43 protein-coding genes (1 of these 43 running past the window's edge) are annotated in these 44,480 nt (G+C 37.6%); 11 read left to right on the top strand and 32 right to left on the bottom strand.

The window, feature by feature from the left end; translation table 11 throughout:
* Positions 1-524: 524 nt before the first annotated feature.
* The 7 genes from JML65_RS09620 to JML65_RS09590 form a co-directional block, all read right to left on the bottom strand.
* The gene (locus JML65_RS09620) at positions 525-1,082 is read right to left on the bottom strand and encodes a DUF4256 domain-containing protein (protein WP_202270669.1); all 558 of its coding nucleotides are present in this window, start codon (positions 1,080-1,082) and stop codon (positions 525-527) included.
* A gap of 786 nt (positions 1,083-1,868) precedes the next feature.
* The gene (locus tag JML65_RS09615) at positions 1,869-2,270 is read right to left on the bottom strand and encodes a DoxX family protein (RefSeq protein WP_047493795.1); all 402 of its coding nucleotides are present in this window, start codon (positions 2,268-2,270) and stop codon (positions 1,869-1,871) included.
* Between the two features lie 18 nt (positions 2,271-2,288).
* Complete coding sequence (locus JML65_RS09610) at positions 2,289-2,867, bottom strand: YdeI/OmpD-associated family protein (protein ID WP_202270668.1); 579 nt, start codon at positions 2,865-2,867, stop codon at positions 2,289-2,291.
* A 230-nt stretch (positions 2,868-3,097) separates the two neighbouring features.
* Complete coding sequence (locus JML65_RS09605) at positions 3,098-3,568, bottom strand: SRPBCC domain-containing protein (protein ID WP_047493791.1); 471 nt, start codon at positions 3,566-3,568, stop codon at positions 3,098-3,100.
* Between the two features lie 129 nt (positions 3,569-3,697).
* On the bottom strand, positions 3,698-4,027 hold the full coding sequence (locus JML65_RS09600) for an ArsR/SmtB family transcription factor (RefSeq protein ID WP_202270667.1): 330 nt from the start codon (positions 4,025-4,027) through the stop codon (positions 3,698-3,700).
* 99 nt (positions 4,028-4,126) lie between these two features.
* Positions 4,127-5,290 carry a helix-turn-helix domain-containing protein gene (locus JML65_RS09595; protein WP_202270666.1) on the bottom strand — a complete coding sequence of 388 codons (1,164 nt, stop codon included), beginning with the start codon at positions 5,288-5,290 and terminating at the stop codon, positions 4,127-4,129.
* 12 nt (positions 5,291-5,302) lie between these two features.
* Complete coding sequence (locus tag JML65_RS09590; protein ID WP_202270665.1) at positions 5,303-5,722, bottom strand: helix-turn-helix transcriptional regulator; 420 nt, start codon at positions 5,720-5,722, stop codon at positions 5,303-5,305.
* Positions 5,723-5,871: 149 nt separating this feature from the next.
* Here JML65_RS09590 and JML65_RS09585 point away from each other — a divergent pair, with 149 nt between their 5' ends.
* Positions 5,872-6,102, top strand: a complete 231-nt coding sequence (locus JML65_RS09585; protein WP_157969920.1) for a SymE family type I addiction module toxin — start codon at positions 5,872-5,874, stop codon at positions 6,100-6,102.
* 1,258 nt (positions 6,103-7,360) lie between these two features.
* Positions 7,361-8,143, top strand: a complete 783-nt coding sequence (locus tag JML65_RS09580; RefSeq protein ID WP_202270664.1) for a YdcF family protein — start codon at positions 7,361-7,363, stop codon at positions 8,141-8,143.
* A gap of 379 nt (positions 8,144-8,522) precedes the next feature.
* On the opposite strand, the gene JML65_RS09575 is transcribed toward JML65_RS09580, so the two are convergent.
* Positions 8,523-8,918, bottom strand: coding sequence for a VOC family protein (locus JML65_RS09575; RefSeq protein ID WP_202270663.1), 396 nt, complete (start codon positions 8,916-8,918; stop codon positions 8,523-8,525).
* A gap of 153 nt (positions 8,919-9,071) precedes the next feature.
* Here JML65_RS09575 and JML65_RS09570 point away from each other — a divergent pair, with 153 nt between their 5' ends.
* Positions 9,072-9,950 (top strand): hypothetical protein, encoded by an 879-nt coding sequence (locus JML65_RS09570; protein ID WP_202270662.1) that lies wholly within the window; start codon positions 9,072-9,074, stop codon positions 9,948-9,950.
* A gap of 146 nt (positions 9,951-10,096) precedes the next feature.
* The gene (locus JML65_RS09565) at positions 10,097-10,690 is read left to right on the top strand and encodes a hypothetical protein (RefSeq protein ID WP_202270661.1); all 594 of its coding nucleotides are present in this window, start codon (positions 10,097-10,099) and stop codon (positions 10,688-10,690) included.
* Between the two features lie 197 nt (positions 10,691-10,887).
* Here the strand turns inward: JML65_RS09565 and JML65_RS09560 are convergent, their stop codons facing one another.
* The 5 genes from JML65_RS09560 to dinB all read right to left on the bottom strand — a co-directional run bounded on the left by JML65_RS09560 (position 10,888) and on the right by dinB (position 17,649).
* Positions 10,888-11,823 carry a phosphotransferase gene (locus JML65_RS09560; protein WP_202270660.1) on the bottom strand — a complete coding sequence of 312 codons (936 nt, stop codon included), beginning with the start codon at positions 11,821-11,823 and terminating at the stop codon, positions 10,888-10,890.
* A gap of 128 nt (positions 11,824-11,951) precedes the next feature.
* Entirely contained in the window at positions 11,952-12,920 is a 969-nt protein-coding gene (locus JML65_RS09555; protein ID WP_202270659.1) for a zinc-dependent alcohol dehydrogenase family protein, read from the bottom strand.
* A 49-nt stretch (positions 12,921-12,969) separates the two neighbouring features.
* Positions 12,970-13,275 carry an ArsR/SmtB family transcription factor gene (locus JML65_RS09550; protein WP_202270658.1) on the bottom strand — a complete coding sequence of 102 codons (306 nt, stop codon included), beginning with the start codon at positions 13,273-13,275 and terminating at the stop codon, positions 12,970-12,972.
* A 148-nt stretch (positions 13,276-13,423) separates the two neighbouring features.
* Positions 13,424-16,483, bottom strand: coding sequence for a DNA polymerase III subunit alpha (locus tag JML65_RS09545; RefSeq protein ID WP_202270657.1), 3,060 nt, complete (start codon positions 16,481-16,483; stop codon positions 13,424-13,426).
* A gap of 20 nt (positions 16,484-16,503) precedes the next feature.
* Positions 16,504-17,649: a DNA polymerase IV gene (dinB, locus tag JML65_RS09540; protein WP_202270656.1), complete on the bottom strand. Its 1,146-nt coding sequence runs from the start codon at positions 17,647-17,649 to the stop codon at positions 16,504-16,506.
* A 61-nt stretch (positions 17,650-17,710) separates the two neighbouring features.
* Here dinB and JML65_RS09535 point away from each other — a divergent pair, with 61 nt between their 5' ends.
* From JML65_RS09535 to JML65_RS09530, 3 genes are read left to right on the top strand one after another with little or no spacing between them, the layout of a single operon-like run.
* Positions 17,711-18,484, top strand: coding sequence for a LexA family transcriptional regulator (locus JML65_RS09535; RefSeq protein ID WP_202270655.1), 774 nt, complete (start codon positions 17,711-17,713; stop codon positions 18,482-18,484).
* A 21-nt stretch (positions 18,485-18,505) separates the two neighbouring features.
* Positions 18,506-18,640, top strand: a complete 135-nt coding sequence (locus JML65_RS23995) for a hypothetical protein (protein ID WP_262896493.1) — start codon at positions 18,506-18,508, stop codon at positions 18,638-18,640.
* A gap of 18 nt (positions 18,641-18,658) precedes the next feature.
* Positions 18,659-19,111, top strand: a complete 453-nt coding sequence (locus JML65_RS09530) for an alpha-ketoglutarate-dependent dioxygenase AlkB family protein (protein WP_237390825.1) — start codon at positions 18,659-18,661, stop codon at positions 19,109-19,111.
* A gap of 60 nt (positions 19,112-19,171) precedes the next feature.
* Here JML65_RS09530 and JML65_RS09525 read toward each other — a convergent pair whose 3' ends face one another.
* From JML65_RS09525 to JML65_RS09480, 10 genes are all read right to left on the bottom strand, one after another.
* Complete coding sequence (locus tag JML65_RS09525) at positions 19,172-21,556, bottom strand: TonB-dependent receptor (protein ID WP_202270654.1); 2,385 nt, start codon at positions 21,554-21,556, stop codon at positions 19,172-19,174.
* 249 nt (positions 21,557-21,805) lie between these two features.
* Positions 21,806-22,837: a hypothetical protein gene (locus JML65_RS09520; RefSeq protein ID WP_202270653.1), complete on the bottom strand. Its 1,032-nt coding sequence runs from the start codon at positions 22,835-22,837 to the stop codon at positions 21,806-21,808.
* A gap of 91 nt (positions 22,838-22,928) precedes the next feature.
* Positions 22,929-23,582: a malonate decarboxylase holo-ACP synthase gene (locus JML65_RS09515; RefSeq protein WP_202270652.1), complete on the bottom strand. Its 654-nt coding sequence runs from the start codon at positions 23,580-23,582 to the stop codon at positions 22,929-22,931.
* A complete protein-coding gene (locus tag JML65_RS09510) occupies positions 23,573-25,225 on the bottom strand; it encodes a biotin-independent malonate decarboxylase subunit beta (RefSeq protein ID WP_202270651.1) in 1,653 nt (550 codons plus the stop codon). Before JML65_RS09510 ends, JML65_RS09515 begins: the two co-directional genes overlap by 10 nt.
* 6 nt (positions 25,226-25,231) lie before the next feature.
* The gene (locus JML65_RS09505; protein ID WP_115920230.1) at positions 25,232-25,534 is read right to left on the bottom strand and encodes a malonate decarboxylase subunit delta; all 303 of its coding nucleotides are present in this window, start codon (positions 25,532-25,534) and stop codon (positions 25,232-25,234) included.
* Between the two features lies 1 nt (position 25,535).
* The gene (locus JML65_RS09500; RefSeq protein WP_202270650.1) at positions 25,536-26,393 is read right to left on the bottom strand and encodes a triphosphoribosyl-dephospho-CoA synthase; all 858 of its coding nucleotides are present in this window, start codon (positions 26,391-26,393) and stop codon (positions 25,536-25,538) included.
* A gap of 24 nt (positions 26,394-26,417) precedes the next feature.
* On the bottom strand, positions 26,418-28,067 hold the full coding sequence (mdcA, locus tag JML65_RS09495; protein WP_237390824.1) for a malonate decarboxylase subunit alpha: 1,650 nt from the start codon (positions 28,065-28,067) through the stop codon (positions 26,418-26,420).
* Positions 28,068-28,081: 14 nt separating this feature from the next.
* Positions 28,082-29,014: a malonate decarboxylase subunit epsilon gene (locus JML65_RS09490; RefSeq protein ID WP_202270649.1), complete on the bottom strand. Its 933-nt coding sequence runs from the start codon at positions 29,012-29,014 to the stop codon at positions 28,082-28,084.
* Between the two features lie 42 nt (positions 29,015-29,056).
* Positions 29,057-29,719 carry a FadR/GntR family transcriptional regulator gene (locus tag JML65_RS09485; RefSeq protein ID WP_202270648.1) on the bottom strand — a complete coding sequence of 221 codons (663 nt, stop codon included), beginning with the start codon at positions 29,717-29,719 and terminating at the stop codon, positions 29,057-29,059.
* A gap of 239 nt (positions 29,720-29,958) precedes the next feature.
* Positions 29,959-30,243, bottom strand: coding sequence for a bacteriocin-like protein (locus JML65_RS09480; protein WP_179140018.1), 285 nt, complete (start codon positions 30,241-30,243; stop codon positions 29,959-29,961).
* 444 nt (positions 30,244-30,687) lie between these two features.
* On the opposite strand from JML65_RS09480, the gene JML65_RS09475 reads away from it, so the two are divergent.
* Complete coding sequence (locus tag JML65_RS09475; protein WP_047493726.1) at positions 30,688-31,476, top strand: XRE family transcriptional regulator; 789 nt, start codon at positions 30,688-30,690, stop codon at positions 31,474-31,476.
* 105 nt (positions 31,477-31,581) lie between these two features.
* Here JML65_RS09475 and xth read toward each other — a convergent pair whose 3' ends face one another.
* The 4 genes from xth to JML65_RS09455 form a co-directional block, all read right to left on the bottom strand.
* The gene (gene xth / locus JML65_RS09470; RefSeq protein WP_202270647.1) at positions 31,582-32,370 is read right to left on the bottom strand and encodes an exodeoxyribonuclease III; all 789 of its coding nucleotides are present in this window, start codon (positions 32,368-32,370) and stop codon (positions 31,582-31,584) included.
* Positions 32,371-32,623: 253 nt separating this feature from the next.
* Positions 32,624-33,439, bottom strand: a complete 816-nt coding sequence (locus JML65_RS09465) for a ferritin-like domain-containing protein (RefSeq protein ID WP_084084168.1) — start codon at positions 33,437-33,439, stop codon at positions 32,624-32,626.
* A gap of 24 nt (positions 33,440-33,463) precedes the next feature.
* Positions 33,464-34,177 (bottom strand): ferritin-like domain-containing protein, encoded by a 714-nt coding sequence (locus JML65_RS09460; RefSeq protein ID WP_202270646.1) that lies wholly within the window; start codon positions 34,175-34,177, stop codon positions 33,464-33,466.
* A 76-nt stretch (positions 34,178-34,253) separates the two neighbouring features.
* Positions 34,254-34,823, bottom strand: coding sequence for a fasciclin domain-containing protein (locus JML65_RS09455; protein ID WP_202270645.1), 570 nt, complete (start codon positions 34,821-34,823; stop codon positions 34,254-34,256).
* A 1,349-nt stretch (positions 34,824-36,172) separates the two neighbouring features.
* Here JML65_RS09455 and JML65_RS09450 point away from each other — a divergent pair.
* Positions 36,173-36,778, top strand: a complete 606-nt coding sequence (locus JML65_RS09450; RefSeq protein WP_237390823.1) for an RNA polymerase sigma factor — start codon at positions 36,173-36,175, stop codon at positions 36,776-36,778.
* Position 36,779: 1 nt separating this feature from the next.
* A complete protein-coding gene (locus JML65_RS09445; protein ID WP_202270644.1) occupies positions 36,780-37,604 on the top strand; it encodes an anti-sigma factor domain-containing protein in 825 nt (274 codons plus the stop codon).
* Positions 37,605-37,693: 89 nt separating this feature from the next.
* Here JML65_RS09445 and JML65_RS09440 read toward each other — a convergent pair whose 3' ends face one another.
* Together JML65_RS09440 and JML65_RS09435 are read right to left on the bottom strand one after the other, a co-directional pair.
* Positions 37,694-39,019, bottom strand: a complete 1,326-nt coding sequence (locus tag JML65_RS09440; RefSeq protein WP_115920277.1) for a phosphatidylserine decarboxylase family protein — start codon at positions 39,017-39,019, stop codon at positions 37,694-37,696.
* 181 nt (positions 39,020-39,200) lie between these two features.
* A complete protein-coding gene (locus JML65_RS09435) occupies positions 39,201-39,908 on the bottom strand; it encodes an aspartate/glutamate racemase family protein (protein WP_084084172.1) in 708 nt (235 codons plus the stop codon).
* A gap of 85 nt (positions 39,909-39,993) precedes the next feature.
* On the opposite strand from JML65_RS09435, the gene JML65_RS09430 reads away from it, so the two are divergent.
* On the top strand, positions 39,994-41,430 hold the full coding sequence (locus JML65_RS09430; RefSeq protein WP_202270643.1) for a PLP-dependent aminotransferase family protein: 1,437 nt from the start codon (positions 39,994-39,996) through the stop codon (positions 41,428-41,430).
* Positions 41,431-41,579: 149 nt separating this feature from the next.
* Here the strand turns inward: JML65_RS09430 and JML65_RS09425 are convergent, their stop codons facing one another.
* The 3 genes from JML65_RS09425 to JML65_RS09415 form a co-directional block, all read right to left on the bottom strand.
* On the bottom strand, positions 41,580-42,974 hold the full coding sequence (locus JML65_RS09425) for an alkaline phosphatase (protein WP_202270642.1): 1,395 nt from the start codon (positions 42,972-42,974) through the stop codon (positions 41,580-41,582).
* A 77-nt stretch (positions 42,975-43,051) separates the two neighbouring features.
* Positions 43,052-44,248, bottom strand: a complete 1,197-nt coding sequence (locus JML65_RS09420; protein WP_202270641.1) for a GTP-binding protein — start codon at positions 44,246-44,248, stop codon at positions 43,052-43,054.
* Positions 44,249-44,251: 3 nt separating this feature from the next.
* Positions 44,252-44,480 carry the 3' portion of a MerC domain-containing protein gene (locus JML65_RS09415; protein WP_047493714.1) on the bottom strand. 110 nt of this gene lie beyond the right edge of the window, so only the last 229 of its 339 coding nucleotides appear in the window; its start codon lies off the right edge, out of view; its stop codon occupies positions 44,252-44,254.

The raw sequence follows: 44,480 nt of genomic DNA, 5'->3' as shown, positions 1-44,480 counted from the left end.
GTTATTAAAGTTTCCAGCTTTGCGCATATAAAGTACACTAAAGTTTTAAGAAAATCTTTGATTTTCATCTTAAGTGTACTTACTTATGCACTATTCTTTTAAACTTTCTAAAGTGTTCTAAAGTGTTTTAAATATTTGCAATGTTGAGATTTAAGGACTTTGTTGTAACCACAAAAGTCACAAAAGTCTTTAAACACTTAAGTTATTAAAGTTTCCAGCTTTGCGCATATAAAGTACACTAAAGTTTTAAGAAAATCTTTGATTTTCATCTTAAGTGTACTTACTTATGCACTATTCTTTTAAACTTTCTAAAGTGTTCTAAAGTGTTTTAAATATTTGCAATGTTGAGATTTAAGGACTTTGTTGTAACCACAAAAGTCACAAAAGTTTTTAAACACTTAAGTTATTAAAGTTTCCAGCTTTGCGCATATAAAGTACACTAAAGTTCTGAAAAAATCTTTGATTTTTTCACTCTCCAACTCTCCAACTCTCCAACCCTCACACTCTCACACCCTTCAACTCTCTTACACCTTCACCATTCCCCTGAATCCTCTCGCTGCATAATAGGAATCTGCACCATTATGGTACATAAAAACGGTATTATAGCGTCTGTCACAGAAAATAGCTCCTCCAAGTTCTCTGATAGAAGCCGGTGTTTTTACCCAGCTTGACGTTTTCTGATCAAATTTTCCGAGTTCCTGAAGCTGGCGGTATTGTTCTTCGGTTAAAAGTTCAATTCCCATTTCAGCAGCCATATCAATGACGTTGCTTTCCGGTTTGTTGGCTTTTCGGGAATCCCAGGCTTGGTAATCATAGCAGAGGCTTCGGCGTTTAGGGCTTTCCAGGGAGCAGTCGAAAAAGATATATTCGTCTGTTTTTTTGTTATAATCTACCACATCAGGTTCACCTTCTGTGGTTTCCATTTCGTTCAGTGACCAGAGTTTTTCAGGGTTGGCTTCCAGTTTTGGCTGTATTTTCTCCCATTTCAGGTCGTTGTGGCGGGTCATATTTTTCTCAAAGCGGGTTTTTAAAACTTTTAAAAGAGTTTCGCTTTGTTCGGGAGTTAATGCTTTCTTTTTCATGTTAAATTTCGTTTTAATGATGTTTTATTGAGAATGTTTGGGGTTAACTTTAAAGGCACTCATTGCCATAAAAATACGGTTTTAAGGTGTGAAAACTTTTTCTGTGATGAATTTTTTAGTTGGTTAATCGCAAAGACGCAAATTATTATAAAAAATACTGCTTTAAGACGCAAGGATTTTATCTGCGATACAATTGAATGCTGCTGATCTAAATCTACAATATTGTATTTGGTTGTACCTGCTGAAAATCGTTGATTTTCTTGCGTCTTATAATATCCTTGTTGTATTAAATCTTTGCGCCTTTGTGTTTTTCCAACATCTGATAGTAAATAGTTGGCTAATCGCAAGGACGCAAAATTATTATAAAAAATACTGCTTTAAGACGCAAGGATTTTATCTGCGATAAAATTAAATGCTGTTGATCTAAATCTACAGTATTGTATTTGGTTGTACTTGCTGAAAATCGTTGATTTCTTACGTCTTACAATAGCCTTGTTGTATTAATCTTTGCGCCTTTGCGTTTTCCCAACATCTAATAGTAAATAGTTGGCTAATCGCAAGGACGCAAAGTATTATAAAAAATACTGCTTTAGGACGCAAGGATTTTATCTGCGATACAATTGAATGCTGTTGATCTAAATCTACAGTATTGTATTTGGTTATACCTGCTGAAAATCGTTGATTTTCTTGCGTCTTATAATATCCTTTTTGTATTAAATCTTTGCGCCTTTGCGTTTTTCCAACAACCTTATAGCAGAATGATTGTATGGCACCTTTATCGTTTTATTAATGATTGGTAAAAGCAATTTTTCTGTTGGCAGGTCTGAAATACCAGGAAATAAGGACTAAAACCAATAATAATACAGCTGGAAGTGTTCTGGCCGCGGGATCTCCAACAATTAGGTGGGAGATAACTGCCCCTGACATCACAAAGAAAAACCCGGCATAGGCCCATTCTTTTAGTAATAAACGCTTTGGAATAAGGATAGTGATAACGCCTAAAATTTTCCAGACTCCTATGATGGTCATCAGGTAAGCGGGGTAGCCCAAATTGGTGAAGTTGGCGAGTTCATCTTTGTTTTTCATAAGCTGGACAATAGCTGTAGAAACCATTCCCAGGGCCATCCAAAGGGTAAATATCCAATAGATGATTTTTGTTCTTTTTTCTGATCGGTTTGATGTTTCCATATTGATTAAGTTTTGTGATTAGTCGTTAAGCCCTTTTCCATCCAGGATTTGAGGGATGCATTTCTCAATTCTTGCTTCTCTTGTTTTAGACTGTTTCGCAGAGGAGAAATGGAGTAGGTAGGCCCGTTGTCTTCCTTGTGTCAATCCTTCGAACGCTTCTTTTAATGCCAGATTTTCATCTAATCTTTGTTGAAATTCCTCAACCATTTCAAAGTCCTTGGTTTTCTTCATTTCAACCTTAGCCTCGGATTCTTCAATTTCTACAGCTTCAAACATATACGCTTGAAGTTCTTTTTCAAGATCATTGATCTGTTGAATATCTGTAAAACGGATTTGCCTTGCCGCCTGTACATTTTCAGATTGCTGAATTAAAATCTGGTCAGGATCTTTCATCAATGCTCCTTTAAAAAAAAGAAGTGCACAATATTCTTTAAAACCGTGAATTAAGAAAATATTCTTTCCTTCATAGGTGTAACAGGGACAGCCCCATTTTAAATCTTCTACCAATTCGGTACTTAGTGCAATGGTTCTTAATTTTTCAAATTCTTCTTTCCATTGTGTGGATTTATCGAAGAAAAAATCAACTTTTGGATTCATGTGTTTTGGGTTTGAGGGTTCTGGAGTTCTAGGGTTTGAGAGTATTAGAGTTATAGAGTGGGAGAGTTTGAGTGTTTTAGGATGGGAGGGTAAGAGCGTGTGAAGTTTAAAGTGTAATGTTCAAGGTTGTTGTTCTTTCTCTCATCGTTGACGATTCACTGCTAAGCAAAATTCCCTATTGACATTCACAATGTAAACTATGGCATCCATGTCTCTCATCTCTTCGTTTATTATCTCTTCGTCTCTCTAAATATTTCCTGCAAACGGTTATGTGCCATATTAATCCCCTGAGCGAATGGCATTTTCAGGTGCTGATCTCTGAAGTCTACGGATTTATAAATGGTTTGGATCGTAATTTTGCTGGTAGTATCGGTTAATTTTTCAAATTCTAAAAATTCAATCTGAACCGGAAAAGGCGTGTTCTCCATCTGAAAAGTTCTCGTAATTTTCTCATTCTGAACAATGTCATGAATAGCTCCATTGGCGCTGAACACTACATCTCCCTGAGGATTTAAGGTTTCAAAGCGGTAACTTCCGTGTGGTCTGTTTTCAAATTTGGTCACTTTGGTTCCCATCCATTGTTCAAAAAGTTCAGCTTCTGTATAGGCTTTGAAGAGCAATTCTACAGGAAGATCAAATTCTCTGATGATGAAGATTTCCTGTTTGCCATCTTCTGCGTGGATTTTTGTTTTAAGTTCCATATTTTGAGGTTGGTGTTTTAGGGTTTGAGAGTGGGAAAGTATTAGAGTATTAGAGTATTAGAGTATTAGAGTGGGAGAAAATTGATATTATTATCTATTCGTTTCTCATCTTTCATCTCTTATTACTCATTACTTATTATTTATGTTTTGATATGCTTTCATCACATCTTCAAGCTTATTGAATTTCTCGTCCCACATTTTGCGGAAGGGTTCTATAAAATTGGCTATTTCTTTCATTTTATGGGGATTAAGGTGATACGTAATTTCCCGGCCGTTTTGTTCAGCTCTCAATAGTTCACATTCTGTAAGGATCTGGATATGCTTGGAAACGGTAGGTCTTGCAGTATCGAAATTGGAAGCAATGGCTCCTGCAGTCATGGATTGAGCAGCCACCAGCATCAATATAGATCTTCTGGTAGGGTCTGCGATCGCCTGAAATACATCTCTTCTTAAATTCATTGTGTAGTTATTTGACTACAAATATATGTGTAGTTATTTAGCTACGCAAGTTTTTTCATTTAATTTTTTCAAAAAATTAAAAGTAATTTAGATTTAAAATTATGCAGGAATTGTTAATTGTAGAATATTTGTTATTGGTTTTTCTAAATTTTTAGCAAAAACTTTAATTTGAAACTTTATTGTGGTTTCTTGTCTTGAAAATACTGCAAGCCTTATAGGAACTGATAGAATTTCGGTTGGAAGATGGTGTTTTACGTGATTTAGTTCACTATAAATGGTATACTCATCATCTTTAAGTTCAACAGTAGGATATTGCAATTCGTCCCAAGTTGCAGTTCTTGGCTGACTTTTTATTAGTGGATTAAATTTTTTTTGTTTGGTGTATATAGATTCTCTTATTAAAAATTGATCTGTTTTTTTAACAGTTATTTGAATTGATACATTTTCTAAAAATTCTGTACTTTTATTATTTATATAAAAATTTATTTTATAAGCATTTTCCTCAAAAAAACAATATTTATCACTATTTGAATAATCTTGTTCTACAGTACTGAGATTTGATCGTAATTCAGCAAGACTCCTATTTTTGTATGGTGTAAAACTAAAAGGGTGAACAGATGGTATTGTGAAATTATTTAAAGGTGAGTTTAATTTTTCTTTCTTTAAAATGATTGATTCTATTTCTTTTTTGATCTGAGTAGATGGTAACTCAAATTCTTTTCTTTTGATATGTAAATCGGTAATAAAATGTTTCTCATTGAATGAAATACTTATATCATTTGAGATATCAATTTTTTTCTGAGTGTTATATATATCAATATCTTTTCTTGTAAGTCTATTTTGAGAAGATCCTTTTCGGACAAATGATTCTCCTAATTTTAGTTTTCCATTATTTTTTTTCATCATATAAGGAGGGTTTGAACATTCCGTTATATGAAAAATTCCAAAAAGTTTTTCTTTATGTTTAAAAGGGAAATATTTAAATCCTATGCTAGGTTCAATATTATTTTCTACTAATTGTTGATAAGTTGCATCGTCGATGAAATCATCATTAATACCAAGAAGCTCTCTTTCTCTATTTGCAGAATGTTTTACTCCAATAATTATGAATCTATTATTTTTAGTTAAAGAATTAGCTAAAGACATAATATCTTTTAGGAAAGCTTCGTTTAAATCTTTCTTATATTGTATAGCTTTAAAATCTAAGGATGAATTTTCATTTTCAAATTCAATAAGTTCTATTAACTCTGAATAATCAGTCATATTTTGATTATTTTATTTCTCAATCAATCTCTCCAATTTCTCAATCATCTCCTTTTGTTGCTCTAGCATACGCTCATAAAGCTCTACCATTTTATCAAGAGGATTAAAAGTACAATGGAAGTTTGCTTGCCCTCCGTCAGTAAAAGTATTGGCAACAGCACTATCGTGGAAAGTATTAGCTATAATGTTGATAGCAGATTCCTCATCAAAATTCTCAATCGCTTCTGCCGGCACTTTCAGAATCTTCGCTACCTGCGCCAGAATATCAGATTCTACGGTTTCTTTTTGTTCTAAAAGGGAAACTTTCTTCTGGTTCCAGTCATCACCCAGTTCAAAAGCTAAAGCTTCTTGTTTAATTCCTAACATTTCACGGAAACGTTTTATATTTCGGCCCTGGTGTATTTTTTTATTTTGCATATCTGTGTAATCCATAATAACAAATATAAAGCTTTAAGTGCTAAAAATAAAGCACGGTTTTAAAATAAATTATCTTCTAAAATAGCTATTTTTTTGCATAAAATATCCTTTTCATAACTGGTACAGACTCCCGGATATTTCTTGCTTTGATGAAAAACAACAATATGAGAGAAATAATTATTCGGGGCAAATATAAGATAGTGTCCATTCGGAACCTTACGGTTTCCCATAAAGCATTTGGAAGAGCGTATAGAAGGCTGGTTTTCTTCCCTGAAATCCGGCTGGCAGGGAAGTGGCTGCTGGAGTGTGGTTTTGAACCGGGAGATAAAGTCTTGGTGACGGTTCGGAGGAATCAGATTATTTTAGAAAAGGAGATGGTGTATGAAGATGTATAAATATATAGAAGTTCGTTTTTGTTTTGTAGAATTTCTCGCAGATTTCGGAGATCAAGCAGATGATTGGGGATTACAATCTGCGATATTTGCTTGATCTGTGTGAGGTTTTTAATTAAATGCAAAGTTAAAGGTGTCTCAGTTTTTGAAAGAGCTACCCTGGAAAGGTAGTATACTGTTGACGAAAAGATTATGTGTGGCTGGATATTTTTAGGGAGCTAAGGGGGGACAAGTGAACTTGCCGATGAAGGTGAGGGGAAAGGATAAAATCTGCGTAATCTGTTTGATCTGCGAGAGATTTATATTTTTTTAGGTTAAACGCAAAGTTTTATGATGGTGCTGTATATTTTAGGGAGCTAAGGGTGGGCAAGTGAACTTGCCTATGAAGGTGATTGGAAAGGATAAAATCTGCGTAATCTGTTTGATCTGCGAGATGTTTATTTTTTTAGACGCAAAGCTTTATGATGGTAGCTGTATTATTTTTAGGGAGCTAAGGGAGGGCAAGTGAACTTGCCTATGAAGGTGAGTGGATAGGGACTATGTTTTTATGGTAAGAGAAATAAACTCTTTCGCTTGTTTCTTTTTATCAATTCTCGCTGATTTCAGGATAAATAAATGATAAAATCTGCGTAATCTGTTTGATCTGCGGGAGATTTATATCTTTTAGGGTAAACGCAAAGTTTTATGATGGTGCTGTATATTTTAGGGAGCTAAGGGCGGGCAAGTGAACTTGCCTGATGAAGGTGAGGGGATATGGTTTCGGCGGCCGGAGGCCGCCGAAACCATACCATTCCTGAAATATAAATACCATTCAAGAATTATAGTTTTGCTTATTTAAGAATAAAATGATGTAAGCTATTCCTGCTTAAATAGGTGTTACTAAGTTTTTTTACTTACAAAAATATCTGTCCAGAAGTATCTGGAATAATGTAATAAAAACGGTGTTTTTCTTTTGCTTTTTCAATGCTATTGTTATTAGTTTATAGTTCTGGATTTGATATAAAAAAGTCTCTGCTTTTTTATATTAATATATGTTAACACACTAAATAGTGTCATATTTTATGACTGCAAATGTATAAAAAATATTTATAAACAAAGCAGGCCTGCATTATTCTTAGTATTATCATTTGTTAACAGTTTCATCATCTTATATTTATTGGGATAGAAGACCCCTGGAATCTGTTGAGAAAAACAGGAGTCATGAAATAATCTTATCTTTGAAAATCCAATATTTTCTTAGCATTAATCAATACTACCATAGATGAAATTTTTACTGGACTTTTTATTCCGTGTTTTACAGCTTTTTACAGAACCTTATTTTTTAGTATTTCTTGCAGTAGTTATCATCGCTCTGCTAAAAAGAAAAAATAAATGTAAAAATCTGAGAACAGGAATTTTTATATCAGCAGTTGTCCTGATTATCCTTATAGGAAATGGCTTTCTGGGTAAACTAATCTCCGGATATCTGCAGAAAAGTTATATCAGTAGTTCAGGGATGAAGAATACACCGGCTCAGAATCCCATTATTGTAGTACTCGGTGGCGGGGTGGTAGATATTGACAATACAGAGAAATTGCATACCATGTCTTATTCCAGAATAGTTACTGCCTATCAATTGTATCATGAATACAGGGAAAATAATCAATCTTGTAAAATATTAATTTCCGGAAAAGGAAGAGGACATACAAGTGAAGCCGAATTATTCAGAGAGAATTTTAAAAAGATGGGGGTGCCGGATTCTGACATGATTAAGGAAGACCAAAGAATGAATACCTATCAAAATGCAAAATATTCCAGCCAGATAGTAAATCAGATGGGGCCATCCAGTGTATATCTGGTGACTTCGGGATTTCACATGAAAAGATCTGTTGCTTTGTTTCAGACATTTGGCTTAAAACCTATTCCTAAAGCATCGGATTTTATAGATACTGAAATAACAATATTTCCTAACAGCTATAACGCTGCATTTACATTTGTTATGCTTAAAGAGGTCGTGGGAATCTGGCAGGTGAAATTGTATAACAGTTTGGGAATGAATAAATAATATTCTGTAGTCTAATACGAACAACAAACCGGCCCCTTGAGTGAACTTAAGGGGCCGGTTTGCTTTAAAACTTTTCAAACTGTTTTAGTAGGTTTTGGCTAAAGCCAAATTGATTGTCATATTTTATCAGATGGGCTAAAGCCCATCTCTATTGAATTTACATTGTCGTTTTTTAAATCATCAGCCTGTTTTCTCCAGTGAAATTAAGGACTATTCTCCCATAAAATCTCTGCAAAATCACATAAAATACCTTCAAATAAAGAAAAACGATAAAAGGTCCCAAATACCCCGTTTTTTTCCATCCTGTACCTATGCTATCTGACTGAAAATAAGAGGGATTTATGGGCAAAAATGATTTTTGATTGAAATTTCAGATTTTTTACATTTTAAAGACATTAAATTTATGTCCATCAGGATCTGCAAAGACAAAACCATAATAGTTGTTTCCAAAACTTTCAGGTTCTGAGACAATGGTTCCGCCTGCATTTTTAACTTCTTCCGCCCACTGGTCGGCCTGATCTATGGTTTCAGCGGAAAGGGTAAATATAATTTCATTGGAATGGTGAGAGTCTCCAAATTTTACATGCTTTAGATTGCTTTCAATAATGTTTTTTAGAAAGAAGTGAATAATAAATTCATTTTCTCCAACAAAAAAACTTACCAATTCATTAGAACTGTGTGGATTATTGGGCTTAAATCCCAGTTCTGTATAAAATTTCTGTGTTCGTTCAAGGTCCGCCACAGCAAGGTTTGCCCAGATCATTTTTGGTTTCATACTATTTTATTTTTTGGTTAGGATAAAGGTAGCACCTTTCAATAGGATAGAGGTTGTCATGTGGCAAGTTTTTTATATCTGTCCTATTTGTGGGAAACCGTAATGAGATGATTAACTCAAAAAATACTTTTGTAAAAACAAAATTCAAAAACCATGAAAGAAATGCTTTTATTAGGAGGTATTATTGCATCAATTGCAAATAGTAAGGCACAGGTAAAGCTATATAATGTTGATTTGCCATATTTTAACAAGTCTAATTTAGTTAAGGCAGCAAAAACTGTTAAAAGTGCAACAAATATTATTCAATATAATGCTATGGGACAATTACATGGGATCAATATTGAATATAGAAGGGATGCAAGCGTAGGTCTCATCAGGTATTATCATAACAACAGATTAGTATATGCAGCACAAGCTTTTATGAACGGCAATGCAATGCAAAAAGTTTATAATTACAGTGATAATGGGAGTTATAACGGCATGCAGGTTTACACATTTTTGGATTCCAGTACCAATAAATGGAGTAAAACAGAATTTATGTATCATAATGGGAGGTTAGTCAGCATTAATGATAAGTTGAAATTTCCAAATTATACGTTAAATTTTAAGGAGGGGAAATTAGAGGGTGAATTTTATTTCTATGATAGTTTACACTGCTCTTGTTATTATTATGGTTTCGCAAAAGAGGGCAAGCCTAAAATCATTACTAAGATTGAGATAGGGGAAGACCTGTCGTTTAGAAATACATTTTACGAACTTACTGATAAGTCAATAAAAAGCACGACTATATTTGATTATAGGAAACCAATAGAAGAAAATTTAGAAATCACGGAAACCCCGGTAATTGTGGAAAATAAAAATGTGCATCTAGATAATGATCATTACAGGATTGTTTTTGATAAACAACATGATTGGATGTTGATCCTAAGATCTAGGGAATTTTATAACGATAATACTATGGATGAAATAGATTGGTCAGAAACATCATTTGGCGTTCCCAGTCCTTATACATTACCACAGAAACAGCATTAGCCACAGAGTTTCCCTTGGTTATTTCAGATGATAATGATATTTTTGAGATGATAGTAAGTAAGGTATGTTGAACGAGAAAAACGAAATTGATCAATTTAACATAATATAATTGGAATGCAGTTTAATAAATATAAATAAATCACACAATGAATGATAGTATTATACATAAAATCAATACTTTAGGTGGAGTTACAGATGCTGTGAATCCTGATAAAACCTTTACAGAAAACTGGCAGAGCATTAGATTCAACAATTATCTGTATGATAAAGATTGGGATGTTTACGGTATCGACGAGTTTTACAGAAATCATGCAGCGCTGTATAAAGAAAATAATGAAAAATTTTACAACGATTTAACTGAACATTATTTTTCCTTACATGACCGTACATACGGCCAATATTTTTTCAAAGATTGGATGTTCACGCCGTTTAAACCAGGCTCGGAAGATTATGAGGAATTAGAAGGGCTTGTAGAGGAAAATGATTTAAAAAAAACTGTAGAAGGCAAAGAAATGGATTTTGTCTGTATATTTTATTCGTATGGATACCCGGATCATTATTTTGTGTGTACAACAGATCCTGATCAGTCGAACCCAGCGGTATACGGAACAGACCATGAAGTTTATTTCGATGAAATTGAAAACGAAGGAAGTCTGGAAGAGTTTCTGGATAGGTTTATGACCAAAGAAGAGTTCCGGGAAGTCGTTAAAGAGTATTTGCAAGGAAAATTAGGTGGATAATGGATTCTGAGGCTGGTAGTGCTCTATCCTTTAGATAATTATTTTATCCTATAATTTATATTATGTTAAATTGAATATATTTCAGCTTTTCAAAAGATAATACTTTTTTAAATTTACATCAGAACCCAAAGTTTCACTCCAACTAATCGATCTATCCTATACTTCAGTCCCATAGCGAAAACCCGTGCTAGGTTTCTTTATAAATGATCTTCATTCAGGAAAATATTGGTCCAATATTCAAATCTATCGCACTGAACACTTATATAATAGTTCATAATTGCTAAACATGCGAAGGGTAAAAAATTTTTTTCTTCAGTACTAATTTGAGTTACTGTCTCATACCCTTTTATGAAACTTTCTGCTTTTGTTTGATATTCCTCTTCGTTCAAATGGGTTGTAAATAACTGAAATAGGAAATAAGAAATATCAAAGCATAAATAACCGTTGCCACAGAAATCAAAGTCAAAAAATGTTATTTCTTTTTCATTGTCAATATGCAAATTGTCAAACCAAACATCAAGATGAACGGCTCCGTATCTCATTTTCTGTTGGCCTATATTTTCCATTTTTAATGTTAAAAAAACAGAAAGGGTTTCTAAAAATTCAATTTCGCTAGTATTTTTACTATAGAATTCTTTTGTTCTTAAAACAGGATTTCTGAGCAAGTTTTGAGCATTGTAAGACATTCTCATCAGTTCGATATTTTCTGCCGATTGATGAACTTTTGCTAATGCTTGTCCAATTAGAAAGCTTGTTTGTGGTGAAAATTTTGCAGTCTTTATGCCTTTAGCATACGAAAATAAAACACCAAATCTTGTTCCTTCTGGAGCTTCAATTTCTTGAATGAATTTGTTCGATTTATCAGCTATGGGAAAAGCAACCTGTCTGCCTGCTTCTTTTAGAAGAATTAAAAGTCTTAATTCTTCTTCAATTTCTAATTTAGTCCTCCAATTATGGGTGTAAACTCTAAAAACGTATTTGTTTTCGTCATCATGAACAATGTATAAATGATTCATGGCAAGGCGAAATATGCTGCATTCCGTTTTGTCGGTTAGTTCATATTTTTGTTGAATAAGTTGACCAAGTCTATTGGGTGAAAGTGTACTATTTATTGTCGGAAATTTCTCTGTCATTAATTCTTAGTTCGCAGTTGGTTATAAAATACATGCAATTTCGTTAACATTTTTTGGTTTTTACACATATTACCTATATAAATTTTTCTTAGGCCCACACATTATTAGGACTCATACTTTTTAAATGACTATTTATCAATCTCTATTGCGATTTTTCCATAGAAGTTTTTATCACCAGCTTTGGTTTCCAGTAAGCGATGGGCTTTACCGATCTCCGACAATGGAAAAACTTTGTTGACAACTGGCTTTAGTTTTTTATTTTCTACCAATTGAGTGATCTCATCCAGTTTATTTCTATTCTGGCGGGTAAATACAAAATGATAGGTAGCATTTTTTCCCCAGGCATCAATAAGGTTCTGAGGTTTTTCAATATCTACCAACGTAACAACCTGGCCCATCTGACTGAGAATCTGACCGCTATCGGAAAGTGTACTGCCCCCTATGGTATCAATGATGACATCCACTCCTTTATGGTCTGTTAATTGGTGGACCGCACTGATATAGTCCTCATGTTCATAGTCAATAACGTGATCTGCACCTAATTCGGTAAGAAATGTATGATGAATTTTTCTTGCTGTAGTAAATACAGTGGCTCCCATAGCCTTTGCAATTTGAATGGTAGGGATCCCTACGCCGCCGGCACCGCCGTGGATCAGAATGGTCTGGTTAATTTTGAGCTGTGCCCTGGTAACCAGCATCTCCCAGGCTGTACCTGCTGCTAATGGAAGTGTCGCGGCTTCCAGATGGCTGATATTTTGGGGCTTCAGACCTATGATTGACTCGTGGGCACAGTGATATTGTGCATAGCTCCCCTGTCCCTTAAAGATCTCTGGAGTATAATAAACTTCATCCCCGATTTTAAAATTTTCCACTCCCGGTCCGAGTTCTACAATCTCACCGGAGACATCATGGCCGGTGATGACAGGTAATTCCAGTTCATTTTTATAATCTCCGCGGCGCACCTGGTAATCCAGAGGGTTTACAGAAGTTGCAAAGACCTTCACCAAAACTTCCCTGAATCCAGGTATGGGCCTAGGTATTTCTACTATTTTAAAATTTTCTGCAGAGCCGAACTCTTTTATAATTGCTGCTTTCATATTATATTTAGTTAATTAGGTAAATTCCTAAATTATTGAATAAATTTTTTTAAAGTTTTTCTTTTATATGCATTGCCAGGTCCTGGAGTGTCTTTTCGTTTCTTTTATAGTAGGTCCACTGCCCTTTTCTTGTGGCAATTAGAATATGGGTAGCAGACATTGTTTTCAAATAATCAGAAACCGTAGGCATAGACATTCCTGCCTTTTTGGCGATATCCGATACACATACTCCTAATTCCGGAGTGTATTCCTCCAGCTCCTCTTCCGGAAAATGGGCAAAAGGATCTTTTAACCACGTAAGAATATTTAAACGTGTTTCGTTTGATAAGGATTTAATGACTTCTAACAATTCCATAACTACAAATTTAGGAAATTACCTAAATCCCTACAAGCTTTTATGAAAAACTTTATGACCTGTTCTGTATCTGTTTATAAAAACAGGGTTTTGTGAGGTTGTTTTGATATCCGTTATCACTACAGGAGAAACAAAACATTATAGATCTTTATGAATTGGGCATTTTGTGTCTGGGTAATCCTATTTCATGGGTTTGTGGATAAGGCTTCCTGAATGTCATGCTTATATCCTCTCTGATCTGCCGGTGTACATCATATTGCTTTTCTTTGTCATAGGCATACCGTGGATCTGGTATGAACGGCATTTTTGCCATTTTAGTAACTGTGACAGTCGGAAAATGAAAATCAACTTCCACAATTCCCAGTAACAGATAACAGCCACCTCCCTGAAATGGATACTTTTGAAGACTGTCGGGAAAATGTGCCGTGTCAAAATAATGGCCATTCACATCAATCCAGGTTCCGAAATACATGGTTCCTTTTTTAGTAGGCACATGCTTTCTGGAAATCAGATACGCCATCATTTTTACCTGTTTCTTATGGAATGATAACAGGTTTTTTACGAAAACAGACCCTCTGTAGCTGGTTGTAAGCAAATCAAAGGGACTGCATGACACGGGAAATCCCAGGATTTCAATTTCATCAAAAGCATCTTCAAAATGTTCACGTTTCAGCTGTGGAAGTTTATATTCCTGAACGGGTTCATCAATTAATAATAATCCTCTGTTTTCCGGTTTAAAATGAGTCAATATCATTCTTGCTTCTACAAGCAGTTCATTTTTCGGTTGTTGGGTAAAGCGGAAAGCGCCAATGAAAATTAAGGTCTGAACCGCCTCAATACCTACAGCAATGCGGCGGATAAAGTCTTCCAACGACTTATATTCTCCGTTATTTCTTCGCTCTTCCACAATTTCATGGGCAATTCTGCTCTCCAGTCCCTGCAAAAGCATTAATCCCAGATAGATATCTTTCCCCTTTAATGAGGTTTGATATTCACTGGTGTTGACACATGGAGTTTGAATTGTAGCCCCGGACATTTTAGCTTCATGAATATAAACTTCAGTGCGGTAAAACCCACCCTGATTATTGATGACAGAAACCATAAATTCAAGCGGATAATACACTTTGAGATAGAGACTCTGATAACTTTCTATAGCATAGGATGCCGAGTGGGCTTTACAGAAAGAATAACCGGCAAACGATTCAATCTGTCTGTATACTTCTGCGGAAAGTGTTTCAGGATGCCCTTTTTTGCGACAGGATTCCAAAAAATTATCCTTTACTTTCTGAAGCTGGGATAATGCACGGCCTTTACCGCTCATAGCCCGCCGGAGGATATCCCCGTCTGCTAAGGAAAGTCCTCCGTAATACTGTGCAATTTTGATCACATCCTCCTGATAGACCATAATACCATAGGTCTCTCCCAGATGTTCTTTAAAAATTTCGTGAAAATAGGTGAATTGATCAGGATGATTGTGTCTGAAAATATATTCGCGCATCATTCCACTTTGTGCTACTCCCGGTCTTATGATGGAGGATGCAGCCACCAATGTTCTGTAATTATCGCATTGTAATCTTCGTAACAATCCGCGCATTGCCGGAGATTCAATATAAAAACAGCCTATAGTATTACCTTCTGCCAAATGCCTGTTGGCCGCAGATTCATCCTTGGAAAGGGCTGTATCTCTTATATCAACCTCTACTCCCCTTACCTCTTTAATCAGTTTTACCGTGTCATTGATTGTTCCCAGGCCTCTTTGGGAAAGAATATCAAATTTTTCCAGCCCGATTTCTTCTGCGGTATACATATCAAACTGAACTATAGGAAATCCCTTTGGAGGCATTTCCAATGCGGTATAATAAGTGATGGGTTCTTCAGAAATTAAAATCCCGCAGGAATGCATGCTCCTCTGATTGGGAAACTTCTCCAAGAGTTTGCCATAGGTATGAACCAGTGTCACCACGGAATTCAGTTCATGGGTTTCTACAGATTTTGTAGCCAGTTCGTCCAGCTCATCTTTGGGCAATCCAAAAGCTTTTCCAATCTCACGAAATATAGAACGGTACTTAAACTCTACATTGGTTCCACAGAATGCGACATGTTCCTTGCCATATTTGTCGAAGATATACTGAAGAATGGTATCCCTATCCTGCCAGCTCCAGTCGATATCAAAATCAGGGGGACTCTTACGGTTAAGATTGAGAAAACGTTCAAAATAGAGATCCAGTTCCAGGGGGCATATATCAGTGATCCCCAGACAGTAGCTGACAATGCTGTTGGCACCACTTCCCCGCCCTACATGCATTAATCCTATTTTGTTGCTGTACCTTATAATGTCCCAGGTGATCAGAAAATAAGCACTGAAATTAAGTTCATGGATTACCTTCAGCTCTTTTTCTACCCTTTGCCTGGCTTCTTCATGATCCGGACCATACCGTTTTTTTAACCCTAAGTAAGCAAGTCTGCTGAGAAACTTCAGATCTCCATCTCTGGATCTTGTATAATGTTGTTTATTTCTGACTGTCCCAAAAGTAAATTCAAAATGACAGCTGTTCAATATATGCTCTGTGTTCTTGATCATTTCCGGGTATTCCTGAAAAGCCTCGAGTATCTTTTTTTCCGGTTTTAGGTATTCCGATTTTTTGCAGATATCGTTCTCAGACAGTTTTGTAAGTAAGGTATTCTTATCTATAGCTCTTAAAATCCGGTGCAGATTGTATTCTTTCCGGGTACTGAATGTTACAGGCTGAAAAACAACCATTTTGGAAATCATCCTTCGGTATTCAGGGCGGATAAGAAGGGTAAGCTCCTCTTCCCGGATTCCTATAAATTCATTTTCTTTCAGAGTTTCGGGCATTTTTTCCAAAGGATAAATAACAAAAACCTGATTGAACTCGGGAGCGGATGCCAATATGTCTTTTCCGTTACAATGGTACTCCGTGATCATTGCATTCACCTCTCCTATTCCGCTGAACTCTTTGGCAATAGCAATATAAAGAAGCTGTCCTTCTTTTCTGATTTCAATTCCGACAATAGGTTTGATTCCGCAATCTTCGCAGGTCTTCTTAAATTCATAGATTCCCGTTACCGTATTGATATCCGTAAGAACAAGCTGTTTGATTCCCAAGGCATGGGCTTTAGAAACCAGTTCTTTTACAGATAAAGTTCCATAGCGGAGACTGTGGTATGAATGGCAGTTAAGAAACATATTTGTACAGGTTTTTACTTTTATTTTCCTAAATCAAAACCCGAGGCCCTGCCTACAGCATCCGCTCCAAACCGGTTCTTGATATTATCCATGGTTTGATAAAGGCTCATCTGTTCTTCCGTATCTTCAAATAAATTCATCTGATGATTCCCATGGACAAGCCCTGTAAAACGAAGTCCTATTAAACGAAGCCTCATTCTTCGGGTGTACGCTTTACTGAAGAGATCCAGTGCAACTCTTGATAAGGTATGATCCGCAGAAGTATAGGCTACCCTGCATTGTTTTGTTTCCGTATCAAAATTGGCGTAACGGATCTTTACTGCTACCGTAGAAGTAAGCCATTTCTCTTTTCTTAGCTGATAGGTGAGCTGTTCCGACATTCCGGATAACAGCCTTTTTAATTCCGGGATATCCATTGTATCTGAGCTAAAGGTTCTTTCTGTGGAGATTGATTTTCTTTCAGAGTAAGCAATAACAGGATTTTCATCAATTCCATTAGCTTTTTTCCAAAGCTCACGGCCATTTTCTCCTATCATTTGCTGAAGAATAAGAACAGGCATTTCTGATAAAGTATGGATGGTACGAATTCCCATCCTGGAAAGTAATTGAAAGGTTTTGTCCCCTACCATTGGTATTTTTTTTATGGATAAAGGATCAAGAAACGGTTTGATTTCCTGTGGTTTGATTTCTATTTTCCCCGGTTTGGCTTCCCCGGTTCCAATCTTGGATACGGTCTTATTGGCAGAGAGGGCAAAGCTTATGGGAAGTCCTGTTTCTTTGAGGACGGAGGCTGCAATTTCTTCTGTCCATTTGTAACATCCGAAAAATTTGTCCATTCCGGATAGGTCAAGGTAAAACTCATCAATACTTGCTTTTTCCATCAGCGGAGCTTTTTCCTGGATAATTTCTGTAACCATATGGGACATTTGAGAATACATTTCATGATCTCCCCGAACCACCCTGGCATCCGGGCATAGTTTTAAAGCCATCCTGATGGGCATGGCAGAACGTACCCCGAAACGGCGGGCTTCATAGGAGCAGGAAGCTACCACACCACGGTCTCCTCCTCCGATGATCAGAGGAATTCCATTAAATTCAGAATGGTTGAGGCGCTCACAGGACACAAAAAATGTGTCCAGGTCCATATGTACAATCGTCCGTTCCATGTTACAAAATTAGTTACGTTTTTGAACAAAATTCGTATTTTTGTTGATATAATTTGTAACAATGTCGATTTTTTCAGATAACATAAGGTTTTTGAGAGGTAAGAGAGAAAAAACTCAACAAGAGCTTGCTGATCTTTTAAGCATTACCCGCTCCCGGTATGTTTCATACGAAGATGGAAGATCGGAACCTTCTATTGAGATGCTGCTGAAAGTTTCTCAGTCTTTTCATGTGAGTATTGATCTTCTGGTATCTGTAGACATCAGGAAGTACCCGATGGAAGAGACATTGAACCTTCCGGATAACAGAATTATTCTGCCTGTATTGGTAGATCATCTGGGAAATGATACCATAGAGATTATATCTCAAGAAGAGGCGGAGAATTACCTTGAAGGCTACAGGGATATACAGTATATTGGAAATCTTCAAAGAATTGCTCTTCCTTTTCTGACGCATGGGAAATACAGAGCCTTTCCGGCGGAAGGAAATTCCATGCCACCCTTTAGAAGGGGTTCTTATATTGTAGGAAAATATGTGGAAGGGATAGATCATCTGAAACCTGGAAAAACCTATGTTTTTGTAACTCTAAATGAAGGAATCATCTATAAACGTTTTATGGGTAAAAGAAAAAACAGAATCTGGGTAAGCTCAGATAATTCATTTTATAGACCTTATGATATTTTGATTGAGGAAGTTTTGGAGATATGGCAATATGCTTCAGGTATTTTTCCTGAAGATTTTGAATCGGATGAGACGGAAGATCTGGATATGAAAGAAATGTTTATGGAGTTGAAAAAAGATATCAAGGAATTGGAAAATAAAATTTCCGGAAAATAATAATGGAAAATATATTTAAAAATGTCGCAGCTTAGCTTATTTAATTCTGAAGAATTTTACAGGTTTCCAAGTGAACTATTGGAGTATACGGAACATTTTTTAGCTGAAAATGAGGCTTCGGAACTTGAGGAACTTTTAATGCATACTGCTCCCTAGAAACAGAGAACTCAGAAAATGTATGATAAAATGGTCCTGACGCCCCGTTTGACAGCCTGGTATGGTGATGATGACAAAAAATATCAGTTGGATGGCCATCAGTTTAATGTTAACCCCTGGCTGCCTGAGCTTCTGGAATTGAAAGAGCGCATCGAGAAAAGCACAGGATATCGGTTTAATTCAGTGTTATTGAATTTATACCGGGATAAAAATGATTCTGTAGCCTGGCATAGGGATAAGGAAAGTGAATTGGGAAACCGTCCGGTTATTGCTTCTATAAGCCTGGGGCAGGTAAGAAGTTTTGACTTCAGAAAGTTTGATGACCATTCCAATAAATACAGCCTGCCTCTTCAGCATGGTTCCCTGTTAATTATGAAAGGAGATCTCCAGATGAACTGGGAACATCGCATTGCCAAATCTTCGCGGCCTATGAAACCAAGGATTAATATGACTTTCCGGCTAGTGAAATAAAATCCGTTGTTACCTGCCTTGCCAAAATTGTTTCAAAGAGGTAACAGCCGGATCTAATGGTTATGATATTTTGATTTTCACTCCTACAGAAATATTAATTCCTGCGAGTGGGCTAAGGAATTTCAGCTGAGAGTTTTGAAGCCTTGCTTCTGTATTTAATAAATTGCTTCCTGCTATATAATATTCTATACTTCCCATTTTTAAATGGGTATCTTCATAAGAAACACGTGCGTTAAGAAGTGAAAATGCCGGCATCGGGAGTTCCGGATTTATATTTTTCCCAAGATATTTTTGCTTCATATAATGGTCCAATGCTATATTGAAGTTCAGTTTTTGTACCGTTCCGCTAAGGTTGAACCCAAAACGGCTTGTCGGCATATTGGGCATATAATCTCCATCGCTCCATTTTCTTATAGAACTGTCGGCTGTACTGATGTTTCTCACCAGATCATAGTAGGAACCTACTTCCCATTTTCCCAATGTATGAAGATCCATTTTGTAAGCTGCTTCAGCTTCTATTCCATTGATCTCGGTATCATCAGAACGCCATTCCTTTACCAGGAAAACCTCCCGTGAAATCCCCGTATGAGCAAGGTAGATATAATTTTTATAGAAAGTATGGTACCAATTGGCAGATAAGCGAATATTTTTCAAATTAAGTCCACCGCCAATTTCCCATGTCTTTGCAATTTCTTTATCCAGTTTATCATCTCCGTTTTCTTCTGTGAGAATAGCAAAATGATTGTTTCCTGCATACAGTTCATTGACTTCCGGGGCTCTTTCAGAATGATTATACTGTACTTTCAGATAGGCTTTTTTTAAGATATTCCATTGGGCCGCTGTATGAAACTGATTCAGGGTAAAATCTCTTCCCATAAGATTTCCTCCGGAGAGTCCACGGCTTCTGATGTATTTTTTATCAGCATTGGCTCTGCGCTGTACATGATCATTCCGATATCCCAAATCAAATTCAAGAAAATCGAAATTGAGGTGCTGCATCGTGAATATGCCAATTTCACGGCTTATGTTGTCAGGAAGATATCTTTGACTTCCGCTGCCTTCCATTTCCCTGTATTGTACTTCAACTCCGGTAGTTCCAGTTAAAAATTTCAGCTTCTGTTGTGCTATTTCCAAGCGGCCATTATGTTGTTGTACATGAAATTGATTGGCTTTGTGGCGCTCCAGAAGTTCCGAATTACTGGAAAATACTCCCATATAATTAAATTTTATCCCGGCAATGGGAGAATGATTGAATTGATAAGCCGTTTCCAGCATAGCTTTATGAGATAAGCTTTTTATATTGATGGGGACATATTCCAATGTCTTCTGAGGTTTTCCGTGAGAGTGTTTGGGAATTTTGGACAGGGCATAGCCGGGAACTCCAAAATAGGAATAGGCGTTTTGATAAGCACCTCCCAGATAAAAGGATTTGCCAATATAGCTGGTCCCCACGTAAAATGAATTGCTTTCTGAATGACTGTTTGGAATGACGCCGTCTTTTGTCGGGACATAATCCTTAATGCTGTTTACTTCGCTTCTGTAACGGTCTTTTGTTGGATCCTGTCCCGGAACGTACTGATCGTTTTTGGGATTGGGGTAATATTGGCCATCCGACGGATTATAGTAAGTGGGACTGAATGTGTAAAGATCATCCTGTGAAAGTTCATATTCTACCATATGATCTTTGGCAAACTGGCTGATATAAGGGAACAGACTAATATTAAGAACATTTCTTGAATTTACATCCAGCTGGCAGAGGGATTGCAAAATGCTGTTAAACCCAACCAGATTTGGATCATAACATCTGCTGTCTTTAGATTTTCCCGGGATCCGGACAATTTCCTGTTTTTGGTTGGATCCTCCCATTGTCCATATCCAGTTTTTAGTAATAGTTCCTTTTGCAGAAAATGACTGTTTCTGCCCACTGTTACTTCCGCCTTCCAGGAGTGCCTGAAGATTAATTTTTTTGGATGGAAGTTGACGGACGATATAATTGGTTTCAATATCAACAGCTCCCCCAATAGCTTTTCCACCGTACAGAACAGCTGCTGAATTTTTATAAATGCTGATATTTTGGACATTATCCATTTGAATATCCAGATTAAAATCCGGACTTATTCCCGAAAGATCATTGACTGCAGTTCCGTTTTCCAGAATTCTTACTCTATTTCCACTCAGACTTCGGATAACAGGGGCTCCGGAATTGGGGCCATATCCGGAGTTTTGAATACCCGGAATTTTACTTAGCGTTTCTCCTAAGGTATTGGATTGGATGACATCCAGTGTTTTCCGTGGAATGCTTACCACCTCCTTATTCATTTTTCCCTGTATCTGTATTGACTCTATATCCTGAACGGTCTTTTTAGCCCTCAGGTTCTGAGCTTTCAACACAGAAGGATAAGAAATAAGTGTCCCTCCCATCAAAAAAATAACGGCTTTTTTCATATGCGTATGCTTTAATAATCCGGCAAAGCTAGATAATTAATTCTACTAAAGCAACTTTGTTGCATTATTGAAAAAGCAATATGTTCCTAATTATAAAGTCTGGTAACCCATAACATGTTGTATGGTAATACAATATAGTATGGGAGATAGATCTGCAAAAAAACGGGTTGAAAGATGATTATAAATAATGTAACCGATTAAATTATACTTACGTCAGCTGTTGACAAATACTTATTTTTTCCGGAAAAATTAACCTGGTGTTAAAAGTTTTCCGGTAAACAGGTGACGGATCGTCTGAAACAGAGTAATAAGGATGAAGATGGTTACAATGCCCAATAGTATTACAGCGATTCCCATATTGAATGAAAGCTGGTTGAATCTTGCATATTGAAGTGATGCATTAGTTAACGCTACAGTAGAAAAACAGGCACCCCACCATGATACCATAAAAGGAAGTTTTTTATTAAAAACCACCAATAAGAGTACTATAAAAATGAAAAATCCGGAATAGAATAAAGCAGAGGCAAAGGTGTCTATTTCTTTTCTTGTACTCAGATAACTCAACAATCCTACTTCAAAAGGTGCAGACATTATTAATAAAGTTGGTTTTAAAAATAATGTAACGGGTTCACGGTGTATCAGACGATAGGTGACAATAATAAAGAATACTATGGCATACATGATCCCGACAGAAAAAAGGATGGTATCCATTTCTTTACTTTCCCATCCTAAATCAACACTGGCATGAGCGGTAACTGCATTGAGGATTGTTAACCCCGGTATCAGTACTGGCGGTACCAGATCAAGTGAATTTATAGACCCTTTAAATAACCTAACGGTTAGTATATAAACAAAAATAATACCTCCGAATGTCCCTATTATCCAGCTTATCCTGGCAAGAAGCAGTGAATAAGGTGCCGCCAATGTGGAAAGGAGGACTGCAGAAATGAAAAATGTACCCAGAAAATTAGCCTTTACCGGATGAGTCAGTTCAGCTTTTACCTTATATGGAAACATGATTATTTTGTACAGATACCCTATTATTAACAGGATAAATACAGTCCAGCCCAAAAAACCAATATACTTGCTGACCATTATAGGAGCACCAAATAAGGCTGCAGAGGTTTTCCAGGCTATAGATAAGCCTGATAATGCAACCGTTGAGCCAAAAAGACCTACAGGCAAATGTTGTAAAGGGCTGTTGCTGATGCTTTTATTTTCTGAACTAAGCGGGGGCGGACTGTTATTAAGAGAAAAAAAAGATCGGTTCGAATTTTTCATCAGAATAGGGATGTATTTATTAAAACTGTCTCAACTTTTTATTCATAAGAATCTTTAAGTGTATGGTTTTCACTAAAAAGTTGAGACAGCTTTATTGTTTGAAGGTCATAACATGGTCTAGCTTACTCCACAATGTCTTTCTATCAACGATTATGGGGCCTGTTAAAGTTTTCACCAATACCGTCGTAGAATTCACATACTCTGCCAGGGAAACTCCACCCAGAGGTGTTTCGAGTTGGATATCCAGCCTTACGCCGGCTTCTTTATTGAGTTTATCTAGCAGTGATAGCCCTTCAGCAACCGGTAAGGGATTATTATACCTCAATACAAGATCGAGATCACTTTCTTCAGTCAGTGTTTTTATTCCTGTTGCCAGTTCAAATGCAGTACTTCCTGTAGGTCCCCAATAAAGTTTTTCCTGGTTTAAAATTGGAGTAATGCTTTTTAAAGACAGGATAGATGGGTTTAGTTCATGTTGTTTAATTTTCCATTGTAAAGGAGAAACCAACATTTCAGGAGAAATGACTTCATATACCACAGATGATATAAGCCATGCAGGGAGTCGTTCATTTTTTTTACTTCCTCTTATTCCAACAGGTATCAATCCATTTTTGGAGGGAGCACGGCGTACAACCGCATAAGGAGCATGTACTAATGCTGAAACAGCCCATTCGGGGAGTGATGCATCCGTTAAGAGGTCATCCTGGTTATAGATCCGTATAAGATCATGGGGGTTCAGTTCCATTGTTCTCCAATTTTAGTTCTCACCAGACGGGAGTATACTCTACCCTGATTAATGGCATTCGGTGTTTCCAATCTTTGGTTGAGTGTGTCATCAGCTTTATGGACTGCTTTTTCAAGCGCTGCACTTACCTTCTGAATATCAGCTGAATCAGGATGAGTGGTATCAGTGATAGTTACCAAAGCATCAAGTGGACCCAAAGCATTAAAACTGGCAACATCATATGCCATAGCCGGTACTTTTTGAGTGGCTTTTTCCAACTCTGCGATGGTACGTTTCGTAATCCGGGCTGCTGATTCTTTGGACATAGCCTGTATATTTATAGAAGGGTCATTTAAGGCAATAAGACGGCTTGCCTGCATTCCATGGGTTAAAAAAGCACCTGAAATAGCATTGCCTACGATGAAACCAGTTACAGAATGACCTGAAATCCGGGCACTGGCATAGGCATCCACTCCTGCTGCACAGGCATAATGGATTCCAAATAATTCTTCATGATAACCATAGGCCTGGCTGGGTACATCAATGATGGCTACAATATTTCTTTTATCGGCTTTGTGGGCATCTTCATCTATCGCCTGGCGGACATATTTTGCTATTGCCCAACCTTCCAGTAATCCAACCTCTCCGTGACGTGCGCGGGGGAAACGGTTAGCTTCATTAGGAACGACTGTTATAAAACGTGTTAATTTACCCTCAAACTGAGTATCGGCTACAAGCAGACTTGGATATTCACTGATCGAAGACGCTCCTTCTGTAAGTATTGTAAACCAGGTCCTTCCCTTCCCTTCAACAGGTTTATTTTCAAGGACTGCTTTTACTTCAGTTTTTTTCTTTTTGTTCAATTCAATAAAATCCGTTTTGGTATTTTTAACGGACAAGTCTATTTGTGAAATTATGGAAAGATAATGCTCTATCTGACGGGTTCGGGAGATGGTATCAGGTTCCGTAACAGCTTTAATAATGGCCTTTTTAAAAGCTGGAATATCATCTTCTACCAACTGATCGACCAAGCCTGTTTCGAAACGTGATCTACCGCCAATCGTATCCCAAATCAGTCTGCGGTCGCGTGAGTTTAGTTCTTCAATCCCTGCTTCCTGCTCAATGACTTCAGGGCCATTGAGACCAAAGCGGGCCGTTTCCGTCATGATCAGGGTAGAACATAACGCTGCTGTAATAGACATTCCTCCAAAGCACCCTACATTTCCCGGGATCAACCCAATGACAGGGACATGGCGTTTTAAGGCTACGATTGCAGATTGGATTTCTGAAATACATAATAAACCATAATTGGCCTCCTGAAGCCGTACACCCCCTGTATCAAATATAATAACCGGAATTATTTTTTTTCCATTTTGAATGTCTTTTAACACATACTCCAGTGAGCCTGCTATTTTACTGCCACTGACCTCTCCTATTCCTCCTCCCTGGAAACTCCCTTCTATGGATAATATGACTGCCCGCTGCCCGCTGATAGTCCCTCTGGCAATAACCACTCCGTCATCACTTTCCGGTACAATACCCTGTGCTGGAAGATGGGGAGATTCTATTCTGCCAAAAGGATCCAGTATTTCTTCAAAAGTATTGATATCCAGCAGAGCCTGGGCACGTTCACGGCCTTTCAGCTCAATAAAACTTGTTTTCATAAGTCCTTATTTTTTTGTTTGATTGGAAATTTCTACTGCTTGTGCCAACCGTAAACTGACTACGCCCGGTGTAGCACCAAAATCATTGATCGTTATAATAGCATCTATATCATGATGTACTGTAAAGCGTTTAAATACTGCCCTCCATGTTTCTTTGAAGCCTTCTGAAGCGGTACGGACATTGAATATCGTTGTTCCGCTTGTCCCCGGTTCCAGTAATATTTCGAGATCTCCAGATCCTACCACTCCTATATGCGCTCTTTTTGCAACCGACTTTTTAGCCGGAGTTGTAAATGAAAATGATTCCATATTAATTGATTGTAAAATGATGAGTTACTTTATGAATAAAAATACTGGCTGCAAGCATATCCGCACTTCCTCCTGGTGATACCCACCAGTATCTGATCAGATCATCTAAGTCCTGATATACATGTTGATTTTCAGGGATCCCCATACCTCCCCGGTCCAAGATATCTTTAGCTTTTTGCTTGATCATCCGGAGTACTTTCATATCGCTTCGATGCAGAATACAGGTGTCATCAACTACTGAAATCAATGATAGCAGTACATTGATGCGGCAAATGTTTTCCGATTCATTTTGATATTTTCTCCAGATTGGTAAAGCTGTTTTAGATAGCGACGGAAAACCCAGTGCAGCTTCTTCCCGGGCGGTAACCACTTTATATTTTTTGCTTACCTGTTTGCCATTGCTTGGGGCTGAAGGCTGATACCGGTCATCAAATCTGGCAATGGCTCCTGCCGTATTTAATAGATTGCTTATCGTAAAGACAGAATCTCCCGATGATAAAATACTTGTTGCTGCCACTAAAAGGCCTATGCTCCATATTGCTCCTTTATGTGCGTTGATACCGCCGGTGGCTTCCAGCATTTTCCGTTCTCCATAGCGTCCAATGGCTCCTAATTCCTCCCTTAGCTGTAATGATGGTTTTTTATGGGCTGCCACTATAGCCATTTCGTAGAAAACCGATCTTAATGCTAAGGCAGAGGATTCCATTACCGTAAGATTCAGATCGTGATGTGATCCGTTATTTTCCCTATCTACCAAACCCGGTTTAGGGGTAAGATAAACTTCTTCTAAAAGGGATTCTCTGGCAAAATCGGCAATTGTATCCGCCACCAGGTTATATGTTATTATTTCTGCTAACATTTTTTTAGATTTATATGAGAATAATTACCAGTTTTTGAATTTAGCGGGAGGATTGTACAGCCCACCAGACCACTCTACCAGGTCTTTTATATTTTTGGCTGCCAGCAGGCTGCGTTTAGCTTCTGTACGGTGGACTCCTATATCTTCCGGATATGCCACCACTCCACGTTCCCTTAATGCCTGTGTGGTTTTGGGGTCTGCGGTACGCCCTACTGAGGTAACACCGGCAATAGCAGCCAAAGCCTGTCTCCGCTCTTCTTGTCCTTCGGCTTTATAAATATAGGCGACACCTTCTTCTGTAACTACATGGGTAACATCATCTCCATAAATCATGACCGGGGCTGTAGCCAGGTTAGATTGCTTAGCAACTTCTACCGCGTCTAAAGTTTCTACAAATACTGGGGTATTGCCATTCTGGAATGTCTCCACGGTCTGTACAACCAGTTTACGGCCATGTGCCAGAGGGTCTTTGGAAGTAATCATATCCAGCCATGCTTTTGAGGAATGTCTCCGTCCACGCGGGTCGTGCCCCATATTAGGAGCTCCTCCAAAGCCGGCCAGCCTGCCGGATACTACCGTGGAAGAGTTTCCGTTTTTATCGATTTGCAGTGTAGATCCTATAAACATATCGATGGCATATTGTCCGGCAACCTGGGCAAGGGCCCTGTTTGACCTTAATGAGCCGTCTCTTCCTGTAAAAAAGATATCCGGGCGGGCAGCCACATATTGTTCCATACCCACTTCACCTCCAAAAGCATACAACGTATCCACCCATCCTGATTCTATAGCAGGAATTAATGTAGGGTGCGGATTGAGTGCCCAGTTTGTGGCAATTTTCCCTTTAAGGCCAAGGTTTTGAGCATAAGTAGGAAGTAGCAGTTCAATAGCTGCAGTATTAAAACCCACTCCATGGTTCAGCGATTTGACGTGATGCTTTTCATACACTCCTCGTATTGTAAGCATGGCGATCAAAATATGTAATTCGGTAATATTCTGAGGATCGCGTGTAAATAAAGCCTCCAATTGATAGGGTTGGTCTGCTTCCACAATAAAATCAACCCATGAGGAGGGGATATCAACTCTTGGCAATTCATCCACAATTTCATTGACCTGAACAATGACGATTCCATCTTTAAAAGCAGCAGCTTCTGCTATTGTAGGAGTTTCTTCCGTATTGGGACCGGTATAAAGATTACCCAGCCGGTCGGCTTTATCGGCTGCAATTAAAACAACATTTGGGATGAGGTCAATGAATAGTCTTCCGTAAAGCTCAAGATAGGTATGGATTTCACCGATTTTAAGTATCCCATCTTCAAGCATTTGGGCAATTCTCAGGCTTTGTGGCCCGGCATAGGCAAAATCAACCTTTTCGGCAATCCCTTTTTCAAAGATATCCAAATGCTCAGGCAGAGAAATACTGGACATGACCATATGGAGCTTATTCACTTTGACGGGGTCTAATTGGAGCAGGGCTTCAGCCAGAAACGATGCCTGTTTTTGATTATTACCTTCCAGTACTACACGGTCTCCGGGCTGAATCAATACCTGTAAGGTTTCAACTATATTTTCTCTTTTTATAAAGATGTTTTCAACCAGATGTTTTACGGCATTGATCCTGCGTTTTTTTTCGTCACGTTTCTTTGTCCATGATGTACTTATCATTTGATTTTCCATAATACTTTAATTTATTACTTATGTTGATAATTATTCCACAGAACAGTTATTTGATCTATTTGTTTACTGTCCATATTCAGAATTTCCGCTTCTGGAAAAGCTTCTGCTGCTAATTTTGCCAATACTCCTGAGGGCTCCATTTCAATAAATATCCGTGTACCGAGTTCATAGATCAGTGTCGTGGCATCATACCATTTTACGGGTGATGAAATACTCTGCCACAAATCTTTACCAATGGCATCGGCGGTTTTTAAGAGTCTGCCGGTTACATTTGAGGCAAAGGGAATGACAGGAGATTTTAAAGTCAGTTGTTCAATCTGTTGTTTCAGAGATTGGGAAACACTTGTCATCAATTCACAATGTGAAGGTACTTTTACATCCAGCAGTTTGGTTTTTCGTATTCCTGCTTTTTCCAGTTCGTTAATCAGGATGGATATACTGTCTATTTTACCTGTAACAACCAGCTGATCTGAAGCATTAATATTGGATAGATAAACAGGAGTATGGCGGCTATTATGATCTTTTAAATAAGGTATTAATCTGTTTTCGGTAAATCCTAGCAGGGCAGCCATTCCATAATGTGCCGGAAATGCTTTTTCCATGAGCTGTGCACGGTGATGCACCAAGCTGACAGCTTCTTGAAATGTAATGACTTCACTAACAACTGCTGCGGCAAATGCTCCTACTGAATGTCCTGCCACAAAGTCTGCAGTTACGCCTCTGGCAAGCAGCTGTTTTGCAGATAGCACTCCAGCAATTAGTAAATTTACCTGTACATTGACTGTTGAGAATAAACCCTCACTGCTGTCTATTTCGGAAATGCTTTTTTGAAGGATTTGCTCTGTCAAATAAGATAGATATCCGGCATCAGACTCCTGAGCAAGTAATGAGGATAATATATCTGGCTTCTGTGAGCCCTGACCGGGAAATAAAAATGCTGTTTTCATAATTAAGACATAAGGTGAGCAGATGACTTACGGTAAATATTTTCATATTTTTTTATTCATACTTTCAATTAAGGCCTTCGCAGATTCAGGCTGCTGGTTGATTATACTTTCTAAGAGGTCGTTATGGAGGCTGGTAAAACGATGCATAACGGCAGGTTCTTTGATGGTACTTGATATACTTTTTTTAAGCTGCTGCTCAGCAAAGGTTTTGTACAGATCACTTAATACGGTATTCTTACTGGCTTCAGCTATGGCAATATGAAAATGAATATCTGCTTCCACCCATGCCGTAAAATTGCTGTCATCAGCCGCCTGGTTTCTCTTCTTAAGAAATGATGTAATAGTGGTTATATCAGTTTGGGTTCTGTTAAGTGCCGCTTTTTCCACAATTTTGATTTCTAACAGCTCCCTCACCTCTTTTACTTCCGTCTGGGAAGCATTCATCAGCTGGGTTGCCAAAGAAGTTGTTTGTGAAGTCTGTGAAGTCACAAAAGAACCTACCCCATGCTTTACAGTAATGATACCTGAGTTTTCCAAAATACGTAAAGCCTCACGAAGTGAAGATCTCCCAACTCCCAACATTTTCATCAGCTCCGGCTCAATGGGTAATTTCTGATCCAGTTTATAAATGCCATTTTGAATCTGCTGGTGTAAGGTTGCTGCAATTTCCTCTGCTAAACTTTTGCGTCTAATAATCTTTGTCATAATATCGTCATGTCATCTGATGACTCAAATGTAAAACAATATTTTTTAAAGGCCAAAATTATTTTCAAAAAAAGTAAAAATAGTTTGATTTGAAGCTCAGGTACTTATAAGAGAAAGGTAGTCTTGTTTTTGTAAACTCTTTACTGGTGGTGATTTCTTTCCCTTGGCTAGTAAGTGCTGTACTGTCACAAAAAAACCGCTCCGAAAAGAGCGGTATAGTTTTTATTACTTGTTTTTTCTTAGCAAGTAGATCCACACTCAAGTAATCTGATGTGAATGACACCATTGATTACACATTGTGTTTGGCATAATGTGTTACCTACAAGGGTACCAACACCTCCTAATACTCCACCAACTGTAGAACCTACACCTGTAACAACACCACCAACGATAGTGCCTACACCTCCTACAACACCTCCAACTACACCACCTAGTCCTCCTAGTAATCCACCGATTGGATCAAGTAATCCGTTACCAGAAATTGTTTTTAATTCGTTTCTGTCTAATTTTTTTAAGTTTTTCATAACTATAATTTTATATGATTATTACATTACGAATATAAGAAGAATAATAATAAGTTCCCAAATTTTTCTTAAAAAATTAATAATATGTTTTTATAATTTAATATTTCATTAATATAAAAGGAAAATAATGAGAATATCATTTATTGTTATATCTGATTGATTTACTAAATGTTAAAAAACATATTTCAAATTCAAAAATTTAGAGTTAATAATTTAAGAGTAAATATTGTTTTTTAATGAATATTCTTCAAAACTGAAAAAAACAGTCTGTCTCTGTATAAATAGTAAAAAAGGGAGTCCTGAAATTCATCTTTTTTCTTCAGCATCCGGTATAATATACCAGAAAAGGTGATTTTTTTCCACTTTGTACAGGAAAACAAGCGTTGCTGATCACTGATAACGAAATCAATTTTGTATTTTTGCTGATATACTTTTATTTTATCAATGTCAATTTTTTCAAATAATATACGATTCTTAAGAGCTAAGAGAAAACTTTCCCAACAAAATGTAGCTGACGAATTAACGATCTCCAGAGTAAGATATTCTAAATATGAGAATGGAATATCTGAGCCTCCGATTGAGCTTCTGGTAAAAATATCCAAATATTTCCATGTGAGTATTGATCTTCTGGTCTCTGTAGATATCCAGAAATATCCTATGGATGAAATGCTGAAACTTCCGGACAACAGAATTGTACTGCCGGTAGCTGTAGATCATCATGGAAATGATACTATTGAAATCATTCCTCAAAAAGCATCAATGGGATATCTGGAGGGATATAGCGATGTAGAATATATTGAAAGCCTTCAAAGGATTGCCCTTCCCTTTTTAACGAATGGAAAATACAGAGCATTTCCTGCAGATGGAGACTCTATGCCTCCGTTTAGAAACGGTTCTTATATTGTAGGGAAATATGTAGAAGGAATAAATGACCTGAAACAAGGGAAAACCTATGTTTTTGTCACTTTAAATGACGGAATTACCTATAAACGTTTTAAAGAAAAGAATGAAAATACCATCAGTGTAAGTGCGGATAATTCATTCTATGAGCCTTACGAAATCCCTTTTGATGAAGTGGTGGAAATATGGCAGTACGCTTCAGGAATTTTTCCGGAAGACTTTGAACCCGGTGATTATGAAAGCTATAATTTTAAAGAGATGTTTCGGGAATTGAGACAGGATATCAAAGATCTTGACCGTAAGGTTTCCGGTCGTCGCCGTAAATTATCATAATATAATTGCAATAGATCTCTGATTTCTATAGCATACATATACCATACAGCCAGCTTCTCAAAAAAGACTGGCTGTATTTTTTATTTACTAAAACCTTTATAGCGGTCATCGTGGCTTCGAGGACCTGTCCAATATAATCCATACCGGTGCATGATCACTACTCTTTTCCCAACCCCTGACATGACGGTCTACTCCACCTGATTGCAGTTGGGGACTCAGGTAAGGACTTAATAAAATATGATCAAGCCGTATTCCTGCATTACGATCGTAAGCTTTGTATAGATAATCCCAGAATGTATAGATCTTTTCTTCAGGATAAAGAGTACGGATAGAATCCAGCCATCCTTTCTTTTGCAGTTCTTTATATGCTTTTCTTACTTCAATTCTGTACAGTGCATCATTTTCCCAGCGTTCAGGTTTGTAGACATCTATGGGTTCGGGAATAATATTGAAATCTCCGATAAGGATCGCAGGAAGCTCCATTTTAATAAGCTGGTTTGTTCTCCTTTGTAAGCGTTTGATCCATGAGAGTTTGTAATCAAATTTTGCTCCAGGATAAGGGTTGCCGTTGGGAAGATATAAGCAGCATATAACCATTTGATCAATAATGGCTTCTATATATCTGCTCTGAAGATCTTCAGGATCACCTGGCAGAGACCGCTGTACTTCTGTGATCTCTCTGTTTTTTGCCAGTATGGCTACCCCGTTCCAGCTTTTCTGTCCGTTCCATATGGCCTGATAACCGGCAGCATTAATTTCTTTTAAAGGAAATCGTTCCTGTGGTGCTTTGAGCTCCTGAAGGCATACTATATCCGGTGAGGCTTCTTTCAGCCATTGCAAGAGTAAAGGTAACCGGGCATTGATTCCGTTGACATTATAGGTTGCTATTTTCATAATAGAAAAATATTAGAATACACCAGATCATGAATAAGGCAATAATTATTCCATGATATAGGTTAAAAATAGAAGCTGATAACACAAAAGTACCATACATTATATATGGTACTTGTCGTAAAAGGATGGATAAAAATTAATTATTGATCATCTGTTTTTTTAAGGTCTGGCGATGAGTACTCTTTTTTTTGATAAAGGTCCTTTTCCGGCATATCCGGAAAAGGACACCTCCTCCACTGCCATCCAATCACAATTACACTATAAATAAGGAGGCAATAGTTTGGGCATCACTGCCACTCATCACTTCGTCATAGGCGGCGGAACCTGCTGCCGCTCCAAATAAGGTTCCTGTATTGTATCCGGACTGGTTTACATTGTCCTCTCCGGCGTATACAGGGTCTGTTGCTGAAGGCATATTTCCACCATTAGCCAGTTCAATCCAGCCTTTATTAGCCCTCATTCTTCTTACCTGTGATGCATGTCTTGCTTCAACGGAATGAATCTGTAAGGCGGCCTGAAGTACAACTTTATTGGACATGACATTTCCTGCCTGTCCTTTATAGGCTCTTACTCCCGTATCTTCAAAAGCCTGTGCGAGGATAAGAAACTGATTGTAATCTGTAAAAGGAGAAAAGCTTCCATTAGCTGTAAAATCAAAAGTAGGTTTCGCTCCCGGAGTTGTCCCTAAAGAAGTAAGGGTGCTTTTCAGAAAGCTGACGTGGGCCGATTCATGTTTTGAAATCTGCATAAAAACCGGTCTGTCCGAATTGGGAATCAGCCCTGCTGCAGACAGCCCTAAAGCATAATACTCATTTTCAAGATATTCTAATACCAAAGCCAATTGTAAAGCATCGGTTAATGTACTTTTTAAAGCAGTACCTCTAAATTCTTTTGTTGCCGTTTCTGCTTTTACCGGCGTGACCATCATGGCACCTAATCCAAAAGGAATTGCGGCAGTTGCTGCTTTTTTTCCGAATAATGACATATTCGTAAGTGTTTCCAGTCTTGAAGCTTCCGCCGTAAAAAATTTATCATGAGAAAGCTTATCTAATAATTTAAGAATGTTCATAATACAAGATTTGAAGATGAATGATTAATTAATACCTCTTTCTTTCCACGTGAAAGGCGTTTTTATAAACCCTCCTGCAGCCATTACAATATCCTTGGGCTCTTTGGCAAGATCCAGACCGTTGGCATCCACTACATCGTCTCCTGAGAAATCTGCAGATCCCGGATTGATCAGATTTCTGATCGCAGAGGCATGTCTGGCTTCTACGGAAACTATTTTCCCGGCAATTACAAGGTAAGCCGCATTGGTAATATACTTCCCGGCTCCATTGTATGCCGCGACTCCGGTATCTTCTAATGCTTTTGCCGTAGCAAGCACAGAACTCCGGTTATTAAAGTTTACATTGGGATACTGAAATTCCAGCTTTGGAAGAACGTTCTGAGTAGCACTGCTGATGGCTGCTTTGAAGAAATCCCTGTGAATGACTTCGTGGTGATAAAGATCCGTGAAAATTTCCTTTTCAATACTGGAAATTCCCGTGTAAAAATTATTAACCACTTTATTATAAAAATCTGCTTCCAGCTGTTCTAGGGCATAGGCATAATTTAATATCCCTACATCTCCTGTTCCCAGATCAAATATGTTCCCATCATTTATGATCTGAAAATCATCATTATCATCACAACCTACCAGAGTGAGACCGGCCATAGCCAATCCTATACCTCCCAGTTTCAAAAAGTTTCTTCTGCTTGTATCAAGACTTGCTCCCTGATTAGAAACATGAATCGTTTTTTTCATAATATTAATTGTTTAAGTGTTTGTTGAGATAATAGAAGAAAAAACAGCATACCTCAATATGCTGTTTTGTTAATCCTTATGGCATTAAAACGGTATCTATGACATGAATAACTCCATTAGATTGGTTTACGTCCGCAATGGTCACTTTGGCACTGTTTCCTTTGGCATCCTTTATATAAAGATCTTTACCTTTTGTCCAGAATGTAAGTTCTTCGCCCTGTACTGTTTTCATCATACTTTTTCCGTTTCCGGCTTTTACAGCTGCCCATATTTCCTTAGCATTATATTTTCCCGGCAAAACATGGTAAGTCAGTATACTGGTAAGCATGGCTTTGTTTTCCGGTTTTACAAGATTTTCCACAGTTCCTTTCGCAAGCTTTGCAAAAGCAGCGTCTGTAGGTGCCAACACGGTAAAAGGACCTGCTCCCTGTAATGTTTCTACCAATCCCGCAGCTTTTACTGCAGTGACAAGGGTTTTATGGTCTTTAGAGTTGACGGCATTTTCAATAATATTCTTAGATGGGTACATGGCAGCCCCTCCTACCATTACTGTTTTTTCTTTCATCGTTTGTGCAGTTACCTTCCCGCTAAAAGCGAATGATAAAGCGATCATTGCTAAAACTGCGATTTTTGATTGTGTGTTCATGTGGTTGATTTTTTATTGAGTTATACTTGATTGTGTTCTTAGTGTCATTTACGAGGTTGGTTTTGTTTTAGATTGATAAAAAATGAAATAATTTTCAAATATCTGATTATCAGTTGTTTATTTTTTTTATAAAGAATGAGATCAAAGTAAATTTTCTATAGGTTTCAGGTAAGAACAGGGTTGATCATGGAATACACAGGCAGTGTTCTACAGTGTTTTAAATATTTGCAATATTGAGATGATGTATGATAGTGTTCTGTTTGTCATTCCGTAGGAATCCAACCCTAGTGGATTAAAACTTTCTTGTAACCACAAAAGTCACAAAAGTCTTTAAACACTTAAGTTATTAAAGTTTCCAGCTTTGCGCATATAAAGTACACTGAAGTTTTAAGAAAATCTTTGATTTTCATCTTAAGTGCACTTACTTATACACTATTATTTTAAACTTTCTAAAGTGCTCTAAAGTGTTTTAAATATTTGCAATATTGAGATGATGTATGATAGTGTTCTGTTTGTTATTCCGTAGGAATCCAACCCTAGTGGATTAGAACTTTCTTGTAACCACAAAAGTCACAAAAGTCTTTAAACACTTAAGTTATTAAAGTTTCCAGCTTTGCACATATAAAGTACACTAAAGTTTTAAGAAAATGTTTGATTTTCATCTTAAGTGCACTTACTTATACACTATTATTTTAAACTTTCTAAAGTGCTCTAAAGTGTTTTAAATATTTGCAATGTTAAGATTTATATAGAGTGATGTATGATAGTGCTCTGTTTGTCATTCCGTAGGAATCCAACCCTAGTGGATTAGAACTTTCTTGTAACCACAAAAGTCACAAAAGCCTTTAAACACTTAAGTTATTAAAGTTTCCAGCTTTGCGCATATAAAGTACACTAAAGTTTTAAGAAAATCTTTGATTTTCATCTTAAGTGCACTTACTTATACACTATTATTTTAAACGTTCTAAAGTGCTCTAAAGTGTTTTAAATATTTGCAATGTTGAAATTTATATAGAGTGATGTATGATAGTGTTCTGTTTGTCATTCCATAGGAATCCAAGCGTAGTAGGTTAGGATTTCTTTGTAACCACAAAAGTCTTTAAACACTTAAGTTATTAAAGTTTCCAGCTTTGTGCATATAAAGTACACTGAAGTTTTGTTGAAAATCAAAGATTTTCATCTTATGTCAACTTAATTGTGTGATATTCCTTTAAACTTTCTAAAGTGTCTAAAAAAATAAAAACTTTTGTGTCAGACTACGTTGAATCTTCTATTTATGGTTTAGTAAAAAGCTTAAACAGTTTTCTTAAATAAAATCATTAAAATCATGTATGAGGTAAAAGATTTTAATGATTTCATTTGGAATGTATTTTATTTTGCTACATTTGGAAGGAAAAATAACAATTATTAAGACAACCTATTCTGAAGAGGAGCTTATCGTTTTATTAAAAGAAAAAAACGAAACCGGTTTTCATTATCTGTATGACCACTATTCGGGTGCGCTGTACGGAATTATTCTTCGTATTGTTCAGTCTAAAGAATATACTGAAGAAGTCATTCAGGATGTTTTTGTTAAAATATGGAATTCTATCCACCAATATGATGACTCTAAAGGAAGATTTTATACATGGATGATCAATATTGCCCGAAATACTGCAATAGATTATTTAAAATCTAAAGGGTTTCAGAATGAGCTTAAAAACCAACCACTTCCGGATTTCGTATATAATACTACAGAACTTTCAACGACCAACAATTCATCCGATTATATTGGATTTAACAATGTGCTGGAAGGTCTGGAAGTAGACAAGCAGGAACTTATTAATCTTGCTTATTATCAGGGATATACCCAACACGAAATATCCGAAAAACTGAAGATACCCCTGGGAACGGTAAAAACGAAAATGCGGAATGCATTGATGAAATTAAAAGATTTGCTAAAAGATTATCAATAAATTGAACACAAAAGAATACATATCATCCGGAATTATAGAATCTTATATTCTAGGCCATGCTTCTCCCGAGGAAGCTGGGATTTTGGAGTGTGTGATGAAGAATAATGCTGAAGTAAAAGCGGCTTTTGAAGAAGCCCAAAAAACTTTGGAACATCTTGCTACGGCTCAGGCTGTAACACCTCCAAGTGATCTGAAATCTAAAATCTGGAACAGAATTCAACAGGAGCAGTCTTCTGTTGAAGAAATAAGACCGTCTCTTTCTACAGATATTCCGGAAGCAAAAGATGACGGGGAAATGAAAACCCGGGAACAGATCCAGGGAAAAACAAACTGGAAATCTTATGCTGTGGCAGCATCTGTTTTATTCCTGCTAAGTGTGGCTGGAAATCTGTTCTGGATGAACAGCCAATCTGCAGTAAAACAGGAAATGACAAAGCTGGCAGCAGAAAAGCAATCCCAGGATGTCGCTATGAAAAAGATGGATCGGAAATTGAATATGTTTTCCAATCCGGATATGCAAATGGTGATGTTAAAAGGAGTTGAAAAACATCAGGATGCCAAAGCCATGGTTTTCTGGGACAAAAAAACAAAAAAAGTATATCTGAATGCTGAAAGTCTTCCCAAAACTCCGGAAGGTATGCAGTATCAGCTTTGGGCTCTTGAAGATGGAAAACCTGTAAGCGCAGGAATGTATACTGAAGATAAAGACAGCCAGATTGCACTGGCGACCATTTCAAAAGCACAGGCCTTTGCCATCACCCTTGAAAAAGAAGGTGGAAGCCCGGTTCCTACTATGGAAAACATGTATGTAATGGGTGGAATATAACCATCCTGCAATAAAAATAAAAAAATGAGGTCATAAAATACCTCATTTTTTGTTTAACACACTTACCGTTACTATGATTTATAGTATTATTAGTCTGTAACGACTCCAATTCTAGCTTTTAAAGGAATATTATAGGTATTTAAACACGGAGTCTGTCCATGAAAATCAAATTTGATATTCACTCCCGGTCTGAATATCAGACAATGGGTAGAACCTCCAAAATGGAAGGTACCTATGGGATCTCCTTTTTTCACATGATCACCTTCCTTCACTGTAATCTCACAGCTGGAAACTTCCGCCATGCCAATAGCCACAAAACACATCAGTCCTATTTTTTCATTATCCGACTGGATGAAAATTAGAGCGCGGGCTGCCAGTTCTGTAATATAACCCTGAGAGTCATTAGGTCCTGACGGATCATACCCTTCTATTGGAGCTTCTGCATAATAGGTACCCGGAACATTTTCAATGGCTACTATTTTACCGTCTACCGGGCTGTTCCATCTGTGATAAGTTTTAGCGCATAAAAAGGCTTGATACACAGTGCTGTTGTCTCCAAATTGCTGAGCTAGCGAATGATTATTCATGATATCCAGTAAAGAATAAGGCTGCCCTTTCATCCAGAATTTATCTTTCATTTTTGCATTGGTCACACAGTTGTAGGGAGCTGATTCGCAGGCGTTCACAATTACGGACTGATCCTGGTCTTCAGGGCTTACCTCTCTGATTCCCGGATTAAATTCCCGGGTGAAAAAATCATCCCAGCTTTTATATCCAAAATGAGGCTGTGAAGGATCACATTGGTAGTTGTATATGAAGTTATCCAACGCATTTTCAGGATCTTTGCCCTTTCCTCTTAAAGGATCCATGGCTGCAATTGCTTCTAAAGAATCCGGAGAAAGCCATCCTATAGGCTGCGTATAATCGGGTTGTGGCTGAATAACGGGGCCGTCTACCAAAACATATTTTGAATCCGGGGATTCCAGGAAGGTCTTCCATTCTGCTAATATCACACTGAGCTTTTCATTCACTACAGGATGCAGAAAGGTTAAATATCCTGCCTGGGTACCCATTGCCCAATCCAATATGGCGTTGATTGGAAATCCCACTAATCCTATTGTATCTTCTATTGTGCTGTAACAAGGAGCTTCCTTCAAAACCTGATTAATGATCAGTAACATGGTTTCAAAGTTTTTTACAGGTTCATTATAGCCTTGCGGAATCTCATCGTACATGCTGGTGAAGCTCATATATAAAACGGGATCACTGTAGATAGCATCTCTCAGGTCTGCTACGGCCGGGCTTAACGGGGTATTGCTGTTTTTAACCTGTTGGATCTTTTTTTCTATCCAGTTATTTAAAAACGCTCTGTCGGAAGGAAGCCATTTTCCTATCCTGTATTTTACATGGTTCATGATATCAAGTTTTAGGTTGTTTGTTGATTTTGATACCATAAAATTACCTCTTACCATAAAGCAGGACAAGAGTATTTCTACTCAAAGTGATGTAAGTAGAAATACTGATCATAGGAAAACGGAATTATTCCAGGATTAAATAATAAGAACCGGAGATGAGTACCCGGTTCTTATCCATTGATTATTCTATTTTCTGTTTTGAAACTGCAAATTCTACAGCAGCATCAACATGGATTTTAATGGTATCAAATACAGGAACTGAAACATCTTCCTGTTTGATCAATAAAGGGATTTCTGTACACCCTAAAATAATACCTTCAGCACCTCGGTCAATCAGACCCTGAATGATGGTAAGGTATTTCTTTTTGGTTTCAGGATTAATAATCCCCCGGCTCAGCTCGTTTCTCAAAATATCTTCTATATAATCCCTGTCTTCACTGCTTTCCGGAATTAAAGGTTCCAGGCCGCCTTCAATCAATTTATCTTTATAAAAATCCAGCTCCATCGTATAGCTGGTTCCCAATAAACCGACTTTTTTTAATCCTTTCCGGTTAACAGCATTGGCTGTAGCAGTTGTAATATGGATGAGTGGCAGCCCTATGAGTTCTTCCATTCTATCAGCAACGATATGAGCTGTATTGGCACAAAGAACAATGGCTTCTGCTCCGGATTTTTTTAAGTTTTGAGCAGCATCAAAAAGCAGGTCGAAGGTTGCATTCCAATCGTAATCGGCGTTAAACTGTTGAAAATAATTAAAGTTTACAGAATAAATGATACACTCTGCAAAATTCAATCCGCCCAGCTCCTGATTGATCCCTTCGTTCAATAAGCGGTAATAGTCTAAGGTAGAAGCCCAGCTGATCCCTCCTACTAATCCTAATTTTTTCATATTCTTCTTTTTTTTGTTCTCAACAAAAGTATATATCTTTACCATTTTGTAACAGATACAAAAAATGAATATATTAATGTAACAGATGAAAGATTTTCAATACATAGCTCTTGCAGATCAATTTGAGATTTCTATTAATAACGGTACCTATCCTTTGGGATCCAAGCTTCCATCATTGCGTAGCATCCGGGAGCAATTAAAAGTAAGTGTAGGTACCATCCTCAAAGCTTTTACGGTTCTGGAAGACAAGGGATTGATTGCAGGAAAAGAAAGATCGGGTTTTATGGTACTCCGTACATCTGTTTCTTCCATACATCTTCCTCAGTATGTAGAAAATAAAACATTTGCTCAGGAGGTTGCTATTGGAAAAGTCCTGCAGGAAGCTTCATTTCCTGACCTTGAAAATAAGTCTTATGTATCATTTTTTAATGCTGTTTTAAGTCCTGACCTTCTGCCTTTTAATGCTCTGCGGAGAAGTTTACAACAAGCTTCCAGAGATTTAACCGGACAACATTTGCAGTATGAATCGGCTGCAGGAAATATTCACCTGAGGGCAGAAATTGCCAAAAGGTCTTTTCTTTGGCAGGGAAAGCTGGCCGCAGATGATGTCATCATAACCAATGGTGCGCTGGAAGCGGTGAGTCTATGTCTGCGTGCTGTAACGAAAATGGGTGATACTGTCATTGTTCAGTCACCCATCTACCATGGTATATTACAAACCATAGAGAGCCTCGGATTAAAAATAATTGAATTATCAGGCAGCCCTTTAGCTGGAATCAATATTGAGGAATTGGAAGAGATTTGCAAGAGTCAAAAGATTTCAGCCTGTTTATTGATTTCAAACTTTAATAATCCGAACGGTATTATGCTAAGCAATGAAAAAAAGCAGGCTATAGCTGCTTTTGCTGAAAGGATGAAGATACCAGTCATAGATGATGATATTTATGGTGATCTTCATTTTCAGGCCCAGCGTCCGACAAATATAAAAAGTTATGATAAAGAGGGCTGGGTAATGCTTTGTTCTTCTTTCTCTAAATCAGCAGCACCGGGTTACAGAATCGGCTGGTGTGCTGCAGGAAGGTTTACTGATCAGGTTGTAAAGTTAAAAGCTGTTACCAATGTAGCTACGGCAAGTATTGTACAGCTGTCTTTGCTACAGCTCTTAAAAACGGGAGCTTATGACAGACACCTGCGAAAATTGAGACCCGAACTGCACAGGCTTATGTTATTGACTATACAGGCTGTAGAAAATTATTTTCCATCTGATATACGGATGAGCCGTCCCGGAGGAGGTCTGGTGCTTTGGATAGAATTGCCAGAATATATCAATGCTTTTGAACTTCAGCAAAAAGCCATTGATCAGTTTGTAAATATTGCTCCAGGGCCTTTATTTTCCAATAATGGTGATTATATCCACTATATCAGGATCAGCTGTAATAATATATGGAATACTAAAGTGGAAGAAGCTTTAAAGAGATTGGGCCGTATTATAAAGAGTATGCGGGTAGATCGTGGCCGATAGGCAGAAAAGATTTGCCGCTTGTGTACTCTGTAATTTAGATGGTCTGATTTTCTTTGCATTTATTCCCGGGTATAATAACCAAAACAGGGCAAAATACAATTCGCCCTGTTACACCCAAAAATTAATATGATATGAAAATATGAATAAGTTTATAAAGGAGAAGCTTTAAGCATTAGGTCATGCAGATCTGTATTTTTAATGAAAGGCTTCAAAAGCTGACTTCCCGGACCGTAAACCGCCACTTCTACATAATCTCCGGAGTGATCCATGCTGATCCACCCTACTGAATTACGGTTTTTCTGAATGTCAGAATAGAGTTTGAACGGAAGTTTTTTATAATTGTAAAGCCCTTCTTCTTTTTCAAGACCGTTATAGAAACTTAATAGATGTTTGGCTTCATCATCATTCAGAGCCAGTTGGTTGCCTTCGTAAATCCAGTCTTTAATATCTTTCACAGAAAAATCTTTATGGATCTGATTCAGAATATATTCATTAGTGTATTTGTAGTCTGAAATACTGTTGAATTTTTTGGTAGCGTCAGCTCCGTAAATTGTTCCGGGATTGGCATTTCCATGATCCGTAGTTATGATCACCAGCGTATTTCCGTCTTTCTCTGCAAAATCCATTACTGTTTTGACTGCTTCATCAAATGCAAGCTGATCATGGATTAATGCGGCTACATCATTGGCATGAGCAGACCAGTCTACTTTTCCTCCTTCCACCTGAAGTACAAAACCTCCCGGATGATCTTTCATCTGATCAATCGCTGTTTTTGCCATTTCGGCCAGTGTAGGTGTATTTTTGAAATCAGGAAGACTGGTTCTGTCGATGCTGTAAGGCAACGCTCCTGTACTGAATACTCCTATTATCTTTTCTCCTTTTTTAATGTCTTTCAGGTGATTGCGCTCCTTAAGGACCTGGTATCCTTTTTTTCTGTAAACAGCATAAAGGTCTTTTTTATCTTCCCTTTTTTCCGGATTAAAAAACTCATCGCCGCCGCCCATCAGAACATCTAATTCCAGCTCGGCATACATTTCAGCGATTTGAGGTTCTGCATTTCTTTGGGCAGAATTTACACAGAATCCGGCGGGTGTAGCATGGGTAATCGTTACCGTGGTGACGCAGCCTGCTTTTTTTCCAGCTTTTTTAAATTTTTGCCATATAGGAAGATGCTTTTCGCCATTGGCTCCCATATTTAATACCCCGTTTTTCACTCTGATTCCCCCTCCGAAAGCCGAGCTGGCAGCAGCTGAATCTGTAACAATAGAACTGGCTGAAGCCGTATCCATCAGCGCCCGTGAAACTTTTTGATCATGATACAGATTAAGCCAATTACTTCCCTTTCCCAAAATATTCCGGGAATACAGGTCGGCCATTGAAAGTGTTCCAAGACTCATCCCGTCGCTTACCATAAATATGATGTTCTTTGCACTTCCGGAATGGAGTTGCTCAGTACTTCTTTTGGAACTCCAAAGTTCAAGCGGAGATATTGTGAAGAGACCTGATAGTAATGCTGATCCTTTTAGAAATTTACGTCTGTCCATATGCTGTAAAAATAATGCTGAAAGGTATTCTATTTATGATATTATTGATACTTTGTTGCATTAATTAAAAGTTAATTTTAAATATGCTCAGGAAACGGATCCTGAAAATTCTGCTGTTGGCTTAATAATTCTTTATCATTAATAAGACAGTCTTGGAGATCCTGTACCATTTGGTCTTTGTTTATATCCTGACCTATAAAAACGAGCTCATTGATTCTGTCACCCCAGTTTTTATCCCATCTGCTTTCAATAAATTCCTGATTTTCTGCAAATGAATTATAGTCTAATCTTTGATTCATGGGCATGCTGCACCACCAGACCCCTGCTTTTTCCAAACGGAACGAACCTCCAGCCTGGGAGAAGTTTAATGCGTCATCCGGTCTGGAAGCCAGCCAGAAAAGCCCTTTAGCCCTTAAAATACCTTCAGGATATCTTTCATTAAGGTAGTTCCATAATCTTTCGGGATGAAATGGTTTTTGGTCTCTGAAAACCAATGACCCGATACCATACTCCTCTGTTTCAGGATTGTGGTGATCAGACTGAAGCTCTTTTTGCCAGCCGGCTGAAGACTGTGCCGTATCAAAATCAAAGAGTTGGGTATTTAAAATTAGCCGGGAGTCAATCTTCCCGAATTCTGAATGAATGATATGGGCTTCAGGATTCAGTTTTGTTATAGCTGCTTTTAAAAATCCAAGAGTTTCGGAATCGATAAGATCTGTTTTATTTAAGATAATGACATTCGCAAATTCAATCTGATCCGTAAGAAGGTTAACAATGGTTCTGTGATCCCCTTCCATATCCGTAAGGTCCCTGTCCATCAATAATTCATTCGTTGAAAAGTCTTTCATAAAATTGAAGCTGTCCACTACGGTCACCATGGTGTCTACATAGCTGAATCTGGAAAGGTCTATGCCGCTTTCTTCATCAATATAGGTAAATGTCTGGGCTACGGGGATAGGCTCACTGATTCCTGTACTTTCAATCAGCAGGTAATCAAAACGTTTTTCATGCGCTAAACGCTCCACTTCAATCATCAGATCTTCCCTGAGTGTACAGCAAATGCATCCGTTACTCATTTCTACAAGCTTTTCTTCCGTTCTAGAAAGCGTATTCTGATTCTCGATAAGGCGTGCATCAATATTCACTTCACTCATATCGTTTACAATAACGGCTACTTTTAGTCCTTGTTTATTGTGCAGAATATGGTTCAGTAAAGTTGTTTTCCCGGCTCCCAGAAAGCCACTGAGTACAGTTACAGGAAGTTTCTTTGTCATGTATTAATGTTTATGATTTTTAAAATTGATGATATGACCTGTAATTAAGCCTGCTGCTCCTACATAAATAAGGGGAATATGAATTTCAAATATAAAATCTGCCAGTACAGAAATGGAGATCAGCAGAATAGAAGCCCAAAACAGAAACTTGAGGCGTCGGTTGGTTATTTGTCTCGTTATTCTGAAAACTACGAGGGCTCCAATGATCAGAAAAGCCAGATCAATATAAGGA

The sequence above is a fragment of the Chryseobacterium sp. KMC2 genome, from assembly GCF_016756935.1.
Classification (GTDB): domain Bacteria; phylum Bacteroidota; class Bacteroidia; order Flavobacteriales; family Weeksellaceae; genus Chryseobacterium; species Chryseobacterium rhizosphaerae.
Note: the sequence above shows the minus strand (reverse complement) of the source record. Positions and strands in the feature narration are given on the sequence as shown.

Bases quoted from the DNA above. Each gene is read 5' to 3' on its own strand.
- JML65_RS09620 (WP_202270669.1), bottom strand. From the start codon at position 1,082: ATGAAAAAGAAAGCATTAACTCCCGAACAAAGCGAAACTCTTTTAAAA.
- JML65_RS09615 (WP_047493795.1), bottom strand. From the start codon at position 2,270: ATGGAAACATCAAACCGATCAGAAAAAAGAACAAAAATCATCTATTGG.
- JML65_RS09610 (WP_202270668.1), bottom strand. From the start codon at position 2,867: ATGAATCCAAAAGTTGATTTTTTCTTCGATAAATCCACACAATGGAAA.
- JML65_RS09605 (WP_047493791.1), bottom strand. From the start codon at position 3,568: ATGGAACTTAAAACAAAAATCCACGCAGAAGATGGCAAACAGGAAATC.
- JML65_RS09600 (WP_202270667.1), bottom strand. From the start codon at position 4,027: ATGAATTTAAGAAGAGATGTATTTCAGGCGATCGCAGACCCTACCAGA.
- JML65_RS09595 (WP_202270666.1), bottom strand. From the start codon at position 5,290: ATGACTGATTATTCAGAGTTAATAGAACTTATTGAATTTGAAAATGAA.
- JML65_RS09590 (WP_202270665.1), bottom strand. From the start codon at position 5,722: ATGGATTACACAGATATGCAAAATAAAAAAATACACCAGGGCCGAAAT.
- JML65_RS09585 (WP_157969920.1), top strand. From the start codon at position 5,872: ATGAGAGAAATAATTATTCGGGGCAAATATAAGATAGTGTCCATTCGG.
- JML65_RS09580 (WP_202270664.1), top strand. From the start codon at position 7,361: ATGAAATTTTTACTGGACTTTTTATTCCGTGTTTTACAGCTTTTTACA.
- JML65_RS09575 (WP_202270663.1), bottom strand. From the start codon at position 8,918: ATGAAACCAAAAATGATCTGGGCAAACCTTGCTGTGGCGGACCTTGAA.
- JML65_RS09570 (WP_202270662.1), top strand. From the start codon at position 9,072: ATGAAAGAAATGCTTTTATTAGGAGGTATTATTGCATCAATTGCAAAT.
- JML65_RS09565 (WP_202270661.1), top strand. From the start codon at position 10,097: ATGAATGATAGTATTATACATAAAATCAATACTTTAGGTGGAGTTACA.
- JML65_RS09560 (WP_202270660.1), bottom strand. From the start codon at position 11,823: ATGACAGAGAAATTTCCGACAATAAATAGTACACTTTCACCCAATAGA.
- JML65_RS09555 (WP_202270659.1), bottom strand. From the start codon at position 12,920: ATGAAAGCAGCAATTATAAAAGAGTTCGGCTCTGCAGAAAATTTTAAA.
- JML65_RS09550 (WP_202270658.1), bottom strand. From the start codon at position 13,275: ATGGAATTGTTAGAAGTCATTAAATCCTTATCAAACGAAACACGTTTA.
- JML65_RS09545 (WP_202270657.1), bottom strand. From the start codon at position 16,483: ATGTTTCTTAACTGCCATTCATACCACAGTCTCCGCTATGGAACTTTA.
- dinB (WP_202270656.1), bottom strand. From the start codon at position 17,649: ATGGAACGGACGATTGTACATATGGACCTGGACACATTTTTTGTGTCC.
- JML65_RS09535 (WP_202270655.1), top strand. From the start codon at position 17,711: ATGTCGATTTTTTCAGATAACATAAGGTTTTTGAGAGGTAAGAGAGAA.
- JML65_RS23995 (WP_262896493.1), top strand. From the start codon at position 18,506: ATGTCGCAGCTTAGCTTATTTAATTCTGAAGAATTTTACAGGTTTCCA.
- JML65_RS09530 (WP_237390825.1), top strand. From the start codon at position 18,659: ATGTATGATAAAATGGTCCTGACGCCCCGTTTGACAGCCTGGTATGGT.
- JML65_RS09525 (WP_202270654.1), bottom strand. From the start codon at position 21,556: ATGAAAAAAGCCGTTATTTTTTTGATGGGAGGGACACTTATTTCTTAT.
- JML65_RS09520 (WP_202270653.1), bottom strand. From the start codon at position 22,837: ATGAAAAATTCGAACCGATCTTTTTTTTCTCTTAATAACAGTCCGCCC.
- JML65_RS09515 (WP_202270652.1), bottom strand. From the start codon at position 23,582: ATGGAACTGAACCCCCATGATCTTATACGGATCTATAACCAGGATGAC.
- JML65_RS09510 (WP_202270651.1), bottom strand. From the start codon at position 25,225: ATGAAAACAAGTTTTATTGAGCTGAAAGGCCGTGAACGTGCCCAGGCT.
- JML65_RS09505 (WP_115920230.1), bottom strand. From the start codon at position 25,534: ATGGAATCATTTTCATTTACAACTCCGGCTAAAAAGTCGGTTGCAAAA.
- JML65_RS09500 (WP_202270650.1), bottom strand. From the start codon at position 26,393: ATGTTAGCAGAAATAATAACATATAACCTGGTGGCGGATACAATTGCC.
- mdcA (WP_237390824.1), bottom strand. From the start codon at position 28,067: ATGGAAAATCAAATGATAAGTACATCATGGACAAAGAAACGTGACGAA.
- JML65_RS09490 (WP_202270649.1), bottom strand. From the start codon at position 29,014: ATGAAAACAGCATTTTTATTTCCCGGTCAGGGCTCACAGAAGCCAGAT.
- JML65_RS09485 (WP_202270648.1), bottom strand. From the start codon at position 29,719: ATGACAAAGATTATTAGACGCAAAAGTTTAGCAGAGGAAATTGCAGCA.
- JML65_RS09480 (WP_179140018.1), bottom strand. From the start codon at position 30,243: ATGAAAAACTTAAAAAAATTAGACAGAAACGAATTAAAAACAATTTCT.
- JML65_RS09475 (WP_047493726.1), top strand. From the start codon at position 30,688: ATGTCAATTTTTTCAAATAATATACGATTCTTAAGAGCTAAGAGAAAA.
- xth (WP_202270647.1), bottom strand. From the start codon at position 32,370: ATGAAAATAGCAACCTATAATGTCAACGGAATCAATGCCCGGTTACCT.
- JML65_RS09465 (WP_084084168.1), bottom strand. From the start codon at position 33,439: ATGAACATTCTTAAATTATTAGATAAGCTTTCTCATGATAAATTTTTT.
- JML65_RS09460 (WP_202270646.1), bottom strand. From the start codon at position 34,177: ATGAAAAAAACGATTCATGTTTCTAATCAGGGAGCAAGTCTTGATACA.
- JML65_RS09455 (WP_202270645.1), bottom strand. From the start codon at position 34,823: ATGAACACACAATCAAAAATCGCAGTTTTAGCAATGATCGCTTTATCA.
- JML65_RS09450 (WP_237390823.1), top strand. From the start codon at position 36,173: ATGATTTCATTTGGAATGTATTTTATTTTGCTACATTTGGAAGGAAAA.
- JML65_RS09440 (WP_115920277.1), bottom strand. From the start codon at position 39,019: ATGAACCATGTAAAATACAGGATAGGAAAATGGCTTCCTTCCGACAGA.
- JML65_RS09435 (WP_084084172.1), bottom strand. From the start codon at position 39,908: ATGAAAAAATTAGGATTAGTAGGAGGGATCAGCTGGGCTTCTACCTTA.
- JML65_RS09430 (WP_202270643.1), top strand. From the start codon at position 39,994: ATGAAAGATTTTCAATACATAGCTCTTGCAGATCAATTTGAGATTTCT.
- JML65_RS09425 (WP_202270642.1), bottom strand. From the start codon at position 42,974: ATGGACAGACGTAAATTTCTAAAAGGATCAGCATTACTATCAGGTCTC.
- JML65_RS09420 (WP_202270641.1), bottom strand. From the start codon at position 44,248: ATGACAAAGAAACTTCCTGTAACTGTACTCAGTGGCTTTCTGGGAGCC.